We start from the raw sequence: 55,213 nt of genomic DNA, 5'->3' as shown, positions 1-55,213 counted from the left end.
GCTTACGAGAAGATTGGAAAGCCATAAACGATCGCTCGTTTACATGGAACGATCATAGCCACGATGCAGGAACGGTTTGCCCAACATGTGCACAGAGTTTACCAGAGGATCAAATTGCCGCAGCTAGAGAAAAAGCTGAGCAAGCCAAACAAACTGCACAAGATGCATTTAATCAACGCAAAGCTTCGCAACTAGAAGAGGTAGTGGCAGAAGGCAAGCGTTTGAAAAACCAAATCGAAAGCTTTGAGCAAGTAATTGAAGGCAAAAAAGCGACAATTGAAAGCGATGAAGTTGAGTATCAAAAAGCTCTAAATTCGGTTCAATCACTCGAGGCTGAATATAAAACAGCACAAGAAAAAACGATGGATATTAGTGAGTCGTTTGATTATCAAGAAAAAGTCGATGAGAAGAATCGTATCAACAGTAAGATCGATGAACTTAAACAAGGTGCTCAGAATGCTGTTAGCGCAGTTCAAAACGAAATTGTTGAACTGAAAGAGAAATTAAGCGCTGTGAAGAGTGATCTTTATAAATTTGAGCAAAGCAAAACTGGTAAGGCAAGAATTAGTGAGTTATCTGTACAAGAACGTGACTTAGCCGATCGTTACGAAGAGTTAGAAGAGCAACTATTTTTAGCAGAGCATTTTACTCGCACGAAAACACAAATCATTGAAGATCGAATCAACGGCAAGTTTGAGTTTGCGACATTTAAACTCTTTGAAACACTGGTTAACGGCGGGGTTGAGGAAACGTGCGAGACGCTTTATAAAGGCGTACCTTACTCTAAAGGGCTCAACAATGCAGCGAGAATCAACGTTGGACTCGACATTATTCGTACTTTGTCCGAGCACTACGGTATTTCCGTACCGATCTTTATCGATAACAGCGAAGCAGTGACAGAGCTTTTTGACATCAATGCACAGACGATTGCTCTTACGGTTTCAGGACAGGACAAGCAGTTACGCGTTGAATATGCTAGCGAGCGACACAAGGAGGCGATCTAATGAAACGGTATTATATTTTATCCCTGAAGCACTCGGTAGGCGACCACTACACTTGGTGGCGCCCCGGGGCATGGGGTTATACCCGAGATTTGAATCAAGCTGGAATATTTACTGAGGACGAGATCGAAAAGGAGCCTAGTTATTTTTCAAACGATTGCACAATGCCGGTTGAAGTAGGCTTGGTAAATCGCTCTCAAACAGCAACGATCGTGATAAATGATACTAACAATCAAATTGTATTTAACATCGAAGAGCACTTATCTAATCAATTACAGGAGGCTAACTAATGACAGCAAAAAATGAACTCGCAATGATAAAAAAAGACACCGTTGATGTAGTTGCAAGCAAAGTTAAGGAATTTCAAGAAAAAGGAGAGCTTCACTTTCCTGTTGGGTATTCTCCAGAAAATGCAATGAAGTCTGCCTGGCTCACTCTACAGAGCACACAGGATAAGAATAAGAAACCTGCTTTAGAAGTTTGTACGAAAGACAGTGTTGCTAACTCACTGCTTGAAATGGTTGTTCAAGGATTAAACCCAGCTAAGAAACAAGGGTATTTCATCGTCTACGGTAATCAACTAACGTTCCAACGCTCTTACTTTGGAACAATGGCAGTCACTAAAAGAGTGAGTGGGGCTAACGAGATCGATGCCACAGTCATTTATGAAGAAGATGAAGTGGACTATGACATGTTGAATGGACGTATAACCAACTTACAGCACAAGCAAAAGTTCGGAAACATCAAAAAAGATAAGATAGTCGGTGCCTACGCTGTAATTAAGTTGCCTAACGACCAAGTCTATACGGAAGTAATGACGATCGATGAGCTTCGTATGGCATGGAGTAAGGCACAGTTTTGGGGGAAGGATCAGACGAAAGAAAAGGCTGGGTCCACACATGATGAATTTAAACAAGAGATGGCAAAGAAAACCGTTATAAATCGTGCTTGTAAGCGGTATTTAAACTCCAGTGATGATTCATCTCTTGTTATGGATTATTTCAACCGCAATGATACTGCAGCAGAAGAAGCAAAACATCAGGCGGAACTTAGCGAAAACGCAAATAAAGAGGTCATTGATTTCGAAGCGGAACCGGTAACTGAAGAGGAATCTGAGGTTGTTTCTCAGAGCGAATCAGAATCGCCAAAGGACGATGGTCAAGTATTTAGCAACGGGGAATCTGAAAAGACTTCAAATCAAGAAAGTAATGAGCCACCGTTTTGATCAATATAACGGTGCTCGCTACGGGGTCAACAGGTAACTGTTATCACGTTACAGACGGCAAAACTTCAGTTCTGTTGGAAGCTGGAATTCGATACAGAGAGATTCAACGCAAGCTGAGTTTCCAAACCAGAGATATTGCAGGGTGTCTTATAACTCATGAACACCTGGACCATTGCAAGGCGATCGGTGAGGTGACAAAAGCAGGGATTGATTGTTATATGTCGCAAGGCACAAAAGATGCTGTAAAAGATGATCACCATCGAATGCATGTCGTTGAATCGAAGAAGCAATTCAAGCTAGGATCATGGACAGTGTTGCCGTTTGACGTACAACACGATGTATCAGAGCCATTAGGGTTCTTGCTTCAAAACGATGCAGGAGAACGGCTCCTGTTCGCTACAGACACGTATTATATCCGTTACAAATTCAAAAACCTCACCCATGTGATGGTAGAGGCCAACTACAGCACTCAATTACTTGATCAAAATATAGCGGAGGGCATTGTTCCTCCATTCATGAAGAAGCGTTTAATGAGATCACATTTTAGCATCGAAAACGTTAATGAATTTTTTAACTCAAATGATCTATCGAAACTACAAGAAACGTGGTTGCTGCATCTTAGCAATAACAATAGTGACGAGGATCAGTTTAAGCGCATCATACAAGGCGTAACGGGTAAGCCGGTCTATGTTGCATGAATATCGTGTGCCGATCCCTTATGAGTACCTTGAGATCGCAAAAGAAAGCCCAAACAAAAGGCAGACATTCGCAACCTTTGCTCGTGGCTACATTAAGAGTCAGTACCCAGAATTTGAGTTCGTAAGAATCGATAAGATGGATGTTATTTGTAAGAAGAAAAGTTAGAGGGGAGGGGTGATGTTGCAAGGATACATCAAAGATCATCGGAAGGAATTAGAAAGTGATATATGGATGATGCCCCCTCATTATCATCGGATTTGGCAATACCTTAAATACTCAGCTAATCATCAAGACAAGCGCATTCCCTTCGATGATTGGTTTATAACAATCAAAGCAGGTCAACACCTCACCTCCATTCGAAAGATTGCTAAAGGAGTTGGTTGGTATGAGAGAGGGCAGTTCAAAGAGTTAAATCCAAAAACAGTTTCTAAGGTATTAGAGTGGCTCGTTAATCAAAAGATGATTACTGTAAGTAACGGTCAAAGTAACAACAAGTATACACTCGTAACCCTTTTAAATTGGGAATCATACCAGACTTCGATCAATGAAGGTAACGATGAAAGTAACGGAGAGGGAACACCTAAGGAACAGTTACTGGATATAAACAAGAATGTTAAAGAATGTCTTAAGAATGATTTTACTACTACAGCTACTAATATGCGCATGGAAGAAAGTGACGGAGTGCTTACAGCCGACCGTAACGGTGAGTCTGTTTCGAAAGCAGACGAAATATCACATACTTCTGCCGACCCTGTTCGAACGATCTTGGACAAGTATATTCAGTTGCGTGGTAGTGGATTCATGGAAAGCACAAAAGATTTTACAGCAGCACAAGAGATTGTGGGTGCGGGTGTCAAACTCGATGACGCTCTGGAGTGGCTACAAGAGCGGTTTGATACCTATGCCCCACGACATAACCGAGATAGGATTCAAAGCCTTGATTACTGTGTTGGCTTTATCTTAGATCGACACCATGACAAACAATCACGACAGGATAATCAAAATGGGGTGAGTAACGATGACAAAATTTCAAAGCGTGGAAGAAGTTATGGCGGATATGGAAAAGTATCAAAAACTGCAGAAGAACTTCTCGCAGAAGTCCAGTCTTCCAAAGAAGCCTGGGGCGGATAACGAATGCCCTAAATGCAACGGCAAGGAGCTTGTTTTTTACAAAGTATACAGAGATGAAAATGATGAGTTTGGGACTGATTGGGCGAAACCTTGTGAGTGCTCGGCGAGGAAAGAATGGCAGCGGCGTTTTAAAAGCTCAATGGTCCCTGATGAGTTTGTAGATGCTCGACTTGATAACTTCAACATGGACACTAATATACAAAACCTCATGCATGAGATGACCGTGGATTATTTGCAGGAATTTAGTGTTTATACAGCAGAGGATGGTCGGCAAGAAAAGAAGTTCAGCAACTACAATTTCGGGCTTATAGCAGAAGTTGGTGAGTCTAGTATGCGTGAGCTTAATCCAGTAGACCGCGCAAAGATGAAAAAGCTTAAAAACAACTTCGGGATCGGCAAGACTCACCTTCAAATGGCTTTGGCTAAAAAGCTAGTGAAAGACGGTTTTAACGTATTGGTCGTATCGGATGTCACGTTTATTGATGATCTTATGCAAGCTCGAAAAGCGGATGATAACAACGAGTCGTATTTTAAACTGCTAGATAGCGCCTTAAAAGCGGATGTACTCATTTGGGATGACATTGGAAAAGTAAGCAATACAGAGCCTCGTGAACGGATGTACTACACCATCATTAATGAGCGATATAAACGTAATAAACCCATTGTTTTTAACTCTAATGAAGATCGTAGCTCGCTCGCTGAAAAGATTGGTTATGCAGGTGCAAGCCGATTATTTGGAGAGTGTGGACGATACTTACTTGAGGCATCTGGTAAAGATATGCGGTTTAAGGAGGTTGCGTCCAATGTGTAATGTCTGTGACGGAACGGGGATCGTATACACGCAATTAAGCTACGGATTGCAAGCAGTCGGATGCATTGCTTGCCCTCCAGCTGAACACGATCGACGAGAAAGTGAACGGATTGAAAAATACGAATCTTTGAAAAAGCGAATTGAGGACCACATCAATACAAGGAGGTGTGCGGTGTGATCCCAAGGATTTTGCATTACCCAGGCAGTAAGTGGCGAATTGCTAAATGGATAATTGAACAAATGCCGCCACATGAGACTTATTTGGAGCCGTTCTTTGGGTCAGGCGCCGTACTCTTTACTAAGGACCGAAGCAAACTTGAAACAGTGAATGATCTCGATGAAGATATAGTCAATTTATTTAATGTCATACGTGAGCAACCAGAGCGATTAGCTCATGCGATTTATTACACGCCACACTCAAGACAGGAATATTACAACAGTTACCTCGAGGCAGAAAATAATGTTGAGAAAGCAAGGAGGCTTATTGTACGACTTTGGCAGGGTAGGGGTGGTAAAACTGCCCATCGTACGGGATGGCGTAGCATGATCGAAGGAAATGGACCGTTGCCAGGCAAAGAATGGTTAGCCTTTCCAGATAAGGTAGTATCGATATCTGAACGTTTGAAAGGGGTTCAGATTGAAAAACAACCTGCAGTAAAACTCATTCAAAGATACGCAAGGCAAAACGTATTAATTTATGCAGATCCTCCTTACCTTTTAAATACAAGAACAACTACAGCATACAAGCATGAAATGTCAGATAGAGACCACGAAGAACTTTTAAAGGTTCTAATCGATCATCCTGGACCAGTACTTTTATCGGGATATAAGAGCGATTTGTATGAAGAGATATTGAGTGATTGGAAAAATGAAACGATCTCTTCCGTTGCAGAAGCTGGTGCAAAAAGAGAAGAAGTACTTTGGCTTAATCCTATAGCTGCTGATTGGGTTTATGGTTTACGACTCTGTTAGGAGGCGATCAAGTGATTGACCGAGTAAGCGTTGGTAAACGTTTAAAAGAGCTACGTAAGCGTAGGCGTAAAAACACGACAATTAAAGAAGTCGCAAAAGCCCTAGGAATCCATGAAAACTTATTATCAAGCTATGAAAAAGGCGAGCGGCTTCCATCACCTGACAGAATGATTGTCATTGCTGAGTATTATGGGCAACCGGTTGAAGCCATCTTCTTTGCTTATAGGATTAACAAGTTGATAAAGGAGGCGGAGTGAGTGGAAGATGATTGGGTTAATGATGCGGAACACCATTGTCGGTACTGCAATATTGATTTCAAAGTCTACGTTTTAGGTGATCAACCAGAAGTTCATTTTTGTCCTACGTGTGGAACAACCCAATTTGACTAAGGAGCGAAGGGCGATGAGTAAAGAACAGAAGTTAAAAGAAGTCCTAGAAAGACGGAGGCAATGGGGGAAAACAAGAGATAGTGATTTTGTTTGGCTAACACAAAACTTAAACAAAGCAACGGTATTTGAAGATAAAGAGAAAGCTATAGAAGAGTTTAAATATCATGAAAAGATGATTCTTGAAATGTTTGGAGAAGGCGCAGTATGTAATTTCGGTTATACAAACATCATGAAACATTTTGAGTTTGTGGAAGTGGAAATTTCAAGATAAAAGTCATCGGCAACATTTACGAACATCCACATTACTTGAAGGAGGCTAGTTATGAGTAGGGAGATTAAGTTTCGTGGTAAATCTATTCAAGAGGGTCAATGGGTTTACGGATCAGCCATTTTAGATTACGAAGAAAAGATTGCTTATATAGAAAATATGGGCAACGGTCCAGTCCCTGTTGAGTGGGAGTCAGTCGGTCAATACACAGGACTCATGGACGTTGAACAATTTAACGAACCTAAAGATCTATATACTGCCGATATTGTCACAATGCACCAATTTTTATTTGATGGAACTGAGTATGAAAACGAAATTACAGGCGTTTTGGAATATGATGAAGAGCTAGCTTGCGTTTGCTTAACGAAAATTAAACAAAAGGATATACAAAAGCACATGGGATACGAGGATGATCAAGACGGATTTGAGGGAGAGAAAGTCCCTGTCTGTAATTTCCATGGGCTACATGAATGCAGTTGGACTTATCTAGGCAACATCTACGAAAACAAGGATTTACTGGAGGCTACAAATGGAGCAGCTGTCCCTCCTATCGCCGATTGATGAGGTTGAGATAGCGATCGAGGAGCTTATCGAGACAAAGGTACTGAGGTACAGAGTGCAGCACGATCACGGGGCGGTGTTTACCGCATACGCGCTTACAAAGTACCACATATATGATGTGCTGGTCGCAAGGGACAAGCCATTTAAGAGCAGTGTGGTTGCTAAATACAGCATAGATAGAGTCAAAAAACACATCGGTAAGGTATTTAAGGAGTTGGAGTAGTGAGCTATTGCAAGAAATTAGAAGTGTCAGCAATTTTAGCAAAAGATAACCGAATATTAAGCACGGGGAAAAATAATCCAATTAACGAGTGCAACAATACCGACTGTCACGTTGACGGTCATTGCATCAACACCGTACATGCTGAGGCATCAGCCATTGTAAAAGCGGGGAGCAAGGCAAGAGGAGCGACACTGTTTGTATCACATGAACCATGTTGGCAGTGTCGCAAGCTCATCATAGCTGCAGAAATTAAGACGGTGGTTTATTACAATGCGTATCCAAATCCACTTAATGAGCGTTTTGTAGGTGATGTTGAGTGGATCCATGAAACAAAAGAGGGGATGCATGAATTTGTTCGACCAGTTGGTTTTTAGAAGGGAGAAGGAGTAATGGCACAGTTAAGAATGGCTGCGGATGAGTACCGAAAGAAGGTTGGACAAGGCAATCGAGGTATGGCCTTTGAGACAGCAATCAATCATACAAACCAGATGTATGCATATCAAAATATCGCTCTTATCAATAAACGATCTACACCAGTCAAGGTGACACGAAGCAAAGGCACTAAGGTAGTATCTGGTTACTTTGAAAACAAGAGCACCGTTGACTACGACGGCGTGTATCGAGGTCATTCAATCGTTTTTGAAGCCAAATCGCTGTCTGGCAAGAGTTTTCCGTTAAATAACGTAGCGGATCATCAATATGATTACCTGGATCAAGCGCAAAAGCACGGAGCACGTTCATTCTTACTCATCGAGTTTAGAGACACCAGAGAGGTGTTCCTGCTCCCATACGTAACATTGAAACATTACAAGAGCAAAGCAGATGCAGGTGGTCGTAAGAGCATACCTCTGGAGGACTTTGAAATACATGCATATGGTGTTGAACAAGGTCGGGGCGTTCGAGTCGATTATCTTGCTGCGGTGGAACGGTGGATGAAGGGGTGAGGGAATGACTGATCGACTGAAGGTCGTCCATTCGAGAGTAAATAAGGCGATTAACAAGAAAATCAATGCTGCTCATACAAGGAACGACAGCAAAGAAGTCATGGCATATATAAACGGCTTAATGGCTGCAAGACGGATTATAAAAGAAGAAATGGAGGAATCGGAATGAATATACAATCGGGGGAAGTTGTGATGTTTGAAGGTGAAGAATATGAGGTCTTAACCAAGACATCGACAATCATTAATGACGACTTTGACAGTTTAGGCTTAACAAGGTTTGTTATTTGGTTAGAAAATCTTCGTACAGGAAAGTGCAAATTTGTATTTGAGGAAGATCTAGAAGAATTAGTGGGGGATTCGGAATGAAAACCATGACGAAAAGTGAGCAATTAGAATGGCAACGTAAGGTGATCCGTGAGGAGATTGATCAAGAAGAGGTTAATAAACGGGCTAGAGAGTTAGCAGGGAGGGTGTAAAATGTGGAAACTATTATCGGAGCTAGAGTGCGTCAAAGAGTACGGTCTAGGGCATAGGATAGCTCACCTACTAGGGATTCAGATGTTATCTAAATGTTCAGCAACGATTTATAAGAAATAAAAAAAAGGCCCCTCTCGGAGCCTGTCGCTAGGTAAAGCTTAACATAATGGGAGGGGTAAGAATATGCCAGAAACAAAATTAGAAACAATGACAGCTGAGATTGATTGCTCTGTGAATGCGATGTACATCGTGAAAGATGGAGTAGTGAAGATGATCCCCCCTCTTAGCAGTGGGTACGGCGAACAACATGCTGTTTGGCAAAACGGGAAAATTGATCGAGTCGTAAATAAAGAAATTATAAAAGTTTAAGGCGGTGAAGGTATGCTGCAGAAAGTATTTGATTATCAAAACAAGCAAGTGCGAACTGTGATTGTTGATGATGAGGTATGGTTTGTTGCAAAAGACGTGTGTGAGGTCCTTGAAATTCGAAATAATCGTGATGCGGTTAACCGATTAGATGACGATGAAAAGGGTGTCGTTAATACCGACACCCTTGGTGGAAGCCAAGCCATTCAAGCGATCAACGAGTCTGGCCTCTATGCTTTGATTTTCACTAGTCGAAAGAAAGAAGCGAAAGCCTTTAAGAAGTGGGTAACAAAAGACGTTCTTCCCACAATCCGTAAAACAGGTAAGTACGATCAAAATAAGCCCTCATATACCATCGATGATCCGATCTTAAGAGCAAAAGCCTGGATCAAAGAACAGGAACAAGTGAAGCGATTGGAATTGAAGGCAGCAGAATACGAACATAAAGCTCGATACGTTGATCAGATCCTAGCATCCAAAGGTACTGTAACCACTACACAGATCGCAAAAGATTATGGCATGTCAGGTGTTAAGCTAAATGCAATTCTTAAAGACGAAAAAGTCCAGTATAAGCAAAACGGTCAGTGGCTCTTGTACAGTCAATACCAGGCTAAAGGGTACGTTGAGTCTAATACCGTTGACATCACCCATAGAGACGGCAGACGAGGTGCTGTTATGCATAATCGATGGACGCAAAAAGGTAGACTGTTTATTCATGATATTCTTGAAAAAAATGGGATATTAGCACTAAAAGATCAACAATTGACTGGATAAACATGGTATAATTAATGAGCATAACCTTTGCAATATTTGGAGGTATCAATGATTCAACAAACCTGCACTAAATGCAAAGTAACAAAAGAAATTAATGAATTTACAATAAACAGAACGAAAAAAAGTGGGTTTGAATCACGATGCAAGACTTGTAGAAATGAAGACAAAAGAGAGTATAGAAAAAGAGATCACGTAAAGGTTAAGGAGCGTGCTTACGAAAAAAAGTATCGTAAAGAAAACCCAGATAAGTTAAAAGTATATAATAAGAAGCGTTGGCAAAATCCCGAGGTTAGAGCCTACAAAGAAGAATACAGAAAGAAAAATCCGGAAATATTTAAAAAAAGTTATAGAAAATATAAAGAGAATCATTTTGACAAGTACACTGTCACCAAGCATTTAATTTTTGCGAAGGAAAATGGGTTGAGGGCAGATTGGACAAGAGAAGAATACAACGATTTAGTTGAATTCTTTAATGGTAAGTGCCCACTTACAGGCGATACCGAGGATTTAAGTGTTGATCACTTTATTCCTATTTCTACAGGTCATGGCGGAACTTATTCAGGTAATATTGTAGTAATAAGTAAATCAATGAACTTGCGAAAGGGAAATAAAAATCCCTTTTTATGGGCAGACACTCTTAAAGATGAAGAGATACAAGGTTTCATACGAATGGTTAGATATCTTGCAGATAAAAATAACATGTCACCGGAAGAATTTAAAGATTATGTAGAAGGCTGTTTCAATTAAATAAAAACGTCTTTGAGCAAAGCCTGCAAAAGACATCAATTCCTTAACGGGGATTGGTGTCTTTTTTGTTGTTAATAAAGGGGGTAAAACCGTGAAGCAGAAGCATAAACAAAAGCGTGACGTTACAATCCGAGAGATCATTCAAAGCAAATGTAAACATGAATGGATTGAGATGCCTGAGAAGGAAAACAACAAAGTGGCTGAATTGTGCAAAAGATGCAAACTTAAAAGAGTAACTACAATTCATTTAATTGATTCCCCAATTAAAGCTACAAAGAACACAGAAAAATACTCACCTGGTGAATTGCGTCAGTTAATGGGTGTGTCTCGTCAAATCCATCATAGAGGAAGAGGCGGCGCATTCAGATCTAAATAGTGAGGTGATTTTGATGGAAGTTAAAGAAATAGAGGAACTAATTAGCGACTATCGTTGGATGAAGCGTGAAGTGTTACGTCTTGAGGAATTGTTAAGTAATATGACGGTTAAGTCTTCACATAATGACAACTTAACTGTGAATTATGACATTGAAGCCACGCTTCCAAAAGGATCGTCAGGTATGAGCGCTGCTGAGTATGATCAATTGGATCGCAGAGAAAGGAAACTTATTGACCGAATTAATCGTTACAAAGAAATTATAGAATTCGTTGAATTAGGTGAAGATCATCTACAAAACCCAATTCACGTGGTTATTTATAGCTGCATGATGGAAGGTATGAGTTATCGTGCTATTGCTGCGCACTTAGAAATGAGCAAAGATATGGTTCGGAAGCATCGCGACAACCTTATTAGCCATTTAAGCCAAAATCGCCACTATAGCCAAACTTGGCGGTATTTGAAATACCAAAAACAAATTGTTTAAACTGGTGGTGGTAGGGCAGTTTTTAGAGCACTTACTTGGTTGGTAAACCATTGTGGCCATAACGATTTACTCGTTGTGGTTTTTTTATTTATAATTTAGAATTATATAAACTGAATTATTAATGAGGTGATATTTATTACTGCATTTGCTGAACTAATAAGTGAGAATATGAATGTAATCATACCGATTGTCACTTCTTTTGGAGGTGTAATTCTCGGAGATTACTTATCTAAAAAGAATAGTGCAAAGCATGAGCAAAAATTCCTTAAAAAAGGAATTCTCATAGAAAAATTACAACTTGGTTTGGATGAATACAGTAAGATTAGTAGATCAATATCAAGAATTGACTTGCTTGTGAAGAAGTTACACTTCAATGGTATTGAATTTGATGAGTTTAGACTTTCTAAATTAGAGCATGAATCCGACATCGCTAACTCATGTAGAAAGTTAAGTATAAACACACCAATTTTAACGAGCTATGAAAAACAATATGACGAATTTATTGAAAAATATATTGTAGCAAGTAACATGATGTATGATACATATATTGAAAAGAACAAAAACAAGAAATTCTATAAGGATAAAGTATTTAACTATAATCAGATCACTGAAGAATATAAAGAGTTATTAGAATATATTTCAGGTATTCAAAAACAAATGAGTAATGATTTAAAAGAACAATTAAAATAACACTCTTATAGGGTGTTTTTTTAATGCCTTCGTTGCCAACAGAGCCTATAGAGGAGTGAATGAAACTCCTGCTCTGTTGAGAGCGAATGCAAAACAAACATAATATTGTGGGGGTGGCGGTGCATGTGACATGACGGATCAGCAAAAGAAAGCCTGGCGTGATTACTGTAACGGAATGAAATATAAAGACATCGCAGAAAAACATGGCGTCTCGCTAAACACCGTTAAAAGTTGGAAGAAGCGCCACGCTTGGACTAGGGAAAAGGGTGCACCCAAAAAGCCAGAGGGTGCACCCAAAAAAGCAGGCGCTCCAAGAGGCAATAAGAACGCCATTGGTAATAAGGGTGGCGGTGCTCCAGTTGGAAATAGCAACGCATCTACTCACGGCTTTTTTCGCACCATTTTTCCAGATGATGAAGAGACGTTAGGTATCATCGATGCAATTATGGTTAAGTCGCCAGTGGATATATTACACGAGAACATCGTCATTAAATATGCTGCTATAGCTAGGGCTCAGAAGATCATGTTCGTTATAGATAAAGATGAGTTAATAAAAGAGGTCAGGAAGACCGAGACATACTCTGACGATAATATGACAAACGAAAAGGAAGAATATGAAATTCAATTCGCCTGGGATCGTCATGCTACGTTTTTAAATGCTCAATCAAGAGCGATGGCCGAACTCAGAAGCTTAATAAAAGACTTTATGCTGCTATCAGGTCAAGACGATCAGAGACGCTTACAAATGCAACAAATGGAGCTCGGTATTGAAAAGGCTGAAATCGAGCTAGGAAATATGCGTGGCGATACCGACGGCGATCCACATGAGCAGGTTAGAAATTACGAGGAAGCACTTAATGCGACTGTAGAAGACGTTTTCACAGACGATGAGGTAGAACAGCATGAAGAAGATTAAAAAGGTCACATCGTTTAAATTTCAGCCATTTAGTCGTAAGCAAAAGAAGCTTCTCATGTGGTGGGCTAGCAAGAGTCCATATAAAGACTATGACACGGTGATCGCTGAGGGATCCATACGGTCAGGCAAGACAATCGCAATGATCGACTCGTTTATAACCTGGTCACTAGCCAAACACCGTGATCAGAACTTTATCATTGCTGGTCGATCAATGGGCGCATTAAAGCGTAACGTGCTTGAGCCGATGTTTAAGATCCTTGTTGTTAAAGGCATCGAGTACCATTATCACCGGTCAGAGAATCCACACGTCATTATAGGATCAAACACATACTACCTGTTTGGGGCAAACAACGAAGCTAGTCAGGATACATTACAAGGGTTAACAGCAGCGGGCGCTTATTTGGATGAAGCGGCGCTTTTTCCACGTTCATTTGTTGATCAGGCGCAAGGTCGTTGCTCGGCTGAAACTGGCGATGAGGGCGCGAAGATCTTTCTCAACTGCAACCCGGAAGGTCCTTATCATTGGTTTAAAACGGAGTATATCGACAAGGCAAAAGAAAAGCGTATACTGGTACTCCACTTTCAGATGGATGATAACCTTTCATTGTCTGACAGGGTTAAGAATCGGTACCGCAGGATGTTCTCAGGCGTCTTTTACCAACGTTTTATTCTTGGTTTATGGGTGATGGCTCAGGGTGTCATTTACGATATGTTCCGGGAGGATGAGCATGTAATTGATGAATGGCCGTCCTTAATTCGAGAGTATCAAGTGTGCGTTGACTACGGTACTCAGAACCCAACTGCATTTATCCTACAAGGCATCAAGTACGATCGAGACGGTCAGCGTATCTACTACAACCTTAAAGAGTATTACTACGATGGTCGAAAAAAAGAACGCCAAAAGTTAGATAGCGAGTATCGTAAAGACTTAGAAATCTTCTGTGAAGGTTACACCAACAAGGTGATCATTGATCCATCAGCTGCATCATTAATTGCAGAGATTAGGCGCTCGGGTGAACTAAGCGTCATTCAAGCAAAAAACGATGTGCTGGACGGAATCAGAACTGTAGGTACTACTATAGCCGATGGCAGAAATTACACGCATCGAAAATGCGTAAATTTAATACGTGAGCGTTCGTCTTATGTCTGGGATGAGAAGGCGGCCGAACGTGGAGAAGACGCACCGAAAAAGCAGAATGACCATTGTTCAGATGCTGAGCGCTATGGAATCTATACAAATGAAAAAGGTAATTTAAATATGCCAGTTGATCATGCTGCGCTATTGAGGGGGGTGAAAGTACATGGGTAAGATCTGGAGCGCTATTACCGGTGAGATGTCGAGGTTTAGAGACAATATCACCAGCTTCGGCATTAATCTTATTGGTGGTATGCACAGACCGTATACACTCGATTCCCGCAAAACCGATCATACACTCACAAAAGAGCTTTACGATAATACCAACGATGATTACAAGCTCGGCGGTGGCTTTGTAAAGCCGGTTGTTAATACCTCAGCATCCTTTATGGGAGTGCCAAAGTTTCACAGTCAAGATGAGGAAGCTCAAGAAGTTTTAAAAAGCTTCGTTGAACGAAATCGATCTAAAATGCTGAGGACAGAGCGCAATGCTTTGCGTGATGGTGACTGCTACATCTGGATTACAAGGGAAGAAAATCAGGATACTTCGTTGTTTCCAGAGGAAAAAGACAAGATCGTTTATAATGTATTGCCTCCTGGGCAAGTCAAAGACATCATATTAGATCCGATTACTCATAAACCAGTTGAGTACCAGCTTGAATCAAATGAAGAGTGGGTCGATGATACAGGTTATAAACGACAATTTATTTATAAGCAGAGGATATTGGCAGGTAAAAGAATAGTGGAAGTTGATGGCGATCCACCGGATACAATCGAAGTCGGTGAGATTGATTCCCCGTGGGATTTCTTGCCGATCGTCCATTTTAAAAATGAGTCAGATGAAAGTGAGAAGTTTGGGAAGAGTGAAATTGAATCCATTGAGCCCTATATTAAGGCATATCATGATGTCATGCATCATGCGATGCAAGGGTCAAAAATGAACTCAACGCCGAAATTAAAACTTAAATTAAAGGATGTAGCTGGATTCTTAAGAAATAATTTCGGGATAGATAACCCAGCCGAGTATGCAAGAAAAGGCGGTTCGTTAAATTTAGAAGGAAAAGAAGTCGTGTTCTTATCAGAAGATGAAGAGGCAGGATTTATTGAAGCTCAAAGCCCAACGGGTGATGCGAAGCTGTTACTACAGCTTCTTTTTTATTGCATAGTAGACGCTTCAGAGACGCCTGAATTTGTGTTTGGTGTCCATACGCCGAGCTCTCATGCATCGACTAAAGAGCAAATGCCGGTGTTGGTACGCAAGGTACAACGAAAGCGAGATCAATTTACAGAGCCATTCCAGCGCATTGCTCGTATCGTTTTAGCAATGACCCAGGCGAGCGAGAACAAAGCATTTAGCACATTTGCAACAGAGCTTGAATGGGAAGAAGTAGATCCGCGGGACACGAAAGAGGAAGCCGATGAAATTGAAGTTGTCGTCCGTTCATTGTCTCAAGCAGTAACTACTGGATTAACATCCATTGATGCTGCTGTCGATTTCTTAGCTCGTTATATCGACACCATGGATAAATACGAAGGCAGTGAGGATAGTGAAACGAAAGAAAAAGATAAGCTCATGCGTACCAAGCTCTTAGCTCAAGGATTAGAAGACACTCAACTGCTCGAAGATCAGCGCCGTAAGATCCTCAACTTGCAGAATGGACGAGGTGAGAGCTGATGGAGCTTGATGACGTTATTAATGCCTCTGGACCATATTACAAATGGGCATTAGAACAACGTAAGCAGTACATTGATTTGCGTTTACGTCAGGATCCAGAAATTCGAGCGTTATACCAGCAAGCAAGCCAACAAATTACCCGTCAATTAAGAGACTTAGAGCGCCGTGGTTATACCCAGTTGTCGTTACAGCATCTAGAATCACTGGAAAATCAGCTGAGTCAAGCGTCTAGGACGTTAAATGAGCAGTTAACCACTAAGCTTGATGAGTATTTAGAGCTTGGTGTTAAAGCAGGGGCTTATACAAGCGAGCGAGTGACTGTCGAAGCACTTAAGGGTGCAAATATGAGTATTCAGCCTTATCGTAGCTCAGTCATTAGAGTTAATCACGATGCAGTACAAGCGATGTGGGGACGATCAATCAACGGTCTTAATTTATCTGATCGTATTTGGAAGACTAGCAATAACACTAAGGACCATCTTTCAAAGATTATGAGAGAGGCAATGGCTACAGGTCAGAGTCCTCTTAAAACAGCTGAGTTGCTACAAGAGTACATTAGAGACGGTGTTAAGACCGTGAGCGGCAAGTACCCAGAGCTCATGAGCCGTGTTAATCCTCCAAGAGATTTAGCTTACGAGGCATTGCGACTGGCTCGTACGGAGACGACAGCAGCATACGGTGAAGGCGTGATAGCATCAGCTAAGACAACGCCGATGGTTACAGGTATACAATGGCTCTTATCGCCAAGTCATCCGATTTATGACGTTTGCGACGAGTTGGCTGCAAAAGACACGGGATTAGGACCTGGCATTTATAGAGTTGATGAAGTACCCGTCTTTCCACCCCATCCTAATTGCTTGTGTACTCTGGTTACGGTGTTTGAAGAACTCGATACATTTACAAATAAGTTGAAGGAGTGGTTAGATGATCCGTCATCACACCCTGAAATTGAACAATGGTACCAAGAAAACGCAGCTTAGCAGAGAGGAGGTGTAATAACGTGGATTGGTTATTATTATTTGGAGAAATGCAAAGCACTGATGATACTCGTGTAGAGGACATACCGTTAGCTCCTTCAGTAGACATTGAAGCATTGAAAAAAGGCGACGAGGAACCATTAGAGGTAGTAGTATCAATTCCAGCAAGTAAGTCTACTCGTGGCTGGAATTACTCATCAAGTGCACTTAAGTCAATCGTCAACAAAGTTAATCAGTCAACACTTGCAGGGTTTAAAGGCCATCAAAAGCCAGAAGATGTTAGCAATCAATTCCTCAATCCAGCCACACACTGGATAGGCGCTAAGATGGAGGGTGAGACTGCTTATTTTCGAGGGGTTGTAGACTCGACAGAAAAAGATCTAAAGCGATGGATCCGCAGCGGCCGTATCAAACAGGTATCGATCTTTGGTCGTCCTAAGCTACAAAAAGCAAACGGTCAAACCAATGTTGTTGATTACGATGCGATGTCAATTGATTGGACGCCGTTAGATCGGGCTGGAATGCAGACGAGTATTGTCGCGATGTCCGGTGAGATGTGGGGTGTTGAAGGTGAGGGACCACAAGATACTAATAAAGGAGGCAACAAAACTATGAATCCAGAAGAGCTTTTGAAAGAGCTAAAAAAAATGTACGGGAATAAACAAGTAACCATGACTATGATTGCCGGTGAAATGGGACTCAAAGCCGAGGATATCGCAGGAGAATTAGATCAGAAGTGGACATCTAACCTCGTAGAATCTGAAAAGACGTTACAACAAGTGCAGACGGCGTTAGGCGTTACCGGAGAAATGGATGTAGTTAATGAAGCCAAGAAAGCAGCTGAAGCATTGCAGAAGCAGTCTACAGAAGATGTAGAATCGATGGTCGGTGAAATGATGACTGAAAAAGTTTCTAGCGATGCGGTTAGAAAAGAATTGAATGATGAGAAAACAGTGCTTGGTCGTCTTTGGTCTTACCATAAGGGCGGTCTTAAAGAAGGCATCACTAAAGATGAGCTAGCTGCTGAAATGGATGGTTTTTTAAAGCAAGGCATTGTTGCTGAAATGATCAGCAAGCAACATACAGAGCTACCAGCTGGAACGTCTTTTACAGACAACAAGCAGACTAATACTATGACAGCTACTCGTAAGAGTACAACTCAACTTTAAATAGGAGGGGTATAAATGGACGTTAAAGGCAGACCGTATCCAACGACACGACACTATGATCAACGAGCAAAAGTATCTGACGGGCAGAGTGTGAGGGTTAAAATTCCAGAAGGAAAAGATATTGTTCCGCAAAACCTGTACCTCATTGACGGCTTCTTAGGTTTTGCTACCGGTCAAGATGATTTAGCAGGCGAGCTTATTCTAACTGTCGAGCGAGCAGAGTTTGAAACAAATCAGGTGAAGCCAGATACAGAATATAGCCTTGGTGATCAAGTGTATTTTGATCAAACAGATGAGGTGCTAACTAAAGAACCGAATGATCGCTTTGCAGGGATTGTCACTAATCCATTAGATAGCAAAGGGAACATTTGGTTTATTTTATTTAATCAAGGCAGTCAAACTTCAGGAGGGTCAGGCGTTTCTCAACAAGCATTCGATGCGTTGAAAGAAGAGGTTGAGCAATTAAAGCAACAGGTTGATGGAGGGGGAGAATAAGCATGATCAAAGTACACAGTCGCGATACAAGATTGGAAGAACGACGTAAAGCTGAAGTTAAAGAAGCGGTAAGTTTCATTGTAAATGGTGAAATGGACACTGTTGATAAAGTCATTAATAAAGGTGCTTTTGAGACATTAGAGCTGAGCAAACCAATCGGTGAGATGATGACTAACTCAACAACACGCAAGGAATTTTTGCGTAAGGTTGTATTAGACGTGGAGCTCGGACGTGAGCAGGTTCCTACGCTTTATCAGCCAATCTATGATGTGATTTCAGACCCTAATATGCCTAAAGAATTTGAGGCTAAATGGGCACAGTATGGAGCTGTCATCTTTGCGGAACATCTAGAAGGTGAAGAGGTGAAGTTCGGTTCTCTCAATGCTGAAGAAGGTCCTATTGCGCGTATCAAGGGTTATAGTGCAGGTTTTGAATATACTAAAGAAATTCAAATGTTTAACCAAGCATTTAATTTAGAGATCCTTAACCGTGCTTATGGAGAAGCTCACAATGCAATCCTTAACCACCTTCATTTTGCACCTATCATTAAGCACTCTTATAAACCTAAAAATAAGACTACAGCAGTTTATGAGAATGAACTAAGCAAGGTGTTGCCAAGCGCTGAGGGAGCTCATATCGGCTTGTCTATGCGTGCTACTCTGCGAAAAGCATTAAGTGACGCTCGTATCGAAAAGCGTCCAGGTAACATCCTTCTCGCTTCAGAGGCGGATCGTGAAGCAATTGAAGAAGGAATGGGGCAATTTTATATTCAGGCGACACCGTATAGCCCAGTGTCAGGTATTACGGATGTGATCTATTACGATGGTTGGGAAACGACGGTAGGTAAAAAAGATTATACGTACGATGGAGTTAAACCAGGTGAAGCTTACCTCATTCGTCCGAAGCGTGGTTTTAAAGAGCTTATTAAGCAACCTTTACAAATCCAGTCTACAGCCGGGGACTTAACTCGTTTGGTCGAAGCTCAAATTGTTGGTGATTTCTGGAGAGGCGTCTTTGCAGCAGTTGAAGAAAACGTTCAAAAGATTCAATTGCCTGGGTATTAATTATGAGTTTTACAGATAAGGATTTAATCAAGCTGAGGCGTTATACAAATGATGTTGGCAAGAAATTATTTGATGACGATGAGCTGATGAGCATCTTGGAGGATCATAGTGACGTTAATCAAGCTGCTTCAACGGTGTGGGCGATCCGTGCAGGATCTTTGGAAACGGAAATAGAATCGTATTCAGTTGGTCAAGAAACCTACCACACCACTAAGTTAAAGGATAAATTGGAACATGCTTTAAAAATGGTTCAACATTACTCACATTTAGGACACGGAGAAGGCGGTGGAGATACCGGCTTCATTTTTAATGTTAAAAGACCGGATGTGATGTAATGAAGGATTTTGTTAATTTGCGTAGGGATCACGTAAAAATGGCTATTGATGATAATCCGATCTCTATAACGATTAAATGGGTTGAGCTTATTCGTGAAGGCGGGGGACGTAAAGAAGTGCCAAGGGAAATTGGTCCTCTAAAGTGCCGTAAATATCTTGCTAAAGCTCCAGGTCTTAATAAGAGCACTGATGTGCAAGGTAGTCGTAAAAGTCAGCATGATTTTAATTTGTTGGTACCTTATGACGCCAGGCTACCGTTAACCATTAAAGATGAGCTCACGGTGCCAATGCACGGTATGTCATTTAGGTTTTTATCGATTACCCCACAGTATCAGTCTGATGAGCTCGTTTGCTATCATTGTGAGCTCGAAAGGGTGATCTAATGTCTAAGTTAGGCGGAATTACTGAAGATCGCTTAAAGCGTAATATGGCTGCATTATATATTTTGGGTAACAGACTCGGTAAAGATATGGAACGTCATGCTAAAACATCGGCACCCTGGACGGATCGTACAGGATCGGCAAGGGGTGGCATACAAGGTGGGGCTGAAAAAACAACAAGAGGTGCAACAATTGTTCTTGCTCACAGTCAGCAACACGGTGCTTTTTTGGAGCTTGGTACGGGTCTGTATGGTCCTATTGGTGCGCCATATGATATTGTACCGACTCTATCATCTGCACTGTTTTGGGATGGTGCTAATCATCCCGTAACGAGTGTTAGGCGTCATCCTGGGATGGAAGCAAGACCGATCCTGAAACCAACTGCTGAAAGACACAAACATGCTATTAAGCGTAGTGTGCAGCAGTTGTTTGGAGGTAATTAATGCGTGAATTAATACGCCAACATTTAATTGAGAATGGTTTTGAGCATGTATATGAACCAACGGTTGTGACTACAGCAGATGAACCGCCTTATTTGATATTACAGAAGGGTTTGCAAGATGGTCCTTCAGGTCATACAAGCGATAAAACAACGATTATAGTTTATCCGTGTGTAAAGAACCTTACATTTAATGCACTGGACAGTCAGGCGCAAGACATTGTTGAAGCACTTGATTTTCAGTGGCTAGTGAAAGATGGGAAACCTTACTTTGTGCAGTATGTAAATGCTGAGCAAGATACGTTTGTTGAAGATTGGCAGGTGTACACTAAGGGACTTAACTTCGAGGTTGTTGCTTTAGATTGGATTGATAATAAGACCACAGATCCCGATCCGATTGAAGCGCTGAATGACTGGACAAATTTTCAATTTGATTATTTGCAGACTGATCCACAGAGTTGGCAACCTACAAATAAAAGTCCTGGTTTATATTGGCGGTTAGAACGCATCACACGTTCCGAGCATACAGCTTGGGGTGCATGGCTTGATGTTCAAATAAAAGGTCATCTAGTAATGCCTGATCGAGTCCACCGTAGCAGGGTCTTAAAAGATCTTGCGCAAACACTCGCTTGGCAGAAAGAAATCCTTATGAGAGATCAATCAACCTTATTTTTCGAACAAGCAATTACTGTAGATAATGGCGCAGATATGATCTCACAAGGGCAAGTGACGTTACCTTGTCGCTATGGTGTCCTCTACAGAGAGGATCATGATAAGTTACATGAAATTAACTTTGGAGGTGTCGTGATTGACCGATAAAAAGAAACAAGAAGCAGAACAGCCAAAAGCTAAAGAGAATCAAAATAAAAAAGAAACAACAACAAATACCAAAAAAGTTGAGGTTGCATATCACAAGGCAGAGATCTTGATGAATGCAGCCTCTTTTAATGTTAGTAATGAGGTATTATCAGGTGCGCTATTTGCGGTGAATAAGGATCAATTAACGAAATCAGAAGTCGAACAAGCGATTAAAGAATATAGATATAAGGAGGTTAAATAGATATGAGTGGTAGAGTACTAAGTCCGAATGTATCAATGCCTAGACCTGGGTCATTCGTGCATTTTTATAATGCTGGTTATTCGGCTCCCAGCTTTACAACTAGAGGTGTAACTGCTGCAATTCTTGCAGCGAGTTTTGGTGCCGTAGGGGAAGTTACTACAATTCGGAACCCAGAAGAGATTGTCGAACTAATTGGTCCTAATGAAGAAGCAGAAAAAAGCTTTCAAGCTGGAACTCAAGTATTACATGTAGTGAGAGTAGGTAGTGGAGGAAAAACCGCCAAAACAACCATTGGTGAAATCGAGTTAGAAACTAAGCATCCTACAGAACGTAAATTTAATGTAAGTATTCGAGAAAGTTTGGTTCCAGGTACTAAAGATTTTATTCTGTTTGAAAAACAACACCTGTTAGAACGATTTGATTTTGAAAGTGGTTCAAATGAAACGGATGAATTAATCAACCTCATCAATGAGAGAAGTAAATACCTTACAGCTAAGAAAAGAGAATCAAGCGGTGGTGGAGACGAAGAAATCGAATCCATGACTGCAAACCAATCACTAACTGGCGGAGAAAATCCAGAAGTTAGAGCTGGTGATTACGCTGAAATCATGAATAAGCTCGATAAGTATGCGTTTATGAATTTGTTTACTGACGTAACAGACATGCAAGTCCATGTATCACTTCAAACATATATCTCTCGACGATTTAACGAAGGACTTCGTTGTTTTGGTGTTGTTGGTGAAGGGTTAGGTGTTAGATTCTCGGAAAGAAAAGCAAACGCTCTATCTTTTGATGATTTTAAGATTGTGTATGTAGGTAACGGATTTCTCGATGAAGAGGGTCAAACCGTAGAAGGTAGTGGAGCAGTAGCATATGTAGCTGGTGTATCTGGTTCAGTTGATTATCGTGATAGTTTAACGCATAAACGTGTAGTTGGATCCACGGGAATCTATAGTGATTTGGATATTCGCCAGTATGACGAAGCTGCTAAATCTGGGATGCTGGTCTTTTCTGAATCCAATGAAGGTAGTGCCATGATTGATTATGGTATCAATACAAAAACAACTTTCGATGAGAATGAAGATTTAGGCTGGAATAAGATTCGACGATTAAGAACGCGTTACGAACTAATTGATCGCTTAGTGGGCGTATCAGATGGTTTGATTGAACGTGGGATGGACACCAATGATGATGGAAGAGCTCAATTCATCATGGAAGGCAACGAAGTCATTCAGAACATGCCTGGTATTGACTCTGGAGAAATTGTATTAAGTACAACCAATCCACCACATGGGGACAGTGCTTGGTATGAAATCATTAATATTACTGATCTTGATTCAGTAGAAAAATATCACCTTAATTTTGGATTCAGACGATAGGAGGGCTTATAAATGGCAGATGGACGTTATATATTACGTAGTTGTGTACCAGACGGATCAATCGATGTTGCAAACATTCAACCTGGGGAGGTCATTCAACGTGAATGGTCATTCCGTGTAAACATGCCGCCTGAAATTCAAGAGGCATTGGATAACGGCGAGTTAGATCCACGCAATATTAACCGGGGTTATGATGGTAAATTGTTTGATGGAGAAGGTAACTGGCTAGCAGAGGTTAATACATTTCATGTTCAACTGAATGTTACAAACTCTGATTATCAACCAGCAGGGCAAAAAATTACGTGGGCAATTCCGATGTCTTACACCGTTACTTTAACGTTTACAGAAACAGTAGTTAAGGATGCTGTGATGTTGAGTAAAGTCATGGGAGGATTTCAAAATGATGCTCCTGATGCATTGCTTAATTTCCAAGGATTTATTAAAGGACGAGCTGCATAAAAAATACAAAATGATGGGCGTAGGGATAACCTGCGCCTTAATAATTGGAGGAATTTAAATGACTGAAAAACTTACTCAAGCAGAAATGGAAGAAAAAGAAGCAGAGCGTGAAGATTTACTAGAAAATGAAACGGATTTATTAAACTCGTTACTCGAAGCGCATAACTACAAACAGGAAAAGCATCAAAAAATTGATATTATTCGAGACGGAAAGCGATACTTTTCTTTCTCTGTTAAGGGCATTGATGATGAAACACAAGAGGCCATTCGGAAAAAATATACATCAATAGAAGGTAAAGGTCGAAAGCAACAGCAAAAATTCGATGGCGTAGGATTCAGCAATTCTCTAATTTACAATGCAACAATTGATGAAGATAAGCAAAAGTTATGGAATAACAAAGAACTTCGAAAACAACTGGATGTATTATCTCCTGCTGATGTTGTAGGTGCTGTCCTGTTATCAGGTGAAAAAGATCGTGTTGGAGAGGTAATCCATGAGTTATCGGGCTTTAACGATGACTATGACGATCCAGATGTTGACCCTGATTTAGATTTAGCAAAAAACTAATAGAAGCTGGGGGAGTAACCACTCTCCTAGCTGAAATTTATTTAAGTAATGGTGATCCACCTTCTAAAGTCATGTCTATGCCTAAAGGAGAACGCTCAATTGCTTTAATGGCTGCTCAAGTAAGGGTGAAAGAACGTAAAGATCATGAGAACAACGTTAAAACGATTGCAAAAGGTCTTACTGGTAGGAGGTGACACCTGTCGCAAATAATGAGGTTTATCGCATAGAAATACCTATTGAAGCCGAAGATCGGTACTCAGATGAATTTAGTCGAGCCCGGAGGAGCACAGAACGCTTCGAACGATCAGTTGAACGTACAAGGACTCGGACTGAACGATTAACAAGGCGTCGGTGGGAGATGCGCCTTAGCGCTAGGGATGGTGCAACAGGTGTCATCGGAAGAGCCACAATAATGGCGCAACGTGCTGCAAGACGAACATATCGTATGATAATGAGAGCAGCGGACTATGCAACACCAGTAATGAGATCTATAAATCGTAATGGAAATCGTTTACTCAGGACCAGTTATCGAATTACAATACGAGCTGTTGATATGGCAACACGTACTATAAGGAATATTAATCGAAGTATCAATAGCACTTTAGGGGTCATAGGTTTTGCAGGAGGAAGTGCTGCAGGAGTTGTGATCCCTTTAAAGTTAGTTGCCGATCGCCAAAACATGGAAACGGCTTTTGAAGTACTTCTAGGAAGTGCTGAGGAAGCAACAAAACGAGTTCAAGAGTTAACTGATTTTGCCCAATCTACTCCGTTTATGCGTGATGAAATCTTTGAATCGTCTCGTATACTTGAGATATTCACTCAAGGTGCGCTTGCAACAGGTGATGGATTAAAGCAAATTGGTGATATAGCTTCAGGCACTCAACAACCCTTCTCAGATGTAGCTTTATGGATGGGGCGTATGTATGACGCTATGCAATCTGGTCGTCCAATTGGCGAGATGGGTGCGAGGCTTCAAGAAATGGGTGCAATTTCAGGTGAGCAAAGAGCACGACTAGATGATCTTGCTGCAAGTGGTAAAGACATATCAGAAATTTGGCCAAAGGTCACTGAAGAATTTTCTAGGTTTGATGGAATGATGGAGAAGGTTTCCAAGAACTTAGGAAATTTATTTTTGTATGTGTATGCTTTTGCTCAGGAAGATATATTGAGACCTTGGGGTGAAGGGTTATCAAGAACTATACAGCCCGCCCTAGAAAAGTTTTCATCTTGGCAAGCTGAGAATCGAGATATTATTGATGCTTGGAAAGAGGACATACGAGATTTTGCTGAGAGCTTTTCGGGAAACATTCTTGATGGAGTATACTGGTCTATTGATCACTTGAACAATAATTATATAAATAACGAAGAATTCCAAGAACTCGACCTAGGTGGTCGGGTTCGTTTTGTTATGGATGACATTAGCGATCTGTTTAGTAACTGGTGGTCAGAGAATGGAGAAGATCAAGTTACTAGCTTCGCAGATTCATTCGGTAGCAATCTTGGAAGCGCACTTAATGGAGCTATTTTAGGAATCTTAGGGGTGGATTCTGAAGACTCAAGCCCATTTGCCGAAGCTGGAGTTACCGCAGGGAAATCATTTATAGATGGATTTATAGAACAAATCAATTTTGGTGATATTGGACAAGGTATTTTTGATTTGTGGTCTTCATCACTTCCGTCTACAGAGAAAAGCATTGGCGGTAATATCATATCAGGTCTTTTCCAAGGCTTCTTGCTAAGTCAATTGTTGAGTATCGGAGGCAAATTATTTGGTGGATTAAGAGGGCCAGGTCGAATGATTGGTGGTCTTTTTGGCAGAGGCAATAAAGATCGAAACCGAAGAATGCCTAGAGAAGATCAAAGACAGCAGAGTCAGCAAAGGCGAGGTGGTCGTAGAGGGATTTGGGGGCGCACTGCTGGAGCTATTAGCGGTTTGTTTACAGCTGGTGCTGCAATACCAGATTCTGATAACGAACGACGCACGAGAAGTCAGCGACATTCAGGACCAGGCGTCTGGGGAAGAGTTGTAGGGTCTACAAGAGGCTTATTTAATCGTAATCCAGCAACAGCAAATGGCTTTGTGTCCTCTCCTTACGCCCCAGGTGGCGGTGGCGGAATGATGCGATCGATGGGTCGGACGATTCGCCCGCTTGCAATCGGTGCAAGTCTGATGGACATTTTCAGCGCTGAAGAAGGTGAGCGTGGTGGCTTATTAGCATATCTAGGTGGTTCGCTTGCAGGAGGAGCTGCAGGAGCTAAAGGCGGTGCTGCTCTCGGTGCTGTATTAGGACCTAAAGGCGCTGCAGTCGGCGGGATTGTTGGAGCCATCGGTGGTGCAATCGGTGGAGAAAAGTTTGTTGAGTGGATGGACACCAATGGCATTCTTCAATCTATCTCTGACACAATCTTTAATGGGTCTTGGTGGAGTCAAAAGTGGGAAGATGTCAAGAGCTGGGCTAGAGAAGCATGGTCTAATGTCACTGATGTATGGGATTCGGTTTTAGAGAGTGCAGATAACACCATTTTCAATAGTGGTTGGTGGTTAGAAAAATGGCAATCCGTGAAAGGATGGTTTGCCGATGCTTGGGGCAATGCCAAAGATGTATTTGATGGCTGGTTAGAGACAGCTGAAGAAACAATCTTCAGTATGGATTGGTGGATGTATCAAGCTGGTTATGTTCTTGGCGTCCTCGAAAACACCTTATTTAGCAGCGATTGGTGGTTAGAGCGTTGGGATAGTGTTAAAGAGTGGGCTGCCGAGAAATGGGAATCTGTTGATGAAATATGGCAAGACGTTTTGGAGTCCCTCGAAGGTACTATTTTTCATTCTGACTGGTGGCTAGAACGCTGGGAAAACGTCAAGACATGGGCTGCTGAAAAATGGGAAGAAGCACAAGAAGTCTGGGAATCTGTAAAAGAAAACATAAGTGAGACCATCTTTAATGCTGAATGGTGGTCAGAGCGCTGGGAAGATACTAAATCTTGGGCTCAAGAAAAGTGGGATGAAGCTCAAGAGGTTTGGGATTCTGCAATTGATCGAATAGAATCAACTATCTTTAGTGCTGATTGGTGGTTAGAGCGTTGGGATAGTGTTAAAAATTGGGCATCTGATAAGTGGAATGAATTCACTGAAGTCTGGGAAAGCGTTAAAGAAGGTATAAGTGATAGCCTCTTTAGTAAAGATTGGTGGAATGAAAAGTGGGAAGGTGTTAAAAGCTGGGCTACATCTGCTCTCGCAAGTATTGGTTCTAGTGTAGTTGGTTGGGTTGGTTCATTTGGAAGTGGGAGAAATGATGGCGGAAAAGAAGGATTTAACTCTTATGCAAATGGTGGCATGATCGATCGCCCACATTTGGGGTTGGTTGGTGAAGCCGGGCCAGAAGCTATAATCCCACTTTCTAGCGCAAGAAGAAAAAGAGCAATGCAATTATACGAGCAAACAGGTAAGAGGCTGGGTGTCAACGCATATGCAAATGGTGGCATTCAAGGCAGTGTATCTGATTTGCCAATGGCATCAGGTCAAGGCGGTACAGTAGCAACAACACTAGGGGTAAGCTCAATTGGTGCCGACTTTACGACAGAAGCAGAAGAATACGGCCGTACCTTCGTGAAGTCCGTAGATGATGGCGTACAAGGGAATGTTGTTGATCTTGAATCTTGGAAAGCTAGAAACATCAAGCAACCTATGGATCAAGAAGTGGCTGAATCTCCTAATTACGGTCGTGGCGTCGTACTTGGATTTAAGCAAGGCCAAGACAGTACACCTACTGAAACACTCTCGTACCTTGAAACAAACGTACAAGCCCCATTTTTATTAATGCGTGATCGATCTATATCGTGGGGCTCTGGAGCAATTGACGAGTTTAACTCAGGTATGCGGTCGCGTGGAGCTAATGTTAGTGAGGCTGCAACGGAATTAGCGAAACGAGTGGAGTCGGCGTTTAGAGCAGAGCTTGGCATTAACTCACCATCAACAGTAATGGCTGAAATGGGAATGTGGTCAGCGCTAGGGTTTGTTAATGGACTAAGCGATGTCGATGTTGAAGGGTATGCTAAAAAGCAACTGGCTGCTCTAATGGCTTTATATGGTGGTTTTCAACCAGACTTTGGAGCTGGATTTACCATGACGAGTGGCTTTGGTCCTCGCAGAAGTCCAGGGGGAATTGGATCTACAAATCACCGTGGCGTGGATTATGCTGCAGCGATGGGGACTCCTATTCGAGCTCAAGCAGGCGGTATGGTTAACTTTGCTGGTCGTCAAGGCGGTTATGGAAACATCGTACGTATCTCTGGTGCTGGAGGTATGGAGTATTTGTATGCCCATAACTCAGTCAATATGGTGCGTCGTGGTCAGATGGTGACACCTGGGCAAGTAATTGGTTTAGTTGGTAGTACTGGTAACAGTACGGGTCCTCATGTTCATTATGAAGTAAGACGCGGTGGCTCTGCCATTAACCCTATGGGTCACGTTAGAGGCTTTCACAAGGGTGGAATGGTTCGTGGTCGTCAATTTGCTGAACTTGGTGAGACGGGTGATGAGGTAGTTATCCCATTTGCCAATAGCCATAGAGCTCGAGCACGTAACTTATATGAGCAGACCGGGCGACGCCTTGGTATTAAGCCAATTGATATGGGCGGTGGCTATGAAGGTGAAGGAACGACAAACATTACAATCCACCAAGACGGCAAAGGCGGTATCACTGTTGAAAATCTAGAAATTCATATTGATGCAAGTGGCGTTTCGAGTGTTGAAGAATTAAGAGAAATGGTACCTGACATCGCAGAAGATTTACTCGTTGAACTTATGAAAGCCATTGAACAAAGTCAAGACAATAAATCTGCATAGGAGGCGAGTGCATGAAGGTATCACTCAAACGGGGAGATCGTGCATTCGTTCTCCCTTTTAATCCAGAGCAAATATTAATCACAAATTCAACGAGGACTGTAAATGTAACGCCAGTCAATTATGGAACCGTTGAAATTGCTCGAGGCAGAGAACCAATAAAGGTTAATATTCAGGGGAAGTTGTTTGGAGAAAAAAGAAACCTGCCGAAACTCTCTGATCACACTGCAGATGAAGTTAAATCTTGGCTTGAAGAGTGGATCGGAGCACGACAGGTTAGATTTATTATCACCGATACTGACATTAATATTCCTATTATCATCAAAAGCTTTGAACCTAGGATAAGCGGCGGACATGGAGATTATGAATATACGTTAGATCTCGTTGAGTTTAGGGATTTGCAGGTAAATACCTTTGGTAATGCACCGGAGGTTAAGCCTGAGGAAGAAACATCATCAACAACAAACCAACAAAATAAGACTCATGTTGTTAAAAGTGGCGAGACTCTTTGGGGGCTCGCTACTCGTTTTTATGATGATGGGTCACAGTATAAAAAAATTGAAAATGCCAATCGAGATTTAATTAAAAATCCAGATCTAATACAACCAGGTTGGAAGCTCACAATACCATCATAAGGAGGCAGAACAATGGATATTAGCGTACAAGAAATCGAGTATAGATATGTGTTGGAGCCTCCAGATGGTAAAAAAATTAATATTACAAACATCGTCACTGCAGCGTCTCATGAAGAAATGAAAGAAGAGATTGCTGCTCGACTCTCACTCACTGTGAAACAGATAAAGCATGAGGGGGATTGGATCAGCAAGAAGCTCTTTTTAGGTAGTCAATTACGAGTTGAATATCGCTTGAACGAAACAGAGAATTGGGAAGAGTTATTCCGAGGTACGAATTATCGCTTTACAGGAAAGACAAGTAGCGATTCAGGCCTTGATCTAACGATATACGACAATCTTTACCCGATGGCGCAATCAGAGGATCAAGTCAAAATTAATAAAAGTGAGACGGTATCTGAGACAATCAGCAAGCTTGCAAAAAAGTGGAATGTGCCATTAGGAGATGTTGCAACGATCTCGTATGCTCCAGGGGCAGAGCTCTATAGAGGCGACAAAATAGGATACATCATTACAGAGCGATTAAAGAAGACACGAGAACGAAAGCGCGGGAATTACCAATTGCGTAGCAGTAAAGGCAAGATACACGTTATTGAAGAAGGTAAAAACGAATTTGGCTTTATATTTGACCGTGACTTTATAGATAGTGCAGAACAAGACCACTCCATCGAAAACATCGTGACAAGGGTTAAAGTGTTTGGCAATAGTGATGAGGATGATCAAAAAGCACCAGTGCTGCATGAAGTAGATGGAAGAACTGAATTTGGAATTATTCAACGTGTGGAATTTGGTGCAGAAGATCGTGCAGATGCAAGGGAAATTGCTAGCGAAATTATGGAGGAACACGGAAGAGTCGAAGAAAAATACTCGTTTTCATCACCTGACTTACCGATGTTACGCAAAGGCGACTTAGTTGAAGTGGCTTTAGGATGGCGTGGCAAATACATTGTTAAAAGTATTAGCAGAAACATTGCTCAAATGAGTATGAACATTGATTTAGAGAGGGCGAGGTCATAGTGGGAAAAGGGGCAGATGGATTTACAACATATATTCGTAATGTCGTTAATGAATTGTTTGATCGCAAATTAGGCAGATACAAAAATGAGTACGGTCGAGTGAATCATGATGGGTCCATTACCCTTGATGAGTTGCCAGATTTTCGTTTCACACGATCAGAATACATCACGCTTAATAATTTATCGTTATCGCCAGGTGACCGAGTCTATTGTGGTAAGGATCCGTCAGGCAACCTAGTGATTATTGGGAGGCTGTAGCTATGCTTTATCCTACCTGGGAAGTACCAGAATCCGTTGAGTTTGATATGTTAGAGGATCAAGGTGATGGTGTAATTGCTTTAGGTGATACGCCACTCATCGATACTAAATCAATGAAATTACATGTAAATCCATTAGGTAGACCTATATTAGTATCAGAATTAGAGGCGTTTGCTCAATGGATTTACAACGCATTAAAAACAGAAAGAGGTAAGTATCTTGCTTATTCCTCAAGTTTTGGAATTGAATTATCTGATCTAACAGAAGAAATGGATCGTGATGTCATAGCTTCAGAAGTTAAGAGAAGAGCTAAAGAGTTAATACTACGTGATAACCGTGCAATATCTATACGAGAAGAAGCTACAGAGGTACAGGGAGATGAACTCTTTGTATCTTTTATTATTGAGACGATTTACGGTGAACTAAGTATGAATCGAATACGAATCGGGGGTGATTGACGTTGAACATTCAAGATTTACCACCATTCTTGCAAGATTATAATGTTGAAGATATTCGACAAGACATTCTAAACAAATTTCCAAGTCATCTTGATCGCACTGAAGGTCAATTTAGTTGGAATATCTCATCGCCTTTTGCTCAAGTTATGTCAAAAATGGCATTGATGTACGTTCAAGAATTACTGTTAAGGTCGAACCCGCTTACAGCAAGGGGTGAGTATCTTGATGCTCTTCTACCTGAATTGCCGAGAATAAGAGCTACTTACGCTACAGGCAATATACAGGTTAGTCTAAGACCAAACACTCTAATACCGCAAGGATCACTTGTAGCAATTGAGGGTGATAATACGCAAGATCCGATATACTACACGACTGTGACGCAAGCAAGCTCAGGATCAACAGGGACAGTTATAGTTGCGGTAAGAGCAGAACAAGCAGGAAGTGGTAGCAATGCTCCTGTGGGTACTGTTGGGGTGTGGGTATCGCCCCCTAACTTGGGAGTAACGGCTGTTGAGAATATTGATGCTCTCTCTGGTGGTATTGATGAAGAAGATGACGAAACGTATAGGCAACGATATTTAAATCGTGCACGTAGCCGTGAAACCACAGGTAATCAAGCGATGTACAAAAACGAAGTTGAAAACATTGCTGGTGTAGGACGTGCTATTGTACAACGTGCTCGGTATGGACCAGGTACAGTAGGCATTTCGGTGGTGGGCTCGAATGGACAGCCGGCAGAGCGAGAGGTATTAGACCGTGTGCAAGATTACATTGCTGAGCCTAATCGGATTTACTTTACCAACGCTGTACATGAAAGCGTAGAAACATTGAGGGTTAATATCCCATCTACTGAAAATTATCTCGATCTTCCTACCGAGTCTTATTGGTTTTTAAAAATTGCTCTACAAGCAGAGGAAATTAAGAACTGTACAATCAGTGTTGTTGAAAAAGGAACAAATCTTGTCGTAAATAAGGATCTTACAAGTGAGGATAAAGCGATTTATGACGGAGAGTACGGTATTGCTGAATATCACTACGTAGCGGATAGAGAGAAAGAATATGAGTTACTTATTGAAAATGAAGATGACAATGACTTACGAATGGAATTATTAGTTAATCAATCTGTTTTTGATAAGCAGGAGCATGAAGGCATTGCTTCGGTTGAGCATCGAGTTTATGTTGAGAGTGCTGTTGGTCAAGTGGTTAATATTGAAGCTAAACTTTTATATGAAGGATCGTCTCTTGAGAGCATAACTCATGAAGCACGAGCTAACATTGAAAGTTATATCGAGAGACAGATTCAATCTAATCAGAATGAGCTCAGGTACAATACAATCGGAAAGCAGTTGTTACTGGTAAACGGCGTTGTAGATTTTGAAGAATTGCATATCAACGGACAAACAAATAATATCGTCTTAGCCGATCAGCAGGTACCACTGTTGGGTGAGGTTTTGCTTTATGAATAACCCATATGAAGAGCTGTTAAGCTACTTACCACCACACACACATGATGAAGTTACAAAGGCTATTTTTAAAGGGATTTCTCCTTTCATTGATAGTCTTACTAAGGATTTAGATGATACACAAAGACAATCTGATCCTAGTAAAACTACTTGGTTAATTGAAGCATGGGAGCATGTATATGGCGTTAGTTTAGAGCCTGAGGATACATTAGAGGACCGTAGGCGTAGGATTAATACAATGCGGGATGCCCAAGACCTCACACCCGTACAATTTAAAGTACTACTGAATCGCTTTGCAGTTAATGGTGGAATTTGGCTAATAAGAGATCCAGAAACTTTTACTATAACTGCTTACGCTGTAAGACAAGATCTTGTTGATTATAATGGCATGATTGAGACAGCTTATGGAGTATTGCCTGCAAATACAATATTTAGAGTGAATTTAAGTGATCGGATTGTACAGAGAATAGGCTGGATTGAGGAGCAAAAAATTAATATGTTTGTGTGTCCAATTCCAAGCGACTCTCTCCTACCCGATGAAGTTTTAATGCCATGCTAGGAGGTGCTTTAAATTGTTCTGGTCAGGTCAGTATATCTTTAAATTAAATGATGAAGAAGTCGTTCGTAACGACATTCACAACGAAGGTTTAAACCTTTTGAGAGATCTTTTAGCTGGAATACCGAGAGAGGCAAAGATTAAGTCAATTGCGTTTGGAGACAATGATTCACCTATCGATATAAGTGATACTTCATTAAAAAATGAACGATTCCGTAAAGACTTTGAAAGCTTAGAACGTACAGCAATTGGCACATTAGAATACAAAACATTTATTTCTGATGAAGAGGCTACTTTCCACATCCGGGAAGCAGCCGTTTTTTGTGAGGACGGAACGATGATTAGCCGAATACTTTATGACTTGGATAAATCAGATAATGCACATCCGTTCTCTTTTGAAGTAGTGCGTCGTGACATTATTGCAAGGGGTGGATGAGGATGAGTTACGAAAAAACAATATGGAGACCAGGGCAAGGACCAGGGATTAGTGCAGATCGGTTGAACAATATGGAGGATGGTATTGAAAAAGCTCATATTGCCTTGGAAGAAAACACAATGATGCTCGATCTAGACTATGCAACAGCATCGGAGTCACCATCCGTCTATCCATATGGTATAACTACATTCCGCACTTGGAATGAAGAAGCAGGTTGGCCGACTCAACATGGTCTAGTCACAACCAACTTTCAGCAAGACAATGCATACGCTTATCAAACGTTTTTGAGCACTGATAGCGACGCAGTATTTATGTTTAGAAACTGGGCTAGTGACCGCCAAGAGTGGCGTGAGTGGAAGCGGATGGCAGACGGTGTAATTTTTGATGAACACGTAGCCGACACGAACACCCACATTACGCAAGCAGAGCGTGAAGCTTGGAACGACAAGGAAACTCCAGAAAAAGCACAAGAAAAAGCGAATCAAGCCGAAAATAGCGCTAACGAATATACCGATAATCACGCTCAGTCTTACATCGCTCATGATGAGATTAGCAATCGCAAGCGCCTAAATAAAGATGACTCAGGTATCTTTACAGCGATCGAATGGCGCCGAGAAGACGATACACTTGCCAAGCGATCTGTTTTATCAGGCGGCGAGTCACCTGACTATGAGCAGCGCACTGTCACGTATTTTGGGCTAGATGGAACATCCATTGTACAGACGGTTATTTATGACCAACTATACGATGATGATGGCGACTGGATCGAGGAGGTGCCACGGTAATGCAAGATATACAGCTTCATGGGATTGGCGCTGGTGCTAACTTGCGAGGTCGTAGAAAGATCAATTTTTATGTGCAGGATACGGAGCCGACAGCGCGTAATGTTGGGGATGTGTGGATTGAATACGATACACCATTAGACGTCAGATTATCTGAGTCGGAATTATCTACAAAAGATGAAGGGATTGTGTGGCAACAAATTGATAATTTGGAGTATCTGTTTGATTTAGAGCACGTCAATGCTTTTTTTGATGGAGATAACGAAGAATTGATTGTTAGAGTCGCTGAAGATGAGATTAAAGCCAGCCTTAATAGCAAAGGGACTTTATTGTGGGAAAACGGTATGATGCACGCGTTCGGTGAATTGGGGTCTGTATTTCTGTGGAATGAAGAAGAATCGCTATGGTTTAATCTACAAGCACATGCTTGGAATGGAGATGGATGGCAAACTATTTCTAGGGTACAAGTTACGCTTTACGATAATGGTGAGCAAGTTTATCAATTTGTCGGTAATCATGGTCGTGTTTATTTTAATAACGACAATATAGAGATGTGGATTACTGATAGTGCGTCCCCAGGCGCAAGGTTTGTAAGCGAGGAATTAATCGATGTAACGGGATACAGCAAATTGGAAGTCCATTATAGACATAATCGGCAATCAGGTAATAGCACATCGTTCCAATTCGGTATTTCAAGCAACAATAACACCACCGCGTTTGATGCTCAATTTAGTACTCTTGTTCCTTCAACAGCTATGGTAGTAGATGAAGTGGACATAAGTAATTTTTACGGTGATTATTATATAAAAGCATATGGGCGTTCTCAATTAAGTAGTAACGCGAGGATATATGTCCATAAAATTATTTTGAAAAGATAGGAGGAAACACGATGGTTTATTTAAAGTACCATGATGATAAACGCCAAGTGGTGTCAACATACGATTCATTGCCTGATCCACAAGAAGGATACAGCATTGCTCAATCAGATTCGTTTAATGTAGGGGATGAGTTTGAGTACACGATTTGGGTCAATAGCGTAGATGACGATGGCGTATTGATGTCGTTTACAGCTATTCGTAATAATCCGCAGGCGAAAAGGCTTCTACTAGAAAATCAAGATTTAAAAGTGATAAACGAAACTTTGAAGATTGAAGTAGCAGACCTTTGGTTTGACACTATGAATCAAGAAGATCGAAACAATAATCAAGATATGGACATTGCCGATCAGTGGTTTGCGATTATGGAAATTGAAGAAAGGGTGAATAACTAATGTGGTTTGACCGAATTGATCGTTTTTATAATACTGTTAATAATCAAGGTGGGCGTCTGTGGGAGATTGACAGAGTGGTGCGAGCGGTAGAATGTAATAACATTACGGAGGCAGAGTTTGAAGAGATTACTGGCATAAATTATCAGGAGCACATTAACGCAGTGTAGGGCGTATTTTTTATACCTAAAAACCGCCCCTTTTTCTACTCTATATCTGACTTATATAGTAGGAGGGGATATTTACGTAATCAGTACAATTATGTAAAATTAACTCCAATAGTAATAAAGTGAGGTCTGTTTATGAAAAAAAAGTATGTACAACCATCGTTGGAGTTATCAGCATTCAATTGTCCTCATTGCGAGGTGTTATGTCCTCAAGTTAAATACCCAATAGGTAAAATTGATCCTGGTCAAGAGATTATATCCGAGTCTTTGACTCAAATAACAAAACCTCGAGCAGTGGGTTCTGGGGGAATTAGTTTTGATGTAGGAGTACCTAAGCAGACTAACAAATGGGATTTGACAATTTCAGTTTGTAATGAGTGTAGAAAATATACAATCTGGGAAAGTAATAATATTGTATTTCCGAAGCAAACAGGATTACCGTTAGCATTTGAAGATATGCCAAGTGATGTAAAGGAAATATACAATGAGGCAACTTCAATATTTAATGATTCACCTAGGGCTTCTGCAGCATTGTTACGATTGGCAATTGAAACTTTGATACCACAGCTTCCAGAATATGAAATAAAAAAGACCGATCTAAACGGAATGATTGGGGAGTTAGTTGAACAAGGAGTGCCAAGATTTGTTCAAAAAGGTTTAGACTCATTAAGAGTAGTTGGAAATGATTCCATACATGCGGATAGCTTAATGAACATTAAAGACAAAAGAGAGGATGTTTTATATCTTTTCGATTTGATTAATTTAATGGTGGAAAAATTAATTATTGAACAAAAAACAATTGAATCTTTTTATAGTAGACTACCTGAGAACAAGTTAGATGGTATTCAAAGTAGAGATAAACAAAAATAACGTCCTTTTAAGGGCGTATTTTTTATGTGAAAAAAGGGGGCATTTATGGAGGTGGTGAGCAATGTGAAACCAGCAATGGCTTTGATTTCATTAGTTATGTCTTTCTTATTTGGTGGGTGGTCGATCTTGATCGGCGCACTCATCTTTTTTGTGTCGTTTGATTATCTTACCGGGGTGATCTCTGCTGGATATAGGGGAGAACTTAATGCTCGAATAGGGTTTTGGGGTATCCCCAAAAAAATTATGATCTTTGGTGTTGTTGCGATTGCTCATATAATTGATCAGGTTTATCTGGACCAGTTAGATTATCCGCTAACGATCGGTGAGCTGGATATATCAGTTATGTCTGCAGCGATTATTTATTACTTGTTTAACGAGCTAATCAGCATAACAGAAAATTTAGGGAGGATGGGGCTCACCATGCCAGTACCGGTGTTAAGAGCCGTTGACATCTTCAAAGGGACGAGCTATTACGAAAAAAACAAAAAGGACGATGAAAAATGACAGAGATTTTAGTATTAGCATCTATTATTGGACCTGTAACAGCAGGGGTTGTGCAGTTAGTAAAACAGTCAGGTATTGGTAACCGGTTATTGCCTCTTATTGCGCTTACTATCGGTATTGGATTAGGTGCGGCAGCATTTACGTTTACCGACTTGGATCTGGTTGAGCGTTTATGGGCAGGTGGCATCAGTGGACTAGCAGCGGTTGGTTTGTTTGAGCTCACGAAGCACGTTAAACCTAGCAAGGAGGGATAAATTTGATTAAACCTACTTTAAGGTGGGGAAGTCTTACACCAATCCGTCAGGTTAGACGGATTATCATTCACCATCCCGGCGCTGTCCGTTACTCATATTTACAGGTTCATAACCAACATCGCAACCAAGGCTGGTCTGGGGCTGGTTACAATTACTATCTGCAAAAGAACCATGAATATTATGAGCTTAGAGGTCTTAATGTAGGGGCGCACGCTGCCAATAACAATAGCGATTCATTAGGCGTTTGTGTGGAAGGAAACTACGATGTTGAACACATCGACGAAGAACTATTCTTACGTTTTGTACAAGAGGTACGTAAGCTTATACGTCAACACGGGTTAACGGCAAACGATGTGTACCGTCATAGTGATGTTGGCAATACAAGTTGCCCTGGTCGCAACTTCCCGTGGGCACGGTTTAAACGCTTAATCGGGCAATCAGAAGAAGTTAAGTCAATTGTTCATAATCCGAAGGAAGAGGTGAAATATGTGACTGCACTTGGTTTTACATGGGGTAGCTCAAAAGAACTATTCGAAGAGGTACTAGCTGAACATGGAAATCCTAACGAAAAGAAAGCATATGAAGATGGTGAATTAACAACTAGCGATGCTATTGGTGTGTTAACAAAAGCTACGTTACACAAGGATGAGCCTAGCGAAACCGTACCAGAGGTACACCGTGAGTTTATGGAATTGAAGGTTAGAGAAGGCGTCACCAATGGAGAAAAACCAAATCATAGTGTGACTCGAGCGCAAGCCGTAACGATGATTGGACGCAATGAGCGCCTTAACCACAACACACGTACTGTCTGGACACCGATCATCAAGGCTTGGGCAGATAAATCGATCAATGGTGACCAAGCAATTCAACAGTCTTGGGTTGAGAAGATTGAAGAGGGTACGATGACGCAAGAAGAACTTTTGAGATTGCAAGGTGAAAAAGTTGTTCGAGGTCTTAAGCACGTTTAGTTGAAAAGATAAACGAATCAGATTATATTTGAAATAGAAATTCTCTTATTTAAGTCAATTCCCCTCACATATTGTGGGGGTCTTTTTTTATATTTTCAGATTGACTAAAAATAGAATTATCAGTATATTTAACTAGGAAGAATAGATTTGAGCATTGTTCTCTCTGTACCGTCCCCCATCCTCTCAGAAAGGTGGGGGTTTTTATTCGTCTTTTTGCATTTTGATATGGTTGTTTATAAATCTATTTAAGTCCTCTATAGCTTCAATTGGAAAATCGGTTAAAAATTGATTTGACTTACCAAAAAATAAAACATTCCCATAAATGTTTTTATCCTCTAATTCTAAATAATATGTGCCACTTACAATTTCTTCTCCATATGCCATTATACAATTTTCGAGGCCGTATTGATTTATATCCAAGAAAGAGGCTCTCATTTCTCCTATAAGATTGATCATGCGTTTGTTTGTTTTCAAAATACGGTTATTACCATGACTTAAAATACCAAAGGTTTCAATTTCATTGGACGTTTTCAAGCTAACCTTTTTTGCTTTGACGGTTGTCTTCATTTTATAACTCCTCATTTTCTTCCTCCCAAATTTCATATACCTCCATACCTAATTCTTTGCATATCTTATATGCATTTTCAAATGTTGGTAATGATTTATTATTAACTAATGAACTAATACCAGCTTGACTAATACCGACTGCTTTAGCAAACTCTCCTTGTTTTATATTTTTTTCCCACAGGATAATTTTTAATCTACATCTAAATTCCATTCGGTTCACCCCTAATTTTATATTAGACAGAAATATTACATGTCCTTTAATTTTTTTTATTAAGACAAGATATAAAGTACATGCAGACTGCAATATTATCTAATAAGTGACAGCACATCATGAAAATCTTAATACTTGAAAATCAACGGTAGCAACGGATCCAGCAAATAATTACTCAAACTTAAAAGCCCAACTATTTACTATGTAAATACTTTCGGGGAGGTGGGAAATTGCTTTTAGAGCTAGCTGGATTGACGTCTGTGAAAATTGGAAGTTCTGTAGTCGCACTTGGGGTCATCGGTTTCACAAAATTTAAAAGTACAAATCAACCAATTAATGACGGTAAGAAAATACAACAGATCTTGTACAGCAACGGTTGCAGAATTAATGACGGCATAAAAGAAAGGACCATAAGGCTGCATCGTAAAAGAAAAATTGCTGATGGTTACGAGTATGTTTTTCAGCTGCCGTTGGGGATTGGATTTGAAGATATTGAATCAAGGAAACAACTGATTGAAGATGGTTTGAACATTAAGAAAGCAGAAGTATCGCTAAAGGATTATTTAAAGCTACGGCCTAACTGTAATTTTATAAGGGATATTAAACGAATCATGAACCCATGGCACATGAAAGCTATGAAAGAGGTGTCTCTGTATTTTGATGGGATGATGAAGGTACGAGTGTATGATGAACGGCTACCAAATGAGCTTCATTGGAATGATGAGCAACACAGGTCAAAGACTTGGTCCGTCTGCGTTGGCAAGGAGCGTGAAGGAGTAATCTTTCATGATTTTGAAGAAGTGGCGCATTTGATCGTTGCGGGAGCTAGTGGATACGGGAAATCGGTATATTTGAAGTCCATGATTACAACACTCATCGAGCAAAACCCTGACGACGTTGAGTTTTCATTGTTTGATCTAAAAGAAGGCTCAGCATTTGCTCGTTTTAAAGATTGCAAACAAGTGAAACGGATTGTCACCGATCCAGAGGATGCTAAAGAATCTCTTGCAGCGATCGTCGATGACATGAAGCGTCAGACAGCAAATTGTGTAGCCAATAATTATGAAGACGTAAGAGAAGCAGGCATAAAGAAGCGTCATTTTGTGGTGCTTGATGAAGGTGGCGAGTTAGCACAAAGCGCACCTAAAGCTCTTGAACACATTAAAACGATAGCAAGATTAGGACGTGGCGCTGGATACCGTTTAGTTTACGGCACTCAATATCCGACTAATGAGACGTTGCCATCGCAGGTGCGGCAAAACGTAGGAGCGAGACTGACATTTGTTTTACAGTCTCAGGTAGCATCGATCGCAACGATTGATGAGGGTGGAGCAGAGGAATTACCTGATATAAAGGGACGTGGCATTTATAAACGAACTAAGAAAACGATCGTCCAAGTGCCGTTTATGAGCAACGCTGTTATCAATGAGAAGATAGCACCTCATGTGAATATTAGACCACGAGAAGGGGATGTGAATCATGCATCACAAGACCTCTGTGTACCTACAAAGAATCGAAAATATCCTATTGTCATTGAGGAGACTTGATTTATTGACTGGACAGCAGCTTATGCGAATTCATAATACCAAGAGCATTGCTAATACTAATCGTCTGTTACGTAGCATGTCAGAGTATCTGCACTCATTTCAGCATGGCAATAAAAAAGTCTATTATTTAAATAAAAAGGGTCGAGAGTGTGTGAACAGTAGCAAAGTGGTCAAGAAAACTAATCAAATCGATCATATTTTAATGCGTAATAATCTTTACATTATGTACGGTTTTCCATCTAGTTGGAGGAATGAAGCTCGTATAAGTATCGGGGATCGGCAGGTAGTAGCAGACGCCTTTTTTAAATATGAAGGAAAAGCATGTTTTGTTGAAGTGGACCATAGACAAGCGATGAAAGAAAACGTTAAAAAGATCGAACGATACAACGAACTAAGTTCTAACAGTGAAGAGCCATTTAACCTGGTTTGGCTCACAAGCCTTAAGTCAAGAGAATCTACACTATCTAAAGAGTGCATTGAACGAGGCATAAATCACGTCGTCCTCACAGCAGATGACTTATCAGCAATGGGGGTTGTGTGATGGCTAAGAGAAAGAGCGCAGCTCCTAAAACCAAAAGTAACTCACGATCACTGAAAAACTCTGAATACAAGAGTAGGACTACCAAAGCAAAATCAAAAAAGAAACAGTCAAAACGAAAAAAAGCAGTTGCCCGCGCTAAAAAAGTAGGACGTGTAGGGTTGGAGGCATATTTAACGTATTCACCAAACGGATCGAAGAGGAGAATTCAACTTAACACATTGAAAAGGGTGATTAAATCATGAGTTATTTTGACAGCTTCCGTAAAGTTGAATCATTTACTGTTCAAGAATTCATGCGAGGCGATCATCATAAAAGCAGAAAAGAAAGGAAGAAAGAAGAAAAATTAGTCGCCTTAACGACCGCAACCGCAATTTCAGGAGGGATTGCGGTGCAACCTTGGCTTTTTTCAATGGTAAACGCTGCAGAAGCAATACCTGTAGGAGCCTTAGGGGATGGTGTAAAGTCTAGAATTGTACACAGTTTTGACCCCTTAATTGATTTATTACAAAATTTAAGTTTGCCTCTAGCTGGAGTAATGGTAACAGTAGGTGGAATATTCGTTATGTTGGGGATGAAAGAGCGTGGTTACAGTCTTTTGATGCAAGCGTCCATTGGCTATATACTGCTACAATTGTCTCCGTTGTTTATGGATTTGCTGGTTTCTATTGGTGAATCAATATGAATATACATGACCCCAGTAGTTATTACTGGGGTTTTATATCTGAGATGAATTCGAATTTTAGATAGTGGATTTCATCGTCTGTGTCTACGATATGAAATTGTTTTTGATTACCGTTTATAAAGTGACACTCACCGAGGATCTCGTAGAAAAACCCATCTTCCCAATATTCAAACCGTATCAAGTGTTTGTACTCCATGCACTCGCCGATGACCCTTCCGAAATCTTCCCACTGTTGTTCATCGAGCAAAGGTTGTTTGACCTTTTTATTATCATGCTGATGCTTTAACCACTCTTCACGTTGTTCGGGCAAAATCATCCGCATGGACTCCCATCGCATATTTGATCCTGGACTTAATTTGTTGCCTTTCATGATGCGATCACCGAGGCATCGATGATGTATTTGTACTGTAGCACCCAAAAATCTTGTCTGTGCTTTAGGGTTAGTTGGCGGTCAGTGTTATCGATTTTGGTGATTTTTCCTATGGCCGTTTGTTCTCCATCGTTATAATAGGTGATGCTTATTTGATTGTTAAGTGATCTTGATATGTTAATCGTGTTCACAATCGTACTCCAATTACGGTTCAAAAGGGCACCTCCATAGTTATTATGTTCTATATGAACGATTATACACGAACAAAAGTTCGATAAAAAGTCTTGATTTCGAATGTATGTTCGTATATTATGAGATCAAATAGAACGGAGTGGTGAAGATGACTAAGAAACAAGAAGAGGCTTTAAAAGTTGCAATTACTTATATTGAAAATAACGGTTACGCTCCCACGTTTCGTGAATTGGCAGAATTGCTTGGCGTGAAGGCGGTGTCAGCTGTACATACGCTGTTTAGCCGTTTGAAGGCGAAAGGTATCGTAACTTGGGAGTACGACAAACCTCGAACACTGAAAATACTTAAACGGGAGGTTACGTGATGAATAGTTATGTATTGCAACACTCTTTATCATCAGGAGAACCCGTGAACATTATATATGAAGCAAAGGATGGATCATTAAGTCAACGATTAGTAACTGTCCGTAGGATGGATAAAAAAACCGCACTGGTCTGGTGTCATAAACGAGAAGATATAAGAACAATGCAAGTTGTAAATATTTTAGCAGCAGAAAAGCAAAAAGAGTATGCGTAAAAGCGTGCTCTTTTTTTACTAAATATTAGAAATGTAATTGTCAAGAGTACAAGCTGCACCTTCATATTTATAAAATGGAGGTGTGGCGATATGCGTGTAATTTTAAAAGAAGGCGAATCAGCGAGTGAGATGAGGCGTGAATGTTATGCGCTTATGAAAAGCTATTACCAAAAGCGGAGAGTGAAGACAAATGATAGCACTTTACATTCGTGTCAGCACAGAAGAGCAGAGCAAGCACGGGTACAGCATCGAGGGGCAGATACGGGACTGTCAGGAGAAAGCAAAAACAAAAGAAGCGATTGAATACATTGACGATGGTGTTAGCGGTTCAGTGTTAGATCGACCTGCTTTATCAAGGCTAAGAGAGGATATTAAGAAGGGTAGCATTAGTAAAGTAATTTGTTACGATCCTGACCGTTTATCAAGGAAGTTGGTCCATCAATTAATCATTACAGAAGAAATTGAGAAGAAAGCTTCTATAGAATATGTGAATGGTGAGTTTGCAAGAACTCCAGAGGGCATGCTTTTTTATCAAATGAGAGGTGCAATCGCAGAGTTTGAAAAAGAGAAAATTAATGAACGTATGTCTCGTGGACGACTTAACAAAGCCAAAAAAGGCAAGGTAGTTAAAAACGGTCATATGTTAGGGTACAGCTATGATAAAGAAAATGGAATGTATGTAGTTAATGAAGAAGAAGCCAAGATAGTGCAGATGATATTTAGTCTTTTTGTTAGTCCCCCATCTCATATTAAAGGTATGAACTCTATTGCTGGATACCTTAACCAAATGAACATTCCAACTAAACGAGGCAAGGGAATTTGGCATCGCAATGTTGTGCGTCAAATCCTCTACAACGAGACCTATACTGGCGTATACCATCAAAATAAATGGAATACGGAAGATATGCTTGGAAACAAGTATCGTGAAGCAGAAGATCGTGTAATGATCTCGGTAAGACCTAAAGAAGACTGGATTACGATTGAAGTACCAGCAATTATAGACGAACAGACGTTTAAATATGCTCAGAATAAATTGCAAACCATTAAGAGGCGCTCTACAAAGCAAGGAAACCGCAAATACATGCTAAGTGGACTTTGCAGGTGTGGTAAGTGTGGCAACACGATTACAGGCCGATACGCTAAGAATTGGAGCAAGTATAGACGTGAGTATACTTGTCTAAAAAATTCTGTAGGCGCGAAGTTTCCTGGATGCAGACCAATAATGCGAATCCATGCCGATCAACTAGAGACTGAAGTATGGCAAAGGGTAGAAGCCTATTTAAATGACCCCGGCGAGATTAGCGCTACATCAGAAGAGGACAATTTGAATGTACCTAACTTTGAAGAAGAGAACATTGCTCGATTAAATGAGGAAATTGAAAAACTAAGATCTGCTCGTAAAAGATTGTTTGAACTTTTTAGTGGAGATTTAGATATATCTACAGAAGAAATACGAGAACAATTAAACGCTAATTCTCAAAAGGAAAAAGAGCTGCAAATAAAATTAGAAGATCTTGAGGTAAGGAACGAAGAGTATCAGAGTCATCAAGCAGACGAAGCTTTATTTGAAGAAGTGGCATCTTTTTACTTTGAGAAACAAGGTGACTTGAAGTTTGAAGAAAAACAAGAAATCATGAACAAACTAATCAGAGAAATTATTATTTACGAGGATCGAACAGAGATTATTACTTTCTAAGCGTAGGTACTGTAATAAAGATCGAAATACTCATGCACTTACGTTCATTGAAAAAGGTACGTAAAGATGTTTCCATTAATGAACCCATCGGAGCGGATAAAGAAGGTAATGAATTAAGTTTACTTGAAATTCTTCAAGATGATGCACCCGATGTTGTTGAAGCGTTACAACTAAAAATGGAGAAAAAGCAAATTTATGAGTGTATACATGTATTAACCGATCGAGAAAAAGAAGTCGTCATAGGTAGGTTTGGTCTTGGAGAAGACGAGGAACGAACACAGAGGGAGATTGCGAAGGATTTAGGCATATCACGGAGCTATGTATCCCGAATTGAAAAACGAGCCTTATTAAAGCTTTTCCAAGCGTTCTACAAGAAACAAAAAGGAGAACAAGTCTAGAGAAAGAGAAAAGGACAGAGCCGACGAATCGGCCTGTCCTTTTTTAACGCTATAAGTAAACTATTCGTTAACAGCGTCTTTAAGTTGCTTTCCTGGACGGAATGCAGGGTTCTTAGTTGCTGGGATTTCAATCTCATCACCAGTTTGTGGGTTGCGTCCCTTACGGGAAGCACGCTCACGTACTTCAAAGCTTCCGAAACCAACTAGTTGAACTTTGTCACCAGTTTTAAGCGTGTCAGTAATGTTGTCGAATACTGCGTCTACAGCTTTTGAAGCTTCTTTTTTGGAAAGATCTGCGTGTTCTGCAACAGCATTGATCAAATCAGTCTTATTCATTGAAATAACTCCCTTTCATTACAGTTTAATCCGGGTACACTACAAATTTACTCATGAAACCTTGCTATGTCAAGTGTTCAAGGGATATTTAAGCCAATTGAAGTGATTAAAACCAGTATTGCCGAGTTTGAATCATTTCAATCGTGTGCTCGATAACTCTCTAAATACTTATCGCGTAGAGATTTCTTCAGCCTTTGAATTGTCTCGCTCTGGCTTAAGTTCCTCCGGATAGCTATCGTGTAGTTCGTCGAATTGTGTGTTCTCCCATAACTCAACACCGATGCGGTGTGCGGACCTTGAAATAATCATTGCGGCAACAGGTGCCGTCAAAAAAACGAATAAAATCGTGAAAAATAGTGAAAAAAGGAGCGTTCCTCTGCCCATAAACGTAATAAATGTTCCTATGATGATTAAGATTACACCGAGTGTAGCACTTTTTGTAGCTGCGTGCATACGCCCGTAAATGTCTTTGAGGCGTATGATCCCAAGCGAACCGATTAGGCTTAGTAGGCAACCGCCAATGATGAATATGCTAATGAGAATCTCGATCAATGACGACACCTCTTTCTAAGAATTTTGCAAGAGCTACGGAACCGATAAATGCTAGAATTCCGATAATCATCGTAACTTCTACATAGGCAGTTGAATCTTGTTGGATCATGATAATACAGATTAGCCCGATTAAGTTCAAGCCAAACGAATCTAATGCAACGATTCGGTCTGAAGTCGTTGGTCCGATTAACGCACGAATTAAGCACAATCCAACGGAGATGGACAAAATAATAAGACCGATGTCCATAACTAATTCAAACATTACTCGCCCACCTCCCGGATCGCACGTTCAAAACTATTTGTAATGTCATCAATAACTTTTTGGCGATCGTCCACATGCATGCTATGAATATAGAGTGTTCTAGCATCGAGTGAATAGTCCATCGTCAATGTTCCTGGCGTCAACGTGACGAGCATAGATAAGACAGTGATTTCCCAGTCGTATTTTAGCGTCGTAGGCACAGCGATAATTCCAGGTTTGACGTCTTTTTTCAGTCGAGGGTTTAACACGATTTTGACCATATCATAATTTGCAAGGACGAGCTCTTTAATAAACAACCCGATTAATTTAACGAGTGCCCAAACTTTTTTCATGTAGTAGGATTCGTTTAGTGCACCTCTTAAAAAGTATACAGCAATCGCTCCAATTACAAAGCCGATGAGTAAATCGGAGCTATGGTAACTTTGTTGTAAAGAAGCCCAAAGCAACATAATTAAAATGTTAATTAGAAATTGAAATCCCATATGATCTACTCTCCTAACACCGAAGTGATATAAATCGTTGGATCTAGAATCTCATCGGCAATTTCCGTTGTGAACTGTAAAACAGGTTCTGCACCAAAGCCAATGACAACCGTTAAAATGACGAGTGGAGCAACGGAGTAAAGGAGTTTACGTACGGATATTTTTTGTCGTTCTTCATCGTGTTTTGCTTTGCCCCAATAGACGAACTTCATAATCTTAATCATTGAATATAGGGTGAGAAGACCAACAAAGAGTGCAACCGCAACGACAATATAGTTCCCTTCCTCAAGACCGCCTAACACGAGCGGGTATTTTGCAAAGAAACCGGCCAGAGGTGGAATGCCAGCAAGAGACATCGCTGTTATGAAAAACAGCCAAGCAAGCCATGGGTGACTAGAAATAACGCCTCCCATTTTCTTCAAATCGGAAGTTCCAGTTATTTTTTCAGTAACACCTGCAAATTGGAACAGAGCGGTTTTAACGATACTGTGATGTGCAATGAAATAAATCGCACCAGCAATGGCAATTGGTGAGAAGATACTAAAGCCCATCATAATATAGCCATACTGGCTAATGCAGTGATATGCAAGAATGCTCTTATAGTTATAACTTGCAACTGCACCAAGAACGCCAAGGATCATCGTAAATGCAGCCATTACGAGGAGAACGGTGTGCGTAAAGTCAGGGTCGTGATTAAATACAACTGTGAACATACGAATAATCGCATATAAGCCAACTTTTGTTAGCAAGCCACCAAATAGTGCTGCGATCGCTGTTGGAGGCCCTGTGTACGCTCGAGGTAGCCAGAAGTAAAGAGGGAACAAGCCACCTTTAATTCCGAATACGACAATAAAGAGAACGGCGATTACGTTTAGTATGTTATCTTGTCCAAGCTCTGCGACACGAACACCAAGGTGTGCAAAGTTTAACGTTCCAGTCGCTGCATAAATATAAGCGACTCCTGCAAGAAAAAGCATCGATGCAAACAAGTTAATGACAAAGTACTTAAATGTTTCTCGTAACTGAAAGTTTGTTGAGCCGTGCGCCATCAAAATGTAAGAAGAGATGAGCATGACTTCAAAGAACACGAACAAGTTGAACAAGTCACCTGTCATGAAAGAACCGTTAATCCCTGTAAGCAGGAAAAAGAAAAACGGATAGAAGAAATATCGAGATCGAATTGGGCTAATCGTTTTAAAAGCAAAGAACAAGGTACTGGTTGCAACGATTGCTGATACGAGCAACATAAATGCTGCTAAGCGATCGATGACTAGGGGGATACCGTAAGGTGGTTGCCAGTCACCAAGCTCCATAACGAGCGTGCCGTTTACAGCAACCGCAATAAATAAAGTTATACTGCCAATTAATAATGCAATCATCGTTATTCCACTAATGATCTTTTGTGCTTTTTCATTTTTGGAGAAAAAGATCAATACGGCACCCATGATGACAGGGATTAACAGTGGCAGGAGGACGAGATTAGTCATCGTTTGACCCCCTTAATTCGTCAAGGTTATCGGTTTTATGGAATTTATACGTACGGTAGGCAATAGCAAGTGAAAACGAAGTCATACCGAAACTAATAACGATCGCTGTCAAAATCAATGCCTGAGGTAGTGGATCAGTAAATGCTTGGTCGTAACGGTCAACGAGAGCCGGCATTCCTTGTTTTAGCCCTGCCATCGTCAACAGTAACAAGTGAGCTCCGTGAGATAGAAGTAGCAGACCCATTACGACACGTATAATGCTTTTAGATAATAACAAATAGGTTCCTACCATAAATAGAACCCCGATGCTAATCGACATAAGTAGTTCCATATTATGTGTCCTCCGCTATTGCCAAGATAATAATTAGAGCAGAACCACCGACACCTAAATAGATACCAAAGTCAAATAAAACTGCAGTAGTAAGCTCAAATTCTCCGAAAAAAGGTAAAGTGAAATAGTCGAAGAACTGGGTGAGATAAGGTTTACCAACAATCGTTCCGATCAGTCCTGTAAGCAACGATATTAAAATACCTGCACCGATCCAATTGGCATAATTCATCGGTAACATTTTATTTATTTTACGTCGGTCAAAGGTGAGGTAGAGGAGTAAGATGCTCGTCGCGAGCATCAACCCTCCGATAAAGCCACCACCAGGATTGTTATGACCTGCAAAGAATAAATAAATGGAAAGTGCAAGGATTAAAAATGCCGTTACACGAGTGATATGGATAAAAAGTAAATTATTTGTTTTCCATTTCATGCTCATAAATCTTCACCCTCCTTCATTCGAAGTTTTACGAGCGTTACTACAGCTAGTGCTGCTATACCAAGAACTAATAACTCAAGTACTGTATCGAGACCACGGTAGTCGACGAGAACGACGTTAACGACGTTGTAACCACCGGCAAGATCTGCAGAGTTTTCGACTTGATAGTTTGAAATTGGAATTAAGTCGTGCCCTTGCTGATAAGCATTAGCTCCGAGAGCAACTGCAGTTACTGTAATACCAACAGCAACTGAGATCATTACTCTTGGGAATGCAAAGGTTGGTTTGTCTTTTTCTTTCCTGAGACCAGGAAGGTGGTAAAACGCAAGCATAAATAAAATGACAACGACAGTTTCAACGAGCAATTGAGTCATCGCAACATCCGGAGCACGGAAGATAACGAAAAACAATGCGATATAGAAGCCGACAAAGCCTAGTACAGCAACGGCTGCGACACGCTGTTGAATAAATGGAATGGCTAAAACAGATACGATAAAGAACAGCACTAAAATGGCTTCGTAAACCGTAATTTCACTCATTCCTGCAAGATTGAGCCCGAAAGCATCAAACTTAAACATTGTGTACATGACAAGCAAAATTAAAAAGACGGAGATAAATGATAGATAGTCTTTTAATCTACCTGTCATTTGCAACTTTGTAACGCCTTTTGAGCTTGACACAAGACCTTTTAGTCCATAGTCATAGAGGCCATTCACTGGATCTCGCTCTCGTTGATAAATGGAGAAGTTCTCCCATTTTCTCATCGTGGCATACAACAGTGAACCTAGAACAACGACTGCTATCGTCATAAACAGTTCAAGTTCCCATCCGTGCCAATGATAAATGTCGACATTAAATGCAGGGTGATCTTGAGGAACGCCTTGCATAATCGATGCGATCGCAGGTTCTAGCAAAACTGGAGAAATGATATTTGGGAAGATCCCAACGATCACTACGATGGTTACGAGAATAATTGGACTGATAAGCATCCCGATTGGTGCTTCGTGAACGTGCTTCGAGAAGTTGTCTGGTTTGAACTTTCCACCAAACGTGCGGAAAACAAAAATGGCACAATATAAGAACGTAAAAATGCTCGCGATCCAACCGACGATTGGGAACCAAATGGCTGCACTTTCAATCGAGAAAATGCTGTACTCGGTCACATCGGTGAGTGCCATAAAGAATTTCTCTTTGCTTAGAAAACCGTTAAATGGTGGCAATCCAGCCATCGAAGCCGCACCAATTACAGAAATCGTGAACGTCGCAGGCATAATCGTCATGAGACCACCGAGCTTTCGGATGTCTCTCGTACCTGTTTCATGGTCTACGATTCCCGCAGCCATAAATAGACTTCCTTTGAATGTAGCGTGATTAAAAAGGTGGAAGACGGCAGCTAATACTGCTCCTGTGTAAATTTCATTAGGAACATCAAAGTAAAGTGCTGCAGACCCGATTCCTAGTAAACTCATAATCATTCCGAGCTGACTAATCGTAGAGAAGGCGAGTATGCTTTTAAGGTCTTTCTGACGGACAGCTGATAGTGAACCGTACAATAACGTAATCAGACCGAAACTTGAGAGAATCCAGAACCATTCTGCTGTTCCTCCGAAAAACGGTGTGAATCGAGCAACAAGGTAAATTCCTGCTTTTACCATCGTGGCTGAATGTAAGTATGCACTAACAGGTGTTGGCGCTTCCATTGCATCAGGTAACCAAATGTGAAATGGAAACTGTGCAGATTTCGTAAAGGCTCCAACGAGAATTAATATCATTGCAGCTAAGAAATAGGGATGGTTAACCGCTGTATCCGCTTGGGCAATCATCTCTTGAATACTCAGTGTGCCTGTAATAATGGATAGTAAAGCAATACCACCAAGCATTGTAAAACCGCCAAAAACGGTAATGAGCGTGGACTTTTGTGCACCTTCGATTGATGCTTCACGTTTATACCAATAACTAATGAGAAGCATTGAAGATAGACTCGTGATCTCCCAGAAGACATATAAAACGAGGATATTATCACTTAAGACAACTCCAAGCATTGCACCCATGAATAATAGGAGATATACATAAAAGTTATGTAATGCCTCTCGTTTCTTATCAAGGTAGTAAATGGAATAAAGGACGACTAAAAAGCCAATTCCGGTTATTAAGAGAGCAAATAAAAGCCCCCATCCATCTATAAAAACGGAAAAGTCCATTCCGAGCGTTGGGACCCATGAAATAGAATGATAATAGTAGTTGCCATTCATTACATCAGGAATGAATGTTAAAAAGTATCCAAACAACACGAGAGGAATAACAAATACGAACCAACCCGTGTGAACGGAGCGTAGCCATTTGTAGAGCAGTGGAATGAAAATCGCTGCAACAAATGGTAGAAGTACTGCGAAAAGCGTTAGCGACATGGACTCCGCCCCTCCTTATTCATCATAAGATAACTAATTATTAGCTTGTGCCAATTTAAAAAAAGTATAACCTATGCTCTACCTCCCTTGCATTAGTAAACATTTGCTTTCTATCTGTGTCATTAAATAGGAACAAAACGATTCACTTTCATGGATTTAGTTCTAATTTCCTACAATGGGTGTATTTCCAGCATTATACAAGTAGAAAGTATTCGAATTAAAAATAAGTAGTGCACCTTGTGCACTACTCAAGAAGGTATACCCCTATTATCTTCAATTCAAACTAATGGTTAAGAGCGGGTGTAAGCGATCGCCGTTCTACTTCAGAACGAATAATTGCGATAAAGTCATCACTTAGCTTTAAATAGAGTGCCTTTTCATATGCTTCAAGTAACATTTCATCTGAAAGGTTTCGCATAATTAAGCCGCGATGAGCGGGTACACCTCCTCTTACATCATTGCCTCTCTTTTAATCTATTATGATCCTATCACGAACCGTGAAAGCGAACAACTTCACGGTTATCCACATAATAGAGTGGATAACATGTGTGTAGATTGTTGAAATTGTAGTTTATCCCTTATAAATATTAGCGAGGATAAGTGGATAACATTATCCACAGATTTCAGAATGCAAGAATTGTCGAAAAGTAATTCTAGTTTTTCTTAAAAGTTGAGCGAAAGAGACGGTAAAGATTGAAATAACAAGGGAAAGGCGGTATACTTTCAGTTTAGTGATAACGTTGAGGAGGCGCTCTATTGTTAGGTTTTATGGTTCCTGATCAGTTTGCGGAAAGCATTTATGACATAGATTTTGAAGAGTTAAAACAACAAGGCATTAAAGGAGTTATTACGGACCTTGATAACACGCTTGTCGAATGGGATCGAGCGGATGCAACGCCAGAGCTTCTCGAATGGATCGAAATGGTACAAAGTGAAGGCTTTAAGATTACGATTGTATCGAACAACAAGAAAAAGCGAGTCGGTACATTTTCTGAACCGACTGGTGTTTCTTGGATTCACTCCGCAAAAAAGCCATTAACACGAGCTTTTCGCCGTGCTACAAAAGAAATGAATTTGACGAAAGATCAAGTCGTTGTCGTTGGAGATCAATTGCTTACTGATGTATTTGGTGGAAATCGGGGAGGCTATCATACAATTCTCGTTGTCCCCGTATCTAAAACAGACGGTTGGTTTACAAAAGCGAATCGAAGAGTAGAACGTATGGTCATGAAGCGACTTGAAAAACACAAAGAATAAAGGAGTTTTTACTTTTGAACGAGCAAATCATCTGTTCTGGATGCGGGATTCCAGTTCAAACGAAAGACAGTGACAAGCCGGGGTACGCTCCTAAAGCAGCATTAGAACGGGACGTTATTGTGTGCCAGCGTTGTTATCGGCTTACCCACTATAATGAAGTGCCTGACGTTCCACTTACGGACAAGGACTTTGATAAGCTTCTAGATGATGTATCAAAAAGTGATGCATTAGTTGTGATGATTGTCGACCTCTTTGATGTTGAAGGTAGCTGGATGATGAAACGTAAAGACCTTAATCATTTACCTTTAGTCATCGTCGGCAACAAATTCGACTTGCTTCCACATTCCGTAAATGAGAACAAAATCAAGTTGTGGCTCAAGAAAGAAGCGATGAAGCGAGGGTATAAACCTGAGAAGATCGACTTGATGAGTGCGAATAAAAAGGCTGACGTTATGCGCATTGCAGCTTTGATTGATCAAGTTCGTAATGGGAAAGATGTGTATATCATCGGCAGTGCGAACGTAGGGAAGTCAACGTTTATTAACCAAATCATCCGTGCGTTTGATGGGGATGAAGATCAGTTGATTACAACGTCGATTTATCCAGGTACGACACTTGCGTTCATTGATTTACCACTGGATGACGGAAGCAAAATGTACGATACTCCAGGCATCATTAACCCAAATCAAATGTACCGTTCTATTCCTCAAAAAGAAATGAAGTTGCTACAACCGAAACGTGAAATTAAACCGATTGTGTTCCAATTGAAAGAAGAACAAACACTGTTTATTGGTAGTTTAGCAAGGTTTGATTTTGTGTCAGGGGAGGCGAACCATTTCGTTTGTTACTTCCCGGAGAAATTTACGCCTCACCGAACGAAATTGTCACAAGCAGATGATTTGTATGCACGTCATAAAGGTGAAACAATCCTTTCGCCCCCTTCTAAGGAATCATTAGAAGAAGTACCACCTTTAAAAGCAGAGACGTTTACGATTGCCCACGATAAAACAGATATCGTCATCCCTGGTCTCGGCTGGGTGACTGTAGGCCATAAAGGAGCGGTCGTTACCGTTCATGCTCCTGAGAATATAAAGGTTACCTTAAGAGAAGCGATCATTTAAGGAGGATCATATGGACAATTATGCAGTAATCGGAAAACCGATTCATCATTCCATGTCGCCATTTCTACACAATGCCCATTTTGAACAACAAGACGATGCTGCATATTATACAGCCTATGAAGTGGACCTGAGTGAGTTAGAACAAACAGTTGATGCCTTCAAGACGTTAAAGGTTCGAGGATGGAATGTAACGGTTCCGCATAAAATCGCGATTATGCCTTTTTTGGATGAATTGAGTGAAGAAGCAGCTCGAATCGGTGCGGTCAACACCGTCGTACAAGTTGATGGGAAGCTGATTGGATACAATACCGATTCAAGAGGGTATTTAAACGCCCTCCTTTCCATGACTGGACAGTCGCTAAAAGAGATGAATGTGCTCGTTGTTGGAGCCGGCGGTGCTTCGCGGGCGGTCGTTTACGGACTCATGGATTATGGCGTTACGAATCTTTCAGTGACAAACCGTACAGCCTTAAAAATTGAAGAAATGCAACGTGACTTTATTGAAGTAGGAACGGTAAATAGCTTAACGTTTGCTAAAGCCAACGAATGCCTTGAGCAGTTTGATCTTGTTATTAATACAACATCAATCGGTTTAAACGGAGAAGACTTGGATTTCTTAGCATCGAGTAAGCTTAAAGAAGGCGTGTATTTAAGCGATTTAATCTATAATCCTGAAATAACGACTTGGCTTAGTACGAACAAACATAAAGCACGTGCGATCCAAAACGGACTCGGGATGTTTGTTGAACAAGCTGCACTTGCCTATGAATATTGGACAGGCAAACGTGCAGATCGACCTGTTATGGAAAACTTAGTAAAAAGAAAGCTGGGAATTGAACATGAAGTTAACAAATAAGCAGTTAAAATACCTTCGCGGAGAAGCGAATGCATTGAAGCCGATCTTTCAAGTCGGCAAAGCAGGAGTGAATCCGAATCTTATTGACCAAGTAAAAGATGCTCTTGAAGTGAGAGAATTAATTAAAGTCAGTGTGTTGCAAAACTGCCCTGAAGACAAATCTGTTGTCGCTACGAAAGTATCGGAGAGAAGTGGAGCAGCACTCGTACAAGTGATTGGGTATACGATTGTGCTCTACAAAC

At 40.7% G+C, this 55,213-nt stretch carries 77 protein-coding genes and 1 pseudogene (2 of these 78 cut by a window edge); 65 read left to right on the top strand and 13 right to left on the bottom strand.

The annotated features are described in order from the left end of the window. From JOD17_RS14405 to JOD17_RS14145, 54 genes are all read left to right on the top strand, one after another. Window positions 1-1,004: the final stretch of an AAA family ATPase gene (locus JOD17_RS14405; protein ID WP_204698594.1), read on the top strand. The gene continues 1,021 nt to the left of window position 1, outside the view; 1,004 of the gene's 2,025 nt are visible here — the last part of the coding sequence; its start codon lies beyond the left edge, outside the window; the stop codon is at window positions 1,002-1,004. Continuing rightward, complete coding sequence (locus JOD17_RS14400) at window positions 1,004-1,291, top strand: hypothetical protein (RefSeq protein ID WP_204698592.1); 288 nt, start codon at window positions 1,004-1,006, stop codon at window positions 1,289-1,291. Before JOD17_RS14405 ends, JOD17_RS14400 begins: the two co-directional genes overlap by 1 nt. Further along, a complete protein-coding gene (locus tag JOD17_RS14395) occupies window positions 1,291-2,226 on the top strand; it encodes a recombinase RecT (RefSeq protein WP_204698590.1) in 936 nt (311 codons plus the stop codon). The genes JOD17_RS14400 and JOD17_RS14395 overlap by 1 nt, the downstream gene beginning before the upstream one ends. After that, the gene (locus JOD17_RS14390) at window positions 2,223-2,924 is read left to right on the top strand and encodes an MBL fold metallo-hydrolase (RefSeq protein WP_204698588.1); all 702 of its coding nucleotides are present in this window, start codon (window positions 2,223-2,225) and stop codon (window positions 2,922-2,924) included. Before JOD17_RS14395 ends, JOD17_RS14390 begins: the two co-directional genes overlap by 4 nt. A 232-nt stretch (window positions 2,925-3,156) precedes the next feature. After that, window positions 3,157-4,056 carry a hypothetical protein gene (locus tag JOD17_RS14385; RefSeq protein WP_204698586.1) on the top strand — a complete coding sequence of 300 codons (900 nt, stop codon included), beginning with the start codon at window positions 3,157-3,159 and terminating at the stop codon, window positions 4,054-4,056. After that, a complete protein-coding gene (locus JOD17_RS14380) occupies window positions 3,944-4,867 on the top strand; it encodes an ATP-binding protein (RefSeq protein WP_239575555.1) in 924 nt (307 codons plus the stop codon). The genes JOD17_RS14385 and JOD17_RS14380 overlap by 113 nt, the downstream gene beginning before the upstream one ends. Continuing rightward, window positions 4,860-5,045: a hypothetical protein gene (locus JOD17_RS14375; RefSeq protein ID WP_169963395.1), complete on the top strand. Its 186-nt coding sequence runs from the start codon at window positions 4,860-4,862 to the stop codon at window positions 5,043-5,045. The genes JOD17_RS14380 and JOD17_RS14375 overlap by 8 nt, the downstream gene beginning before the upstream one ends. Further along, the gene (locus JOD17_RS14370; RefSeq protein WP_338028806.1) at window positions 5,042-5,839 is read left to right on the top strand and encodes a DNA adenine methylase; all 798 of its coding nucleotides are present in this window, start codon (window positions 5,042-5,044) and stop codon (window positions 5,837-5,839) included. Before JOD17_RS14375 ends, JOD17_RS14370 begins: the two co-directional genes overlap by 4 nt. A gap of 11 nt (window positions 5,840-5,850) precedes the next feature. Then, a complete protein-coding gene (locus JOD17_RS14365) occupies window positions 5,851-6,096 on the top strand; it encodes a helix-turn-helix transcriptional regulator (RefSeq protein WP_338028805.1) in 246 nt (81 codons plus the stop codon). Further along, complete coding sequence (locus JOD17_RS21565) at window positions 6,097-6,228, top strand: hypothetical protein (RefSeq protein ID WP_275581847.1); 132 nt, start codon at window positions 6,097-6,099, stop codon at window positions 6,226-6,228. 13 nt (window positions 6,229-6,241) lie between these two features. Next, the gene (locus tag JOD17_RS14360) at window positions 6,242-6,499 is read left to right on the top strand and encodes a hypothetical protein (protein ID WP_204698584.1); all 258 of its coding nucleotides are present in this window, start codon (window positions 6,242-6,244) and stop codon (window positions 6,497-6,499) included. A gap of 51 nt (window positions 6,500-6,550) precedes the next feature. Further along, complete coding sequence (locus JOD17_RS14355; protein ID WP_169963387.1) at window positions 6,551-7,057, top strand: YopX family protein; 507 nt, start codon at window positions 6,551-6,553, stop codon at window positions 7,055-7,057. Further along, entirely contained in the window at window positions 7,026-7,280 is a 255-nt protein-coding gene (locus tag JOD17_RS14350) for a hypothetical protein (protein WP_169963385.1), read from the top strand. Before JOD17_RS14355 ends, JOD17_RS14350 begins: the two co-directional genes overlap by 32 nt. Next, window positions 7,280-7,654 (top strand): deoxycytidylate deaminase, encoded by a 375-nt coding sequence (locus tag JOD17_RS14345; RefSeq protein ID WP_169963383.1) that lies wholly within the window; start codon window positions 7,280-7,282, stop codon window positions 7,652-7,654. Before JOD17_RS14350 ends, JOD17_RS14345 begins: the two co-directional genes overlap by 1 nt. Before the next feature lie 15 nt (window positions 7,655-7,669). Continuing rightward, window positions 7,670-8,224, top strand: a complete 555-nt coding sequence (locus JOD17_RS14340; RefSeq protein WP_239575550.1) for a Holliday junction resolvase RecU — start codon at window positions 7,670-7,672, stop codon at window positions 8,222-8,224. A 4-nt stretch (window positions 8,225-8,228) separates the two neighbouring features. Beyond that, a complete protein-coding gene (locus JOD17_RS14335; RefSeq protein ID WP_169963381.1) occupies window positions 8,229-8,393 on the top strand; it encodes a hypothetical protein in 165 nt (54 codons plus the stop codon). Next, window positions 8,390-8,590 carry a hypothetical protein gene (locus tag JOD17_RS14330; RefSeq protein ID WP_169963379.1) on the top strand — a complete coding sequence of 67 codons (201 nt, stop codon included), beginning with the start codon at window positions 8,390-8,392 and terminating at the stop codon, window positions 8,588-8,590. The genes JOD17_RS14335 and JOD17_RS14330 overlap by 4 nt, the downstream gene beginning before the upstream one ends. Window positions 8,591-8,884: 294 nt before the next feature. After that, window positions 8,885-9,070, top strand: coding sequence for a DUF3954 domain-containing protein (locus JOD17_RS14325; RefSeq protein ID WP_420827942.1), 186 nt, complete (start codon window positions 8,885-8,887; stop codon window positions 9,068-9,070). Window positions 9,071-9,082: 12 nt separating this feature from the next. Beyond that, entirely contained in the window at window positions 9,083-9,841 is a 759-nt protein-coding gene (locus JOD17_RS14320; protein WP_204698582.1) for a phage antirepressor KilAC domain-containing protein, read from the top strand. Window positions 9,842-9,889: 48 nt separating this feature from the next. Then, window positions 9,890-10,588 (top strand): hypothetical protein, encoded by a 699-nt coding sequence (locus tag JOD17_RS14315; RefSeq protein ID WP_204698580.1) that lies wholly within the window; start codon window positions 9,890-9,892, stop codon window positions 10,586-10,588. 91 nt (window positions 10,589-10,679) lie between these two features. Next, on the top strand, window positions 10,680-10,964 hold the full coding sequence (locus JOD17_RS14310) for a hypothetical protein (protein WP_204698578.1): 285 nt from the start codon (window positions 10,680-10,682) through the stop codon (window positions 10,962-10,964). A 13-nt stretch (window positions 10,965-10,977) separates the two neighbouring features. Then, the gene (locus JOD17_RS14305) at window positions 10,978-11,448 is read left to right on the top strand and encodes a sigma-70 family RNA polymerase sigma factor (protein WP_204698576.1); all 471 of its coding nucleotides are present in this window, start codon (window positions 10,978-10,980) and stop codon (window positions 11,446-11,448) included. 168 nt (window positions 11,449-11,616) lie between these two features. Beyond that, window positions 11,617-12,138: a hypothetical protein gene (locus tag JOD17_RS14300; protein ID WP_204698574.1), complete on the top strand. Its 522-nt coding sequence runs from the start codon at window positions 11,617-11,619 to the stop codon at window positions 12,136-12,138. Window positions 12,139-12,268: 130 nt separating this feature from the next. Next, a complete protein-coding gene (terS, locus tag JOD17_RS14295) occupies window positions 12,269-13,054 on the top strand; it encodes a phage terminase small subunit (protein ID WP_204698573.1) in 786 nt (261 codons plus the stop codon). Between the two features lie 55 nt (window positions 13,055-13,109). Next, the gene (locus tag JOD17_RS14290) at window positions 13,110-14,363 is read left to right on the top strand and encodes a PBSX family phage terminase large subunit (RefSeq protein WP_239575548.1); all 1,254 of its coding nucleotides are present in this window, start codon (window positions 13,110-13,112) and stop codon (window positions 14,361-14,363) included. After that, complete coding sequence (locus JOD17_RS14285; protein WP_204698571.1) at window positions 14,356-15,864, top strand: phage portal protein; 1,509 nt, start codon at window positions 14,356-14,358, stop codon at window positions 15,862-15,864. The genes JOD17_RS14290 and JOD17_RS14285 overlap by 8 nt, the downstream gene beginning before the upstream one ends. After that, window positions 15,864-16,844 carry a structural protein gene (locus JOD17_RS14280; RefSeq protein WP_204698570.1) on the top strand — a complete coding sequence of 327 codons (981 nt, stop codon included), beginning with the start codon at window positions 15,864-15,866 and terminating at the stop codon, window positions 16,842-16,844. Before JOD17_RS14285 ends, JOD17_RS14280 begins: the two co-directional genes overlap by 1 nt. A gap of 20 nt (window positions 16,845-16,864) precedes the next feature. Then, the gene (locus tag JOD17_RS14275) at window positions 16,865-18,010 is read left to right on the top strand and encodes a hypothetical protein (RefSeq protein WP_204698569.1); all 1,146 of its coding nucleotides are present in this window, start codon (window positions 16,865-16,867) and stop codon (window positions 18,008-18,010) included. A gap of 15 nt (window positions 18,011-18,025) precedes the next feature. After that, the gene (locus JOD17_RS14270) at window positions 18,026-18,505 is read left to right on the top strand and encodes a capsid cement protein (protein ID WP_204698568.1); all 480 of its coding nucleotides are present in this window, start codon (window positions 18,026-18,028) and stop codon (window positions 18,503-18,505) included. A gap of 2 nt (window positions 18,506-18,507) precedes the next feature. Continuing rightward, on the top strand, window positions 18,508-19,569 hold the full coding sequence (locus JOD17_RS14265) for a hypothetical protein (protein ID WP_204698566.1): 1,062 nt from the start codon (window positions 18,508-18,510) through the stop codon (window positions 19,567-19,569). A 2-nt stretch (window positions 19,570-19,571) separates the two neighbouring features. Further along, window positions 19,572-19,904 (top strand): hypothetical protein, encoded by a 333-nt coding sequence (locus JOD17_RS14260; protein WP_204698564.1) that lies wholly within the window; start codon window positions 19,572-19,574, stop codon window positions 19,902-19,904. A 38-nt stretch (window positions 19,905-19,942) separates the two neighbouring features. Continuing rightward, window positions 19,943-20,287 carry a hypothetical protein gene (locus JOD17_RS14255; protein WP_204698562.1) on the top strand — a complete coding sequence of 115 codons (345 nt, stop codon included), beginning with the start codon at window positions 19,943-19,945 and terminating at the stop codon, window positions 20,285-20,287. Next, window positions 20,287-20,727 carry a hypothetical protein gene (locus JOD17_RS14250; protein ID WP_204698560.1) on the top strand — a complete coding sequence of 147 codons (441 nt, stop codon included), beginning with the start codon at window positions 20,287-20,289 and terminating at the stop codon, window positions 20,725-20,727. Before JOD17_RS14255 ends, JOD17_RS14250 begins: the two co-directional genes overlap by 1 nt. Continuing rightward, a complete protein-coding gene (locus tag JOD17_RS14245; RefSeq protein WP_204698558.1) occupies window positions 20,727-21,542 on the top strand; it encodes a hypothetical protein in 816 nt (271 codons plus the stop codon). Before JOD17_RS14250 ends, JOD17_RS14245 begins: the two co-directional genes overlap by 1 nt. After that, complete coding sequence (locus JOD17_RS14240; protein WP_204698556.1) at window positions 21,532-21,783, top strand: YqzN/YkzM domain-containing protein; 252 nt, start codon at window positions 21,532-21,534, stop codon at window positions 21,781-21,783. Before JOD17_RS14245 ends, JOD17_RS14240 begins: the two co-directional genes overlap by 11 nt. A 2-nt stretch (window positions 21,784-21,785) precedes the next feature. Continuing rightward, window positions 21,786-23,162, top strand: coding sequence for a phage tail sheath subtilisin-like domain-containing protein (locus JOD17_RS14235; RefSeq protein WP_204698554.1), 1,377 nt, complete (start codon window positions 21,786-21,788; stop codon window positions 23,160-23,162). A gap of 12 nt (window positions 23,163-23,174) precedes the next feature. Further along, window positions 23,175-23,621 carry an endoglucanase gene (locus tag JOD17_RS14230; protein ID WP_204698552.1) on the top strand — a complete coding sequence of 149 codons (447 nt, stop codon included), beginning with the start codon at window positions 23,175-23,177 and terminating at the stop codon, window positions 23,619-23,621. Between the two features lie 58 nt (window positions 23,622-23,679). Further along, a complete protein-coding gene (locus JOD17_RS14225; protein ID WP_204698550.1) occupies window positions 23,680-24,189 on the top strand; it encodes a phage tail assembly chaperone in 510 nt (169 codons plus the stop codon). 358 nt (window positions 24,190-24,547) lie between these two features. Further along, window positions 24,548-29,035: a peptidoglycan DD-metalloendopeptidase family protein gene (locus tag JOD17_RS14220; protein WP_204698548.1), complete on the top strand. Its 4,488-nt coding sequence runs from the start codon at window positions 24,548-24,550 to the stop codon at window positions 29,033-29,035. 11 nt (window positions 29,036-29,046) lie between these two features. Then, on the top strand, window positions 29,047-29,667 hold the full coding sequence (locus tag JOD17_RS14215; protein ID WP_204698546.1) for a LysM peptidoglycan-binding domain-containing protein: 621 nt from the start codon (window positions 29,047-29,049) through the stop codon (window positions 29,665-29,667). 12 nt (window positions 29,668-29,679) lie between these two features. Continuing rightward, window positions 29,680-30,681, top strand: a complete 1,002-nt coding sequence (locus JOD17_RS14210) for an XkdQ/YqbQ family protein (RefSeq protein WP_204698544.1) — start codon at window positions 29,680-29,682, stop codon at window positions 30,679-30,681. Then, window positions 30,681-30,938 (top strand): hypothetical protein, encoded by a 258-nt coding sequence (locus tag JOD17_RS14205; protein ID WP_204698542.1) that lies wholly within the window; start codon window positions 30,681-30,683, stop codon window positions 30,936-30,938. Before JOD17_RS14210 ends, JOD17_RS14205 begins: the two co-directional genes overlap by 1 nt. 2 nt (window positions 30,939-30,940) lie before the next feature. Continuing rightward, on the top strand, window positions 30,941-31,396 hold the full coding sequence (locus JOD17_RS14200; protein ID WP_204698540.1) for a DUF2634 domain-containing protein: 456 nt from the start codon (window positions 30,941-30,943) through the stop codon (window positions 31,394-31,396). 2 nt (window positions 31,397-31,398) lie between these two features. After that, the gene (locus tag JOD17_RS14195; RefSeq protein WP_204698538.1) at window positions 31,399-32,862 is read left to right on the top strand and encodes a baseplate J/gp47 family protein; all 1,464 of its coding nucleotides are present in this window, start codon (window positions 31,399-31,401) and stop codon (window positions 32,860-32,862) included. Further along, window positions 32,855-33,418, top strand: a complete 564-nt coding sequence (locus JOD17_RS14190) for a putative phage tail protein (protein WP_204698536.1) — start codon at window positions 32,855-32,857, stop codon at window positions 33,416-33,418. Before JOD17_RS14195 ends, JOD17_RS14190 begins: the two co-directional genes overlap by 8 nt. A 13-nt stretch (window positions 33,419-33,431) precedes the next feature. Beyond that, window positions 33,432-33,851 (top strand): hypothetical protein, encoded by a 420-nt coding sequence (locus tag JOD17_RS14185; protein WP_204698534.1) that lies wholly within the window; start codon window positions 33,432-33,434, stop codon window positions 33,849-33,851. Between the two features lie 2 nt (window positions 33,852-33,853). Continuing rightward, window positions 33,854-34,636, top strand: a complete 783-nt coding sequence (locus JOD17_RS14180; protein WP_204698532.1) for a hypothetical protein — start codon at window positions 33,854-33,856, stop codon at window positions 34,634-34,636. Continuing rightward, a complete protein-coding gene (locus JOD17_RS14175) occupies window positions 34,636-35,511 on the top strand; it encodes a hypothetical protein (protein ID WP_204698531.1) in 876 nt (291 codons plus the stop codon). Before JOD17_RS14180 ends, JOD17_RS14175 begins: the two co-directional genes overlap by 1 nt. A gap of 11 nt (window positions 35,512-35,522) precedes the next feature. Next, the gene (locus JOD17_RS14170; protein WP_204698530.1) at window positions 35,523-35,903 is read left to right on the top strand and encodes a hypothetical protein; all 381 of its coding nucleotides are present in this window, start codon (window positions 35,523-35,525) and stop codon (window positions 35,901-35,903) included. Beyond that, a complete protein-coding gene (locus JOD17_RS14165) occupies window positions 35,903-36,070 on the top strand; it encodes an XkdX family protein (RefSeq protein WP_204698529.1) in 168 nt (55 codons plus the stop codon). The genes JOD17_RS14170 and JOD17_RS14165 overlap by 1 nt, the downstream gene beginning before the upstream one ends. Window positions 36,071-36,202: 132 nt before the next feature. After that, window positions 36,203-36,937: a DUF4145 domain-containing protein gene (locus JOD17_RS14160; RefSeq protein ID WP_204698528.1), complete on the top strand. Its 735-nt coding sequence runs from the start codon at window positions 36,203-36,205 to the stop codon at window positions 36,935-36,937. Window positions 36,938-37,000: 63 nt separating this feature from the next. Further along, window positions 37,001-37,441 (top strand): phage holin family protein, encoded by a 441-nt coding sequence (locus JOD17_RS14155; protein WP_338028804.1) that lies wholly within the window; start codon window positions 37,001-37,003, stop codon window positions 37,439-37,441. Then, window positions 37,438-37,695, top strand: coding sequence for a holin (locus tag JOD17_RS14150; protein WP_204698526.1), 258 nt, complete (start codon window positions 37,438-37,440; stop codon window positions 37,693-37,695). The genes JOD17_RS14155 and JOD17_RS14150 overlap by 4 nt, the downstream gene beginning before the upstream one ends. A gap of 2 nt (window positions 37,696-37,697) precedes the next feature. Beyond that, on the top strand, window positions 37,698-38,663 hold the full coding sequence (locus tag JOD17_RS14145; protein WP_204698524.1) for a peptidoglycan recognition protein family protein: 966 nt from the start codon (window positions 37,698-37,700) through the stop codon (window positions 38,661-38,663). 201 nt (window positions 38,664-38,864) lie between these two features. Here the strand turns inward: JOD17_RS14145 and JOD17_RS14140 are convergent, their stop codons facing one another. Continuing rightward, window positions 38,865-39,230, bottom strand: a complete 366-nt coding sequence (locus JOD17_RS14140; protein ID WP_204698522.1) for a hypothetical protein — start codon at window positions 39,228-39,230, stop codon at window positions 38,865-38,867. 1 nt (window position 39,231) lies between these two features. After that, complete coding sequence (locus JOD17_RS14135) at window positions 39,232-39,441, bottom strand: helix-turn-helix transcriptional regulator (protein ID WP_204698521.1); 210 nt, start codon at window positions 39,439-39,441, stop codon at window positions 39,232-39,234. A 230-nt stretch (window positions 39,442-39,671) separates the two neighbouring features. Between JOD17_RS14135 and JOD17_RS14130 the strand changes: the two genes are divergently transcribed. From JOD17_RS14130 to JOD17_RS14120, 3 genes are all read left to right on the top strand, one after another. Further along, window positions 39,672-40,988 carry an FtsK/SpoIIIE domain-containing protein gene (locus JOD17_RS14130; protein WP_204698520.1) on the top strand — a complete coding sequence of 439 codons (1,317 nt, stop codon included), beginning with the start codon at window positions 39,672-39,674 and terminating at the stop codon, window positions 40,986-40,988. 4 nt (window positions 40,989-40,992) lie between these two features. Beyond that, window positions 40,993-41,529, top strand: a complete 537-nt coding sequence (locus tag JOD17_RS14125; protein ID WP_204698519.1) for a replication-relaxation family protein — start codon at window positions 40,993-40,995, stop codon at window positions 41,527-41,529. Between the two features lie 238 nt (window positions 41,530-41,767). Then, a complete protein-coding gene (locus JOD17_RS14120) occupies window positions 41,768-42,211 on the top strand; it encodes a hypothetical protein (RefSeq protein WP_204698518.1) in 444 nt (147 codons plus the stop codon). A 22-nt stretch (window positions 42,212-42,233) separates the two neighbouring features. On the opposite strand, the gene JOD17_RS14115 is transcribed toward JOD17_RS14120, so the two are convergent. Continuing rightward, entirely contained in the window at window positions 42,234-42,581 is a 348-nt protein-coding gene (locus tag JOD17_RS14115; RefSeq protein WP_204698517.1) for a YolD-like family protein, read from the bottom strand. Next, window positions 42,578-42,796, bottom strand: a complete 219-nt coding sequence (locus JOD17_RS14110) for a YolD-like family protein (protein WP_204698516.1) — start codon at window positions 42,794-42,796, stop codon at window positions 42,578-42,580. Before JOD17_RS14110 ends, JOD17_RS14115 begins: the two co-directional genes overlap by 4 nt. Before the next feature lie 125 nt (window positions 42,797-42,921). On the opposite strand from JOD17_RS14110, the gene JOD17_RS14105 reads away from it, so the two are divergent. From JOD17_RS14105 to JOD17_RS14090, 4 genes and pseudogenes are all read left to right on the top strand, one after another. Further along, complete coding sequence (locus JOD17_RS14105; protein ID WP_204698515.1) at window positions 42,922-43,137, top strand: LexA family protein; 216 nt, start codon at window positions 42,922-42,924, stop codon at window positions 43,135-43,137. Further along, window positions 43,137-43,349 (top strand): hypothetical protein, encoded by a 213-nt coding sequence (locus tag JOD17_RS14100; protein WP_204698513.1) that lies wholly within the window; start codon window positions 43,137-43,139, stop codon window positions 43,347-43,349. The genes JOD17_RS14105 and JOD17_RS14100 overlap by 1 nt, the downstream gene beginning before the upstream one ends. Before the next feature lie 190 nt (window positions 43,350-43,539). Beyond that, on the top strand, window positions 43,540-45,045 hold the full coding sequence (locus tag JOD17_RS14095) for a recombinase family protein (RefSeq protein WP_204698511.1): 1,506 nt from the start codon (window positions 43,540-43,542) through the stop codon (window positions 45,043-45,045). A gap of 14 nt (window positions 45,046-45,059) precedes the next feature. Further along, a pseudogene (locus JOD17_RS14090) lies at window positions 45,060-45,443 on the top strand (sigma-70 family RNA polymerase sigma factor); the annotation flags it as partial. 60 nt (window positions 45,444-45,503) lie between these two features. Here the strand turns inward: JOD17_RS14090 and JOD17_RS14085 are convergent. The 9 genes from JOD17_RS14085 to JOD17_RS14045 form a co-directional block, all read right to left on the bottom strand. Further along, window positions 45,504-45,779, bottom strand: a complete 276-nt coding sequence (locus JOD17_RS14085) for an HU family DNA-binding protein (RefSeq protein ID WP_042359455.1) — start codon at window positions 45,777-45,779, stop codon at window positions 45,504-45,506. Window positions 45,780-45,947: 168 nt separating this feature from the next. Continuing rightward, window positions 45,948-46,331, bottom strand: coding sequence for a monovalent cation/H(+) antiporter subunit G (gene mnhG, locus JOD17_RS14080; protein ID WP_169963281.1), 384 nt, complete (start codon window positions 46,329-46,331; stop codon window positions 45,948-45,950). Further along, window positions 46,312-46,593: a Na(+)/H(+) antiporter subunit F1 gene (locus JOD17_RS14075; RefSeq protein ID WP_204698509.1), complete on the bottom strand. Its 282-nt coding sequence runs from the start codon at window positions 46,591-46,593 to the stop codon at window positions 46,312-46,314. Before JOD17_RS14075 ends, mnhG begins: the two co-directional genes overlap by 20 nt. Further along, window positions 46,593-47,075, bottom strand: a complete 483-nt coding sequence (locus JOD17_RS14070; RefSeq protein ID WP_204698508.1) for a Na+/H+ antiporter subunit E — start codon at window positions 47,073-47,075, stop codon at window positions 46,593-46,595. Before JOD17_RS14070 ends, JOD17_RS14075 begins: the two co-directional genes overlap by 1 nt. A 5-nt stretch (window positions 47,076-47,080) precedes the next feature. Next, the gene (locus tag JOD17_RS14065; RefSeq protein WP_204698507.1) at window positions 47,081-48,562 is read right to left on the bottom strand and encodes a Na+/H+ antiporter subunit D; all 1,482 of its coding nucleotides are present in this window, start codon (window positions 48,560-48,562) and stop codon (window positions 47,081-47,083) included. Next, entirely contained in the window at window positions 48,555-48,893 is a 339-nt protein-coding gene (locus tag JOD17_RS14060) for a Na(+)/H(+) antiporter subunit C (RefSeq protein WP_042359457.1), read from the bottom strand. Before JOD17_RS14060 ends, JOD17_RS14065 begins: the two co-directional genes overlap by 8 nt. A 1-nt stretch (window position 48,894) precedes the next feature. Continuing rightward, complete coding sequence (locus JOD17_RS14055) at window positions 48,895-49,329, bottom strand: Na(+)/H(+) antiporter subunit B (protein WP_338028802.1); 435 nt, start codon at window positions 49,327-49,329, stop codon at window positions 48,895-48,897. Continuing rightward, window positions 49,326-51,737, bottom strand: coding sequence for a Na+/H+ antiporter subunit A (locus JOD17_RS14050; RefSeq protein WP_204698506.1), 2,412 nt, complete (start codon window positions 51,735-51,737; stop codon window positions 49,326-49,328). Before JOD17_RS14050 ends, JOD17_RS14055 begins: the two co-directional genes overlap by 4 nt. 283 nt (window positions 51,738-52,020) lie before the next feature. Continuing rightward, entirely contained in the window at window positions 52,021-52,155 is a 135-nt protein-coding gene (locus JOD17_RS14045; protein ID WP_204698505.1) for a sporulation histidine kinase inhibitor Sda, read from the bottom strand. A gap of 338 nt (window positions 52,156-52,493) precedes the next feature. Here JOD17_RS14045 and JOD17_RS14040 point away from each other — a divergent pair, with 338 nt between their 5' ends. The 4 genes in view from JOD17_RS14040 to yhbY are tightly spaced (at most 14 nt apart) and all read left to right on the top strand, a layout consistent with a single transcriptional unit that may run on beyond the window. After that, window positions 52,494-52,994 carry a YqeG family HAD IIIA-type phosphatase gene (locus JOD17_RS14040; protein ID WP_042413422.1) on the top strand — a complete coding sequence of 167 codons (501 nt, stop codon included), beginning with the start codon at window positions 52,494-52,496 and terminating at the stop codon, window positions 52,992-52,994. A gap of 14 nt (window positions 52,995-53,008) precedes the next feature. Further along, complete coding sequence (yqeH, locus tag JOD17_RS14035; protein WP_204698504.1) at window positions 53,009-54,115, top strand: ribosome biogenesis GTPase YqeH; 1,107 nt, start codon at window positions 53,009-53,011, stop codon at window positions 54,113-54,115. A gap of 10 nt (window positions 54,116-54,125) precedes the next feature. After that, on the top strand, window positions 54,126-54,971 hold the full coding sequence (aroE, locus tag JOD17_RS14030; protein WP_204698503.1) for a shikimate dehydrogenase: 846 nt from the start codon (window positions 54,126-54,128) through the stop codon (window positions 54,969-54,971). Next, window positions 54,955-55,213, top strand: partial view of a ribosome assembly RNA-binding protein YhbY gene (gene yhbY / locus JOD17_RS14025; RefSeq protein WP_204698501.1) — the 5' portion only. Its footprint extends 38 nt past the window's final position; only the first 259 of its 297 coding nucleotides appear in the window; its start codon is at window positions 54,955-54,957; the stop codon falls past the right edge of the window. Before aroE ends, yhbY begins: the two co-directional genes overlap by 17 nt.

Source organism: Geomicrobium sediminis (assembly GCF_016908595.1).
Taxonomy (GTDB): domain Bacteria; phylum Bacillota; class Bacilli; order Bacillales; family Marinococcaceae; genus Geomicrobium_A; species Geomicrobium_A sediminis.
The sequence above is the reverse complement of the archived record's forward strand: the minus strand, read 5'-3'. Positions and strand labels throughout refer to the sequence as shown.

Excerpts from the sequence above, each read along its gene's own strand:
- JOD17_RS14400 (WP_204698592.1), top strand. The coding sequence starts at position 1,004 with ATGAAACGGTATTATATTTTATCCCTGAAGCACTCGGTAGGCGACCAC.
- JOD17_RS14395 (WP_204698590.1), top strand. The coding sequence starts at position 1,291 with ATGACAGCAAAAAATGAACTCGCAATGATAAAAAAAGACACCGTTGAT.
- JOD17_RS14385 (WP_204698586.1), top strand. The coding sequence starts at position 3,157 with ATGATGCCCCCTCATTATCATCGGATTTGGCAATACCTTAAATACTCA.
- JOD17_RS14380 (WP_239575555.1), top strand. The coding sequence starts at position 3,944 with ATGACAAAATTTCAAAGCGTGGAAGAAGTTATGGCGGATATGGAAAAG.
- JOD17_RS14375 (WP_169963395.1), top strand. The coding sequence starts at position 4,860 with ATGTGTAATGTCTGTGACGGAACGGGGATCGTATACACGCAATTAAGC.
- JOD17_RS14360 (WP_204698584.1), top strand. The coding sequence starts at position 6,242 with ATGAGTAAAGAACAGAAGTTAAAAGAAGTCCTAGAAAGACGGAGGCAA.
- JOD17_RS14355 (WP_169963387.1), top strand. The coding sequence starts at position 6,551 with ATGAGTAGGGAGATTAAGTTTCGTGGTAAATCTATTCAAGAGGGTCAA.
- JOD17_RS14350 (WP_169963385.1), top strand. The coding sequence starts at position 7,026 with ATGGAGCAGCTGTCCCTCCTATCGCCGATTGATGAGGTTGAGATAGCG.
- JOD17_RS14340 (WP_239575550.1), top strand. The coding sequence starts at position 7,670 with ATGGCACAGTTAAGAATGGCTGCGGATGAGTACCGAAAGAAGGTTGGA.
- JOD17_RS14335 (WP_169963381.1), top strand. The coding sequence starts at position 8,229 with ATGACTGATCGACTGAAGGTCGTCCATTCGAGAGTAAATAAGGCGATT.
- JOD17_RS14330 (WP_169963379.1), top strand. The coding sequence starts at position 8,390 with ATGAATATACAATCGGGGGAAGTTGTGATGTTTGAAGGTGAAGAATAT.
- JOD17_RS14325 (WP_420827942.1), top strand. The coding sequence starts at position 8,885 with ATGCCAGAAACAAAATTAGAAACAATGACAGCTGAGATTGATTGCTCT.
- JOD17_RS14320 (WP_204698582.1), top strand. The coding sequence starts at position 9,083 with ATGCTGCAGAAAGTATTTGATTATCAAAACAAGCAAGTGCGAACTGTG.
- JOD17_RS14315 (WP_204698580.1), top strand. The coding sequence starts at position 9,890 with ATGATTCAACAAACCTGCACTAAATGCAAAGTAACAAAAGAAATTAAT.
- JOD17_RS14305 (WP_204698576.1), top strand. The coding sequence starts at position 10,978 with ATGGAAGTTAAAGAAATAGAGGAACTAATTAGCGACTATCGTTGGATG.
- JOD17_RS14300 (WP_204698574.1), top strand. The coding sequence starts at position 11,617 with ATGAATGTAATCATACCGATTGTCACTTCTTTTGGAGGTGTAATTCTC.
- terS (WP_204698573.1), top strand. The coding sequence starts at position 12,269 with ATGACGGATCAGCAAAAGAAAGCCTGGCGTGATTACTGTAACGGAATG.
- JOD17_RS14290 (WP_239575548.1), top strand. The coding sequence starts at position 13,110 with ATGTGGTGGGCTAGCAAGAGTCCATATAAAGACTATGACACGGTGATC.
- JOD17_RS14285 (WP_204698571.1), top strand. The coding sequence starts at position 14,356 with ATGGGTAAGATCTGGAGCGCTATTACCGGTGAGATGTCGAGGTTTAGA.
- JOD17_RS14280 (WP_204698570.1), top strand. The coding sequence starts at position 15,864 with ATGGAGCTTGATGACGTTATTAATGCCTCTGGACCATATTACAAATGG.
- JOD17_RS14270 (WP_204698568.1), top strand. The coding sequence starts at position 18,026 with ATGGACGTTAAAGGCAGACCGTATCCAACGACACGACACTATGATCAA.
- JOD17_RS14265 (WP_204698566.1), top strand. The coding sequence starts at position 18,508 with ATGATCAAAGTACACAGTCGCGATACAAGATTGGAAGAACGACGTAAA.
- JOD17_RS14260 (WP_204698564.1), top strand. The coding sequence starts at position 19,572 with ATGAGTTTTACAGATAAGGATTTAATCAAGCTGAGGCGTTATACAAAT.
- JOD17_RS14255 (WP_204698562.1), top strand. The coding sequence starts at position 19,943 with ATGGCTATTGATGATAATCCGATCTCTATAACGATTAAATGGGTTGAG.
- JOD17_RS14250 (WP_204698560.1), top strand. The coding sequence starts at position 20,287 with ATGTCTAAGTTAGGCGGAATTACTGAAGATCGCTTAAAGCGTAATATG.
- JOD17_RS14245 (WP_204698558.1), top strand. The coding sequence starts at position 20,727 with ATGCGTGAATTAATACGCCAACATTTAATTGAGAATGGTTTTGAGCAT.
- JOD17_RS14235 (WP_204698554.1), top strand. The coding sequence starts at position 21,786 with ATGAGTGGTAGAGTACTAAGTCCGAATGTATCAATGCCTAGACCTGGG.
- JOD17_RS14230 (WP_204698552.1), top strand. The coding sequence starts at position 23,175 with ATGGCAGATGGACGTTATATATTACGTAGTTGTGTACCAGACGGATCA.
- JOD17_RS14225 (WP_204698550.1), top strand. The coding sequence starts at position 23,680 with ATGACTGAAAAACTTACTCAAGCAGAAATGGAAGAAAAAGAAGCAGAG.
- JOD17_RS14220 (WP_204698548.1), top strand. The coding sequence starts at position 24,548 with ATGCGCCTTAGCGCTAGGGATGGTGCAACAGGTGTCATCGGAAGAGCC.
- JOD17_RS14215 (WP_204698546.1), top strand. The coding sequence starts at position 29,047 with ATGAAGGTATCACTCAAACGGGGAGATCGTGCATTCGTTCTCCCTTTT.
- JOD17_RS14210 (WP_204698544.1), top strand. The coding sequence starts at position 29,680 with ATGGATATTAGCGTACAAGAAATCGAGTATAGATATGTGTTGGAGCCT.
- JOD17_RS14200 (WP_204698540.1), top strand. The coding sequence starts at position 30,941 with ATGCTTTATCCTACCTGGGAAGTACCAGAATCCGTTGAGTTTGATATG.
- JOD17_RS14190 (WP_204698536.1), top strand. The coding sequence starts at position 32,855 with ATGAATAACCCATATGAAGAGCTGTTAAGCTACTTACCACCACACACA.
- JOD17_RS14180 (WP_204698532.1), top strand. The coding sequence starts at position 33,854 with ATGAGTTACGAAAAAACAATATGGAGACCAGGGCAAGGACCAGGGATT.
- JOD17_RS14175 (WP_204698531.1), top strand. The coding sequence starts at position 34,636 with ATGCAAGATATACAGCTTCATGGGATTGGCGCTGGTGCTAACTTGCGA.
- JOD17_RS14170 (WP_204698530.1), top strand. The coding sequence starts at position 35,523 with ATGGTTTATTTAAAGTACCATGATGATAAACGCCAAGTGGTGTCAACA.
- JOD17_RS14165 (WP_204698529.1), top strand. The coding sequence starts at position 35,903 with ATGTGGTTTGACCGAATTGATCGTTTTTATAATACTGTTAATAATCAA.
- JOD17_RS14160 (WP_204698528.1), top strand. The coding sequence starts at position 36,203 with ATGAAAAAAAAGTATGTACAACCATCGTTGGAGTTATCAGCATTCAAT.
- JOD17_RS14150 (WP_204698526.1), top strand. The coding sequence starts at position 37,438 with ATGACAGAGATTTTAGTATTAGCATCTATTATTGGACCTGTAACAGCA.
- JOD17_RS14140 (WP_204698522.1), bottom strand. The coding sequence starts at position 39,230 with ATGAAGACAACCGTCAAAGCAAAAAAGGTTAGCTTGAAAACGTCCAAT.
- JOD17_RS14135 (WP_204698521.1), bottom strand. The coding sequence starts at position 39,441 with ATGGAATTTAGATGTAGATTAAAAATTATCCTGTGGGAAAAAAATATA.
- JOD17_RS14120 (WP_204698518.1), top strand. The coding sequence starts at position 41,768 with ATGAGTTATTTTGACAGCTTCCGTAAAGTTGAATCATTTACTGTTCAA.
- JOD17_RS14115 (WP_204698517.1), bottom strand. The coding sequence starts at position 42,581 with ATGAAAGGCAACAAATTAAGTCCAGGATCAAATATGCGATGGGAGTCC.
- JOD17_RS14105 (WP_204698515.1), top strand. The coding sequence starts at position 42,922 with ATGACTAAGAAACAAGAAGAGGCTTTAAAAGTTGCAATTACTTATATT.
- JOD17_RS14100 (WP_204698513.1), top strand. The coding sequence starts at position 43,137 with ATGAATAGTTATGTATTGCAACACTCTTTATCATCAGGAGAACCCGTG.
- JOD17_RS14095 (WP_204698511.1), top strand. The coding sequence starts at position 43,540 with ATGATAGCACTTTACATTCGTGTCAGCACAGAAGAGCAGAGCAAGCAC.
- JOD17_RS14085 (WP_042359455.1), bottom strand. The coding sequence starts at position 45,779 with ATGAATAAGACTGATTTGATCAATGCTGTTGCAGAACACGCAGATCTT.
- JOD17_RS14075 (WP_204698509.1), bottom strand. The coding sequence starts at position 46,593 with ATGTTTGAATTAGTTATGGACATCGGTCTTATTATTTTGTCCATCTCC.
- JOD17_RS14070 (WP_204698508.1), bottom strand. The coding sequence starts at position 47,075 with ATGGGATTTCAATTTCTAATTAACATTTTAATTATGTTGCTTTGGGCT.
- JOD17_RS14065 (WP_204698507.1), bottom strand. The coding sequence starts at position 48,562 with ATGACTAATCTCGTCCTCCTGCCACTGTTAATCCCTGTCATCATGGGT.
- JOD17_RS14060 (WP_042359457.1), bottom strand. The coding sequence starts at position 48,893 with ATGGAACTACTTATGTCGATTAGCATCGGGGTTCTATTTATGGTAGGA.
- JOD17_RS14055 (WP_338028802.1), bottom strand. The coding sequence starts at position 49,329 with ATGAGCATGAAATGGAAAACAAATAATTTACTTTTTATCCATATCACT.
- JOD17_RS14050 (WP_204698506.1), bottom strand. The coding sequence starts at position 51,737 with ATGTCGCTAACGCTTTTCGCAGTACTTCTACCATTTGTTGCAGCGATT.
- JOD17_RS14045 (WP_204698505.1), bottom strand. The coding sequence starts at position 52,155 with ATGCGAAACCTTTCAGATGAAATGTTACTTGAAGCATATGAAAAGGCA.
- aroE (WP_204698503.1), top strand. The coding sequence starts at position 54,126 with ATGGACAATTATGCAGTAATCGGAAAACCGATTCATCATTCCATGTCG.